The sequence below is a fragment of the Longimicrobium sp. genome, assembly GCA_036389135.1.
Classification (GTDB): Bacteria; Gemmatimonadota; Gemmatimonadetes; order Longimicrobiales; family Longimicrobiaceae; genus Longimicrobium.
Genome location: DASVQP010000079.1, coordinates 1 through 57,671 on the forward strand (window position 1 = coordinate 1; position 57,671 = coordinate 57,671).

At 69.7% G+C, this 57,671-nt stretch carries 43 protein-coding genes and 1 tRNA gene (1 of these 44 running past the window's edge); 23 read left to right on the top strand and 21 right to left on the bottom strand.

Translation table 11 applies throughout. The features are described from left to right. The first annotated feature begins 304 nt into the window (after positions 1-304). The 7 genes from VF584_18760 (at position 305) to VF584_18790 (ending at position 7,054) form a co-directional block, all read left to right on the top strand. Complete coding sequence (locus tag VF584_18760; protein ID HEX8212225.1) at positions 305-913, top strand: DUF305 domain-containing protein; 609 nt, start codon at positions 305-307, stop codon at positions 911-913. A 35-nt stretch (positions 914-948) separates the two neighbouring features. Further along, a complete protein-coding gene (locus VF584_18765; protein HEX8212226.1) occupies positions 949-2,730 on the top strand; it encodes a hypothetical protein in 1,782 nt (593 codons plus the stop codon). A 310-nt stretch (positions 2,731-3,040) separates the two neighbouring features. After that, entirely contained in the window at positions 3,041-3,892 is an 852-nt protein-coding gene (locus VF584_18770) for a hypothetical protein (GenBank protein ID HEX8212227.1), read from the top strand. Between the two features lie 591 nt (positions 3,893-4,483). After that, positions 4,484-5,332 carry a hypothetical protein gene (locus tag VF584_18775; protein ID HEX8212228.1) on the top strand — a complete coding sequence of 283 codons (849 nt, stop codon included), beginning with the start codon at positions 4,484-4,486 and terminating at the stop codon, positions 5,330-5,332. A 362-nt stretch (positions 5,333-5,694) separates the two neighbouring features. Beyond that, positions 5,695-6,543, top strand: coding sequence for a hypothetical protein (locus VF584_18780; protein HEX8212229.1), 849 nt, complete (start codon positions 5,695-5,697; stop codon positions 6,541-6,543). A gap of 199 nt (positions 6,544-6,742) precedes the next feature. Continuing rightward, positions 6,743-6,979 (top strand): hypothetical protein, encoded by a 237-nt coding sequence (locus VF584_18785; GenBank protein HEX8212230.1) that lies wholly within the window; start codon positions 6,743-6,745, stop codon positions 6,977-6,979. A 1-nt stretch (position 6,980) separates the two neighbouring features. Then, positions 6,981-7,054, top strand: a tRNA-Val gene (locus tag VF584_18790). Between the two features lie 104 nt (positions 7,055-7,158). Here VF584_18790 and VF584_18795 read toward each other — a convergent pair. The 4 genes from VF584_18795 to VF584_18810 all read right to left on the bottom strand — a co-directional run bounded on the left by VF584_18795 (position 7,159) and on the right by VF584_18810 (position 14,160). Further along, complete coding sequence (locus tag VF584_18795) at positions 7,159-8,664, bottom strand: hypothetical protein (protein HEX8212231.1); 1,506 nt, start codon at positions 8,662-8,664, stop codon at positions 7,159-7,161. A gap of 109 nt (positions 8,665-8,773) precedes the next feature. After that, complete coding sequence (locus tag VF584_18800; GenBank protein HEX8212232.1) at positions 8,774-10,723, bottom strand: multicopper oxidase domain-containing protein; 1,950 nt, start codon at positions 10,721-10,723, stop codon at positions 8,774-8,776. A 157-nt stretch (positions 10,724-10,880) separates the two neighbouring features. Continuing rightward, on the bottom strand, positions 10,881-13,148 hold the full coding sequence (locus tag VF584_18805; protein HEX8212233.1) for a prolyl oligopeptidase family serine peptidase: 2,268 nt from the start codon (positions 13,146-13,148) through the stop codon (positions 10,881-10,883). A gap of 337 nt (positions 13,149-13,485) precedes the next feature. Beyond that, complete coding sequence (locus tag VF584_18810) at positions 13,486-14,160, bottom strand: hypothetical protein (GenBank protein HEX8212234.1); 675 nt, start codon at positions 14,158-14,160, stop codon at positions 13,486-13,488. A gap of 265 nt (positions 14,161-14,425) precedes the next feature. On the opposite strand from VF584_18810, the gene VF584_18815 reads away from it, so the two are divergent. Further along, positions 14,426-14,674 (top strand): hypothetical protein, encoded by a 249-nt coding sequence (locus VF584_18815; protein ID HEX8212235.1) that lies wholly within the window; start codon positions 14,426-14,428, stop codon positions 14,672-14,674. Between the two features lie 3 nt (positions 14,675-14,677). On the opposite strand, the gene VF584_18820 is transcribed toward VF584_18815, so the two are convergent. Together VF584_18820 and VF584_18825 are read right to left on the bottom strand one after the other, a co-directional pair. Next, on the bottom strand, positions 14,678-15,850 hold the full coding sequence (locus tag VF584_18820) for a hypothetical protein (GenBank protein ID HEX8212236.1): 1,173 nt from the start codon (positions 15,848-15,850) through the stop codon (positions 14,678-14,680). A 418-nt stretch (positions 15,851-16,268) separates the two neighbouring features. Beyond that, a complete protein-coding gene (locus tag VF584_18825) occupies positions 16,269-16,406 on the bottom strand; it encodes a hypothetical protein (GenBank protein HEX8212237.1) in 138 nt (45 codons plus the stop codon). A 223-nt stretch (positions 16,407-16,629) separates the two neighbouring features. Here VF584_18825 and VF584_18830 point away from each other — a divergent pair, with 223 nt between their 5' ends. Beyond that, on the top strand, positions 16,630-17,775 hold the full coding sequence (locus VF584_18830; protein HEX8212238.1) for a hypothetical protein: 1,146 nt from the start codon (positions 16,630-16,632) through the stop codon (positions 17,773-17,775). A 261-nt stretch (positions 17,776-18,036) separates the two neighbouring features. Here VF584_18830 and VF584_18835 read toward each other — a convergent pair whose 3' ends face one another. The 6 genes from VF584_18835 to VF584_18860 form a co-directional block, all read right to left on the bottom strand. After that, the gene (locus tag VF584_18835; protein ID HEX8212239.1) at positions 18,037-19,254 is read right to left on the bottom strand and encodes an alcohol dehydrogenase catalytic domain-containing protein; all 1,218 of its coding nucleotides are present in this window, start codon (positions 19,252-19,254) and stop codon (positions 18,037-18,039) included. Further along, a complete protein-coding gene (locus VF584_18840; protein ID HEX8212240.1) occupies positions 19,251-20,213 on the bottom strand; it encodes a diacylglycerol kinase family protein in 963 nt (320 codons plus the stop codon). The genes VF584_18835 and VF584_18840 overlap by 4 nt, the downstream gene beginning before the upstream one ends. Then, positions 20,147-20,845 (bottom strand): acetoacetate decarboxylase family protein, encoded by a 699-nt coding sequence (locus tag VF584_18845; GenBank protein ID HEX8212241.1) that lies wholly within the window; start codon positions 20,843-20,845, stop codon positions 20,147-20,149. The genes VF584_18840 and VF584_18845 overlap by 67 nt, the downstream gene beginning before the upstream one ends. Beyond that, complete coding sequence (locus tag VF584_18850; protein ID HEX8212242.1) at positions 20,842-22,161, bottom strand: pyridoxal phosphate-dependent aminotransferase family protein; 1,320 nt, start codon at positions 22,159-22,161, stop codon at positions 20,842-20,844. Before VF584_18850 ends, VF584_18845 begins: the two co-directional genes overlap by 4 nt. A 263-nt stretch (positions 22,162-22,424) precedes the next feature. After that, positions 22,425-23,228 carry a lysophospholipid acyltransferase family protein gene (locus VF584_18855; GenBank protein ID HEX8212243.1) on the bottom strand — a complete coding sequence of 268 codons (804 nt, stop codon included), beginning with the start codon at positions 23,226-23,228 and terminating at the stop codon, positions 22,425-22,427. A gap of 261 nt (positions 23,229-23,489) precedes the next feature. After that, entirely contained in the window at positions 23,490-24,299 is an 810-nt protein-coding gene (locus tag VF584_18860; GenBank protein HEX8212244.1) for a TlpA disulfide reductase family protein, read from the bottom strand. Between the two features lie 221 nt (positions 24,300-24,520). Here VF584_18860 and VF584_18865 point away from each other — a divergent pair, with 221 nt between their 5' ends. Both VF584_18865 and VF584_18870 read left to right on the top strand, forming a co-directional pair. Then, a complete protein-coding gene (locus VF584_18865; GenBank protein HEX8212245.1) occupies positions 24,521-24,898 on the top strand; it encodes a hypothetical protein in 378 nt (125 codons plus the stop codon). Positions 24,899-25,125: 227 nt separating this feature from the next. Beyond that, a complete protein-coding gene (locus tag VF584_18870) occupies positions 25,126-26,826 on the top strand; it encodes a PAS domain-containing sensor histidine kinase (protein HEX8212246.1) in 1,701 nt (566 codons plus the stop codon). Here the strand turns inward: VF584_18870 and VF584_18875 are convergent. Continuing rightward, positions 26,798-27,622, bottom strand: a complete 825-nt coding sequence (locus VF584_18875) for a hypothetical protein (GenBank protein ID HEX8212247.1) — start codon at positions 27,620-27,622, stop codon at positions 26,798-26,800. The genes VF584_18870 and VF584_18875 overlap by 29 nt on opposite strands. A gap of 196 nt (positions 27,623-27,818) precedes the next feature. Between VF584_18875 and VF584_18880 the strand changes: the two genes are divergently transcribed. Then, entirely contained in the window at positions 27,819-28,373 is a 555-nt protein-coding gene (locus tag VF584_18880) for an outer membrane beta-barrel protein (protein HEX8212248.1), read from the top strand. A 259-nt stretch (positions 28,374-28,632) separates the two neighbouring features. Here VF584_18880 and VF584_18885 read toward each other — a convergent pair whose 3' ends face one another. The 8 genes from VF584_18885 to VF584_18920 form a co-directional block, all read right to left on the bottom strand. Continuing rightward, on the bottom strand, positions 28,633-31,386 hold the full coding sequence (locus tag VF584_18885; GenBank protein HEX8212249.1) for a phosphoenolpyruvate carboxylase: 2,754 nt from the start codon (positions 31,384-31,386) through the stop codon (positions 28,633-28,635). A gap of 124 nt (positions 31,387-31,510) precedes the next feature. Beyond that, the gene (locus tag VF584_18890; protein ID HEX8212250.1) at positions 31,511-32,776 is read right to left on the bottom strand and encodes a hypothetical protein; all 1,266 of its coding nucleotides are present in this window, start codon (positions 32,774-32,776) and stop codon (positions 31,511-31,513) included. Next, positions 32,773-33,984, bottom strand: a complete 1,212-nt coding sequence (locus VF584_18895) for a DUF4861 domain-containing protein (GenBank protein ID HEX8212251.1) — start codon at positions 33,982-33,984, stop codon at positions 32,773-32,775. Before VF584_18895 ends, VF584_18890 begins: the two co-directional genes overlap by 4 nt. Positions 33,985-34,188: 204 nt before the next feature. Continuing rightward, the gene (kduI, locus tag VF584_18900; protein HEX8212252.1) at positions 34,189-35,013 is read right to left on the bottom strand and encodes a 5-dehydro-4-deoxy-D-glucuronate isomerase; all 825 of its coding nucleotides are present in this window, start codon (positions 35,011-35,013) and stop codon (positions 34,189-34,191) included. Between the two features lie 157 nt (positions 35,014-35,170). Then, positions 35,171-35,944 (bottom strand): 2-dehydro-3-deoxy-D-gluconate 5-dehydrogenase KduD, encoded by a 774-nt coding sequence (gene kduD / locus VF584_18905; GenBank protein ID HEX8212253.1) that lies wholly within the window; start codon positions 35,942-35,944, stop codon positions 35,171-35,173. Further along, positions 35,941-37,224, bottom strand: a complete 1,284-nt coding sequence (locus tag VF584_18910) for a glycoside hydrolase family 88 protein (GenBank protein HEX8212254.1) — start codon at positions 37,222-37,224, stop codon at positions 35,941-35,943. The genes kduD and VF584_18910 overlap by 4 nt, the downstream gene beginning before the upstream one ends. 122 nt (positions 37,225-37,346) lie before the next feature. Continuing rightward, the gene (locus tag VF584_18915; GenBank protein HEX8212255.1) at positions 37,347-38,867 is read right to left on the bottom strand and encodes a glycoside hydrolase family 28 protein; all 1,521 of its coding nucleotides are present in this window, start codon (positions 38,865-38,867) and stop codon (positions 37,347-37,349) included. Between the two features lie 352 nt (positions 38,868-39,219). Next, on the bottom strand, positions 39,220-40,440 hold the full coding sequence (locus VF584_18920; GenBank protein ID HEX8212256.1) for an ROK family protein: 1,221 nt from the start codon (positions 40,438-40,440) through the stop codon (positions 39,220-39,222). Between the two features lie 262 nt (positions 40,441-40,702). On the opposite strand from VF584_18920, the gene uxaC reads away from it, so the two are divergent. The 11 genes from uxaC to VF584_18975 all read left to right on the top strand — a co-directional run. After that, positions 40,703-42,166, top strand: coding sequence for a glucuronate isomerase (uxaC, locus tag VF584_18925; GenBank protein ID HEX8212257.1), 1,464 nt, complete (start codon positions 40,703-40,705; stop codon positions 42,164-42,166). A 1-nt stretch (position 42,167) separates the two neighbouring features. Further along, positions 42,168-43,676, top strand: coding sequence for an altronate dehydratase family protein (locus VF584_18930; GenBank protein HEX8212258.1), 1,509 nt, complete (start codon positions 42,168-42,170; stop codon positions 43,674-43,676). A 109-nt stretch (positions 43,677-43,785) separates the two neighbouring features. Further along, on the top strand, positions 43,786-45,300 hold the full coding sequence (locus VF584_18935; GenBank protein ID HEX8212259.1) for a tagaturonate reductase: 1,515 nt from the start codon (positions 43,786-43,788) through the stop codon (positions 45,298-45,300). Between the two features lie 19 nt (positions 45,301-45,319). Then, positions 45,320-46,006: a bifunctional 4-hydroxy-2-oxoglutarate aldolase/2-dehydro-3-deoxy-phosphogluconate aldolase gene (locus tag VF584_18940; protein ID HEX8212260.1), complete on the top strand. Its 687-nt coding sequence runs from the start codon at positions 45,320-45,322 to the stop codon at positions 46,004-46,006. Next, complete coding sequence (locus VF584_18945; GenBank protein HEX8212261.1) at positions 46,003-46,992, top strand: sugar kinase; 990 nt, start codon at positions 46,003-46,005, stop codon at positions 46,990-46,992. The genes VF584_18940 and VF584_18945 overlap by 4 nt, the downstream gene beginning before the upstream one ends. A 7-nt stretch (positions 46,993-46,999) precedes the next feature. Then, positions 47,000-48,331: an MFS transporter gene (locus VF584_18950; protein ID HEX8212262.1), complete on the top strand. Its 1,332-nt coding sequence runs from the start codon at positions 47,000-47,002 to the stop codon at positions 48,329-48,331. Positions 48,332-48,560: 229 nt separating this feature from the next. Beyond that, the gene (locus VF584_18955) at positions 48,561-49,328 is read left to right on the top strand and encodes a rhamnogalacturonan acetylesterase (GenBank protein ID HEX8212263.1); all 768 of its coding nucleotides are present in this window, start codon (positions 48,561-48,563) and stop codon (positions 49,326-49,328) included. Positions 49,329-49,335: 7 nt separating this feature from the next. Next, positions 49,336-51,585: a pectate lyase gene (gene pelA, locus VF584_18960; protein HEX8212264.1), complete on the top strand. Its 2,250-nt coding sequence runs from the start codon at positions 49,336-49,338 to the stop codon at positions 51,583-51,585. Between the two features lie 841 nt (positions 51,586-52,426). Continuing rightward, complete coding sequence (locus VF584_18965) at positions 52,427-55,612, top strand: TonB-dependent receptor (protein HEX8212265.1); 3,186 nt, start codon at positions 52,427-52,429, stop codon at positions 55,610-55,612. A 10-nt stretch (positions 55,613-55,622) separates the two neighbouring features. After that, a complete protein-coding gene (locus VF584_18970) occupies positions 55,623-57,260 on the top strand; it encodes a RagB/SusD family nutrient uptake outer membrane protein (GenBank protein HEX8212266.1) in 1,638 nt (545 codons plus the stop codon). 187 nt (positions 57,261-57,447) lie between these two features. Further along, positions 57,448-57,671, top strand: partial view of a hypothetical protein gene (locus VF584_18975; protein ID HEX8212267.1) — the 5' portion only. It continues 439 nt past the right edge of the window; the window shows 224 of its 663 coding nt (coding positions 1-224); the start codon lies at positions 57,448-57,450; the stop codon falls past the right edge of the window.

The window sequence follows — 57,671 nt, forward strand, 5'->3', positions numbered from 1 at the left end:
AACGGGTTAACCCACCTGAGGCCGCTCCAGGCGCGTTGTACATGCGCCCGGGGCGGCTTTGTTGCATCTCCATCTAACACAAGCAGTTACGCGCGCGTGTCAGCAGGCGCTGTCGAACCCCTACACAGAGACACAGAGGAACGACGAGGGAAAAACAAGAAGGGTTTCCTCTGCGGCTTTGTAGTTCCCTCCGTGTTCTCTGTGTGATGCACCTCGCGGGGCCAGCCTCCCGCGTCTAGATTACGCAGAACCGCACATCATGGAGCACCCGAATGGTAGAAGTATGCCCGTGCTGAGGTTGGGGATGGTTGTCGCGTGTGCCGTCGCGGGGACGGCGTGTGCATCGCGCCCGGTAGCGGCGCCGCAGGCGGTGCCCGCGCCGGCCGATCCCGCGGCGCACCACCACATGCCCGATCTGCCGGCGACGGCGGGGCCCGGGTTCACCGTGGCGGACGTGCGCTTCATGCAGCACATGATCGGGCACCACGCGCAGGCGGTGCGGATGGCCGCCATGGCGCCGGCCAACGGCGCGTCCGACGACGTGGTGCGGCTCGCCAGGAAGATCGACATCTCGCAGCGCGACGAGATCGTGATGATGAAGAGCTGGCTCGCCGAGCGGCGGCAGGCGGTGCCGGACGAGGCGCATTCCCAGCACGCGATGATGATGCCCGGGATGCTGACCGACGAGCAGTTCGCGCGGCTCGGCGCGGCGCGCGGCCGCGCGTTCGACCGGCTCTTTCTCACCCTCATGACCCGCCATCACGAGGGTGCGCTGCAGATGGTCCAGGAGCTGTTCAGGAGCCCGGGCGCGGGCCAGGAGCCGGACATCTTCCGCTTCGCCACCGACGTCGACGCCGACCAGCGCGACGAGCTCGTGGTGATGGAGCGGCTCCTCCACGCCATTCCGGATTGACCGCCGGACGTATTTCCACCCTCCGAGAGAGACCGATGAGAGATCACGTTCGCACCCACAGGGCCGCCACGGCGCTGGCCATGGCCGCGGCGGTGCAGCTCGCCGCCATCGCCTCGCCCGCCTTCGCGCAGCAGGACACCATCCCGACGATGAACGATCCGCGCGCGAACCTGCGCGCGGGAACCGGGAACACCGCCGGCATCGCCGCGAAGGGGATGCGGCTCGTCTCGTACACGGCCAAGCCGGCGCAGCTCGACTCGGCGCGCGGGCTCGCCTACATCAACTCGGACATCGCCTTCCGCAACAACACGGTCTACCAGGGCAACTTCAGCGGCTTCAGCATCTGGAACGTCGCCAACCCGGCGCGCCCGGTGGAGCTGAGTACGGTGGTCTGCGCAACCGACCAGGCCGATCCCTCGGTCTACGGCAACCTGCTCTTCATCTCCGCCGAGTCGCCGCGCTCGCGAACCGACTGCGGTATGCAGGGGGTGCAGGACGGCAAGGACCGCATGCGCGGCGTGCGCATCTACGACGTGAGCAACCCGCGCACTCCCCGGCTGATCAAGAACGTGCAGACGTGCCGCGGCTCGCATACGCACACCATCGTGCCGCACCCCACCGACCGCAACGTGATCTACATCTACGTCGGCGGGTCGTCCAACGTGCGCGACGCGGCGGAGGTGCCTGAGCTCGCGTGCTCCACGGGGACGGTGGCCGAGAACCCGAACACGGCTGACTACCGCGTAGACATCATCCGCGTGCCGCTGCGGAATCCCGAGCAGGCGGCCGTCTCCGGCTACGCGCGCATCTTCCAGGGGCTGCCGCGCCCGGCGGGCCGTGGCGGCGTGGCCCTGAACGACACCGCGACCGGCCGCGGCGCGACGGGGCCGTCGGGGTGCCACGACCTGACGTCGTACCCGGCGTTCCACCTGGTCGCGGGCTCGTGCGGCAGCTTCGGCATTCTGCTCGACGTGCGGAACCCGGAGCGGCCGGTGGTCACGGACGCGAAGTCGGACCTCAACTTCTCGCTGTGGCACACCGCCGTCTTCAGCAACGATGCCAAGCGCGTCGTGTTCACCGACGAATGGGGCGGCGGCACGGCCCCGCGCTGCCGCGCCACGGACCCCTTCCGGCTCGGCGGCAACACGGTGCTCACCATCGCCGGCGGCAAGATGACGCAGCACGGCTACTTCAAGCTGCCGGCCGCGCAGACGAACACGGAGAACTGCGTGTCGCACAACGGCGGCCTGGTGCCCGTGCCGGGACGCGACATCATGGTGCAGGGGTGGTACCAGGGCGGCGTGAACGTCTTTGACTTCACCGATCCGACCCGCCCGATGGAGATCGCCTACTTCGACCGCGGGCCGGTGGACGCGCAGACGCTGGTGATGGGCGGCTCGTGGGGCGCGTACTACTGGAACGGCTACGTCTACTCGTCGGAGCTGTCGCGCGGGCTGGACATCCTGGAGCTGCTGCCGAGCGAGCAGCTCTCGCGCAACGAGCTGGAGGCGGCCAAGCTCGCACGGATGGAGGAGTACAATCCGCAGATGCAGCCGCGGATCACCTGGCCGGCCGCATTCCCGGTCGTCCGCTCCTACCTCGACCAGCTGGTGCGCAACCGGGGTCTTTCCCCTGCGCGGACCACCGCGATCGCCTCCGCGCTCACGCGCGCGGAACGCGTGCGCGGCACCGCCCGGCGCACCCAGCTGAACGTGCTGGCCGCGCAGCTGGACAGGGACGCGCGCGGGGCGGCGGACGCGCAACGCGTTACCGCGATGGCGGCGGCGGTGCGCGACCTGGCCCGCGCGTCGCGGTAGGGAGGTCACGCGAAGGGCTGATGTCGCAGGCATGCGGGGCAGCGCGCGAGCGCTGCCCCGCATCGTTATATCCGGCCGAAAAGACGCTCGCGCCGCCAGGAGGTCGATTCGCTGCTTCGTCGGGGTACGGACGGGGCACGCGGAGTCGTATCATGCGCCACTGTGTCCCGGAAAGTGAGAAGAGGGCTCGTAAAACCGCTCCGATCATGCTATCGTTCCTTCTTGTTACTCCCGGTAAGGCGTTCCCGCCGCAGTTCTGTTCCCGCTGTCCTCGTACTCATCTCCCAACCGCACCCTCGAAGGAGCTCCCATGATCAAGCATGTACTCGCGTCCGCACTGTGCCTCACCGCCGTGGCGCTGGCTGCCCCTTCGGCCGCATCCGCGCAGGCGACCCGCACCTGGGTCTCCGGTGTCGGTGACGACGCGAACCCCTGCTCGCGCACCGCGCCGTGCAAGACCTTCGCGGGCGCCATTTCCAAGACCGCGGCCGGCGGCGAGATCGACTGCCTGGACTCGGGCGGCTTCGGCACGCTTACCATCACCAAGTCGATCACCATCGACTGCAACGGGGTGGTCGGCAGCTCCCTGTTCGCCCTTGCCCCCAGCGCCTTCACCATCAACGGCACGGACATCGTCGTCACGCTGCGCAACATCCAGATGAACGGCGTGGGAACCGGTACGACCGGAGTGCGCTTCGTCAACGGCAGGCGCCTCGTCCTGGAGAACGTTCTCATCACGGGGGCCACGCAGGCGGGGGTCCGGGTCCTTGCCATGCCCGGCGCCGGACACCTGGTGATCAACAACTCGCAGATCATCAACAACAGCACCGGGATCCGCACCGCTCACGGCGTCACCTCGATCGTCAACTCGACGATTGCCGGGAACCAGATCTTCGGGCTGATCGCCGAGAACACCGGTGTCATCAACGCCGACGACAACCTGATCGCCGTGAACGGGATCGCGGTGCAGGCCGGCGACGGCTCCGGTGCGGGCCAGACCAACGCGTTCGTGAACATCTCCAACAACGGCGTGCACGGAAACCTCACCGCTTTCGTCTGCGCGGGCGGGTTCGTGGCTTCGGACAGCAGCAACCGGCTCTCGAACAACGGGGGCGGCGGCGCCACGCCCTGCACGCCGAACGCCGTCATCACCAAGCAGTAGCTGCAAGGGCGTCTCACCCAGAGAACGCCGGAGGGAACAACGAGAGGAGGAGGATCTGCGAGAGATCCTCCTCCTCTTTCCGTTTCTTCTGCGTCTCTGTGTTGGATGGCTGGCAAAAACCGGACGGACCGGACGAACGCGCCGCAAAGAAGTTATACCATTTAGAAGAAACCGGTGTGCATTCTGACCGGCTTGTCTCACGCAGAGGCGCAGAGACGCAGGGAGAGAACAACAGAGAAAAGCTCACACAGAGGCCACAGAAGGAACTGAAAGCCACAGAGAAAACCTTTTGCGGTTCTCTCCGTGGCTCTGTGTCTCTATGTGAGCCATGCGGTTGCAGTTCTCTCCCGCGTCTCTGCGCCTCCGCGTGAGACTCCCGTTTCCGTCTTTGCACACACCTCGATGACGAATGGTATTATTGAACCGCTTCGTCTTGGCACGAACCGGGCGCGCGGAGTCGCATCTTGCGCCAACGTAGGCGGGAAGTGGAAAAAGTATGCGGAATCTCGCTTCGAGGTGGGTATCGTACGCACCACCCGTTGTCCTGTTCCTGCCGTACTTTTTCCATTCCCCACCCACCAAGGAGTTCGTATGATCAAGCGTGCACTTGCATTCGCCGTGTGTCTCGGCGCACTGGCCGCGGCTGCCCCCTCGGCTGCCTCCGCGCAGGCGACCCGCACCTGGGTCTCGGGCACCGGCGACGACGTGAATTCCTGCTCGCGCCTCGCTCCGTGCAAGACCTTCGCGGGCGCGATCTCCAAGACCGCGGTCGGCGGTGAGATCAACTGCCTCGATCCGGGCAGCTTCGGCACGATCTTCATCTCCAAGTCGATCACCATCGACTGCAACGGGGTGATCGGCAGCAACCTCAACTCCGGCGGCAGCGGCGTCACCATCAACGGCACGGACGTCGTCGTCACGCTCCGCAACCTCCAGATCAACGGCCAGGGAGCCGGTACGACCGGAGTGCGCTTCTACAACGGGCGGCGGCTCGTCCTCGAGAACGTCTTCATCTCCGGGAACTCCCAGGCGGGGGTCGTGGTGAACATGATGGCCGGCTCCGGACACGTGGTGATCAACAACTCGCAGATCATCAACAACTACGATGGAATTCGCGTGTCCCACGGCATCACCACGGTGAACAGGTCGGTCATCGCCGGCAACACCATCTTCGCGCTGATCGCCGAGAACGGCGGGGTCATCAGCGCCAACGACAACATTCTCGCGGTGAACGGCATCGCGGCACAGGCCGGCAACGGCACGGGTGTGGGCCAGACCGGCTCGTTCGTGAACGTCTCCAACAACGGCGTCCACGGAAACCTCACCGCTTTCGTCTGCGCGGGCGGGTTCGTGGCTTCGGACGGCAGCAACCGGCTGTCGAACAACGGGGGCGGCGGCGCGACGCCCTGCGCCCCGAACGCGGTCATCACCAAGCAGTAGAAACAGCGCGTTACACGGAGAACACGGAGGGAACAACGAGAGGAGGAGGATCGACGAGTGATCCTCCTCCCCTTGCCGTTCCCTCTGTGTCTCTGTGCGAAATGGCCGTCAAAGCAGTCGGTAAAAGGTGGACGGTAGGGACGGTCGAGCCGCAAGGAAGTTATTGAACCACATCGTCTTGACGCGAACCGGGCGCCGCCGAGTCCCATCTTGCGCGATATTGCGCGGAATTGAAAAAAACACTGGGAAAAACGCTCCGATCATGCTATCGTACGCACCGCGTTACCCCCGGTGACGCGTTCCCGCCGCAGTGCGTTCCCGCAGTTCCTTTTCCCCACCGTTCCTATCCACAAGGAGTTCGTATGATCAAGCGTGTACTCGCGTCCGCACTGTGCCTCGGCGCCGTAGCCCTGGCTGCCCCTTCGGACGCCTCCGCGCAGGCGACGCGTACCTGGGTCTCCGGTGTAGGCGACGACGTGAACCCCTGCTCGCGCACCGCGCCCTGCAAGACCTTCGCGGGCGCCATCTCCAAGACCGCCGCCGGCGGCGAGATCGACTGCCTCGACTCGGGCGGCTTCGGCGGGGTCACCATCACCAAGTCCATCACCATCGACTGCAACGGGTCGATCGGCGGCGCCCTCTTCGCGGGAGCCTCCAGCGGCATCAGCGTCAACGGCACGGACATCGTGGTGGTGCTCCGCAACCTGCAGATCAACGGCGCGGGGACCGGCCTGGTCGGGGTCCGCTTCGTCAACGGCAAGCGCCTCATCCTGGAGAACGTTCTCATCGCTCAGGCCTCGCAGACGGGCCTCCTGGTCAACGCGATGGCCGGATCCGGGCACGTGGACATCAGCAACTCGCAGATCATCAACAACTACGACGGCATCCGCGTCGTGCACGGCATCACGTCGGTCAAGAGCTCGACGATCTCCGGCAACACGATCTTCGGGGTGATCGCCGAGACCAACGGCATCATCAACGTCGACGAGAGCATGCTCAACTACAACGGCATCGCCGTGCAGGCCGGCAACGGCGGGGCCGGGCAGACGAACGCGCGGGTGAACATCTCCAACAACGGGGTGCACGGAAACCTCACCGGCTTCGTCTGCGCCGGCGGGATCGTCGCTTCGGACGGCAGCAACCGGCCGTCGAACAACGCCGGCGGCGGCGCGGCGCCCTGCACGCCGAACGGCACCATCGTCAAGCAGTAGCCGTGCGGCTTCCTCTCCGCGCCGCCGGGCCGGGGCGCGGGAGGAACGCATCACACGGAGGCACAGAGGAAACGGAGAGGGCGCGGAGGCGAGATCCTCCTCCTTCTGTTTCCTCTGTGTCTCTTTGTGAGACCGCCGTCGAGTCGGGAAAAGCCCGTGGGGGTTGACCCTCAGGAGCGCACCCGGTTACTTTCTCCTCATGCCGAGACCTACTCCCGCACCCAGCACGCGCCCGCTCGCCCGCCCTCCCGCCGCGGCCCCGAGCGACACGGAAAGCTCGCTGCGCTTCTCCGTTCCCAACCTGGCGCTGATCGCCGCCGGGCTGGTCGCCATCGTCGCGGGCTACGTGTTCCTGGCGGGTGGCTCCACGGTGGTGGCTCCGCTCCTCCTGGTGCTGGGCTACGCCGTGCTCATCCCGCTCGGCATCATCTGGTAGAGGGCGCTTAGCTCAGCTGGTTAGAGCACCTGTCTTACACACAGGGGGTCGGGGGTTCGAATCCCTCAGCGCCCACTCATCGGGTCCGACACGGTGTCGGACCCGATTTTTCTGTAAGTGCCTGTAATGCCGCGGAATGGCGCCGGACCAGACGATCTGGTCCGGCGCGCATGGCTGCGTCACCTGCCGGCGCGTCGCAGCGCATGCCGGCGGTTGGGCTCTTTTCGCAGAGTCGCGCGATACTCCGCGCGCGCTTCGGCGGGCCGCTTCAACTCCAGCAGCATGTCGCCGAGCAGCTCGCGGGCGGGTACCAGAGGCCCCGGAGTGACCGCGTTCTTTTCCGTGGCGTCCTCACGCGCCGCGGCCTCGCGCATGCGCGACAGGGCCGTGGGCACGCGCTGCTGGGCAAAGGCGAGCCAAGCCTGCGCGGCCAGGTGCTGAACCGCCACCTGTTCCGCCCAGAACTCTTCTCCACGCGCACCCAGCCGCTGCCTGATCGCGGCCAGAGAATCGATCGCCACCGCCGCGGCGGCGAGATCACCGGTGCGTGAGGCACCGAGTGAGCGAGCGAAGTACGTCATTGCCTCCGTGTACGGGTAGGCGGTCGCGGACGGCCGGAGCGCGGCGGCCTCCCTCCACGCGCGCCGCTCGAGCGCCCATCGCGCCGGGATCGCGGCGAGCGCAAAGATCCCCGCCGAGCCGGGTGCCGCGCCGGTGATCGCGTTCGGGTCGAAGCGCGCCGCCAGCGCCGGCAATCCATCGAGGATCGCTCTGGCCTCCGCTTCCTTTCCCATCTGCAGATAGGCGTACATGGCGTAGTCCGCGGCATGCAACACCTCCGAGATTGAGCCGCTCGCCAGGGCGACCTCCATCGAGCGCCGGTTCGTGCTGACCGATTCATCCCACATCCCCACCCGCGTGAAGGTGTGCGAGGGCATGTGCAGTGCGTGCGCGGCGGCGGGTGCGATGCTCGCGTAACGGCGCGCGGCCGCCCGCGCCCGATCGGCCAGCGGCGGGTAGTCGTAGCTGTGGATGATGTAGTGCGCGAGCCCGGGGTGATCGGGCTGAGCGGCGAGGAGCGACTCCAGGATGCTGCCGGCCCTCTTCTGGCTGGTGTAAGTCTTGTCGGTCGGCGAGGCCGAGGCCGCCAGCGCGATCGCGTGGAAGATGGTGGCTTCGGTGTCGGTGGGATATCGCGCGGCGAGCTCGCCCATGGCGCGCTCGTATGCGACGAAGCGGCTGCGCTGGTCCCGGCGCTCGACGTCCTCGTACAGCTGGCTTACGGCGCGAATGTAGCCGCGCTCGCGCTCGGACGCGCCGGCGCCGAGCCGCAGCGCGGCGTCGGAGGACTGCTTCCCCAGCCTCAGCTGCGCCGGTGACCGGCCGCCCACCGCCATCGGGTTGCTCCAGCGGCTGAGCGCGACTCCCCAGTGCGCCATGGCGCACGTGGAGTCGGACGCGATCACTTCGTCGAAGGCCCTGATCGATGCGCCGAACTCAAAGGAGTGCAGCAGGGCGACGGCCCGGTCGAAGCGGGGAGCCACCGCGGGGCTGCACGACGTGGCGAAGCGAACGGTGCCCAGCTTTTCAGGCGATCCGGCCGGCGGATGGACGTGCCCCTGCGTGAGGACACGGGCCGGGAGAAGGCAAAGCACCGCGGCCGCGGCGATCGAAAAACGCTTCATGTGTGCTCCCTGGTTGCGGCGACGTTGGAGCCGTGCCGCCGTGGTGGTGGACCTCTTCCGAGCTGTGTAACGGGTGGTGCATCGACGGGCGTGGCTTCGCTCCGCCCATTCACCGGACCAGGATCCGGATGGGAATGATCCAGCCCGACAGCTGCGTCTTCACCTCGAGCCGCAGCTCGCCGGGTGTTGCCGGCGTGAACTCGAAGTCGGCGGTTTCTCCGGGGCCGGTCAGGAGATAGGCCGGCCGCTCGCCGCGCTGCGTGGCGGGGAGGTCGGCGCCGTCCTTGGCCACGGGCCGCCAGGAGGCGAGCGCCGAATCGGACATCAGCGAAAAGATCACGCGCCAATCGGGATTGATGTTGATGAAGCGCAGCCGGTACCTGGTGCCTGCCCGAAGCTCCACGGGCGGCGGTGTCGCGCTGCCGTTGACCACTCCGGGTGACTGGAAGTCGAGTTCCGGGAGCGAGTCGCTGGGGCCGGAGCCTCCCACGACGAAAACCCGGTCGAGCTGCGGATCGTACGGCTGGTCCGGGTCTACCACGAGCAGCGGCCCATAGAGCCCCGAGCCCAGTTGAAGCTGCTCGTTCGAGTGGGTGTGGTAGATGAAAGTGCCGGAGCGCGGGGGGACGAACTCGGCCGCGAAGGAGTCGCCCGGCGCGATGGGGGGCATGATGCGCCCCGGGGCCCCGCTCCACCCCGGCACGCCGTCCGAGAAGCTCTCCAGCTCGATTCCATGCCAGTGGACGGCGGTCGCTTCCCGAAGGTGGTTGACCACAGTGATGCGAACGGGCTCTCCGCGGCGCAGCACGAGCATCGGCCCGGGGAGCTGGATCGAGTCACGCGCGGGTTCCGCTCCGCCTTCCTGCACGACGTAGCCCATCCCGGCGATCTTGCGGAAGCGTGCCGGTGCGGTCTGCGCCAGCAGCCGGATCTCGCGCGGCGCGGCTGCCGCGGCTGCTGGAGCGCGTGCGCCGGGTGCCGGACGGACCGCGAGTCCCAGCACCAGGCCAGACATCCGGTGAGGCGCGGTGGCGTCGGTGTGCGAAGCGTGCGCGCCTGCACCCGTTTCCGGCGGGATCTCCTGGCCGCGGGGAAGCGCGAGATGGTGAGACACGTGGAAGGCGAAATGGCAGTGGAAGAGCCAGTTTCCCGGCCGTTCCGGGACCCACGACATCGCCATCGTCTCGCCCGGGAGCATGAGCTCGGTCACGACGAACGGACGGGCATCGCCGCGGTACGTCCGCTGTGTGTGCGCGTTGCCCCGGCTCTCCACGTTGAAATAGAAGCCGTGGAGGTGCATGGGGTGAGAGCTCGCCGTCGCGTTCACCCATCTCCAGCGAACCGCGTCACCCTGATCGAAATCGAGGCGCTCGGTGTGAGGCCAGGAGCGGCCGTTGATCACCATCGTCTCCACGTCTCGCGCGGTGGAGTCTGGCGCCGCACCCGGGGCACGGTTCCAGCCGGCGGGCCGAAACCAGTTGCCGATCACGAACACCCGGTCGTCGGCCGCGCCACCGGCGGGGTCCACCACGAGCGCTCCGGAGAGCTGGCTTTCCCGCCATTCGCGATCCTCCATGCCCCGGCCACCGACGGTTCCCCAGTAGTAGTAGGTCCCCGCCCTGTCCGCGCGGAAGCGGACGTCGCGGGTGGCGCCGGTGGGGATGTGGAGGGGAATGGCGCCGCCGGTATCCGCCTGGAGCCCGAACACGGTGATGGCCGAGTCCGTAGGGTTGCGGATGCTCACCCGAACCTCGGCCCCCTGCCGGACTCGGATCAGCGGCCCCGGCACCTGGAGGACTTTGCCCACTTCCGCGAAGGCGAGGGCCGGCACGCTCGGCCCGTCGTCCTCCTCCGGGTAGAGCAGGCCTTCGCGCACCTCCAGCCTGAGAGTGAGCACGCGATCGGCGAGGTGCCCGGCCGGCCTGCGATTGTCGTTCGGCGCAATGCGCTCGCCCCGCTTCCATGCGGATGGCGTTTCGGCCTCCGCGAGAGGCTGGCCGGCCGCTGGCACGGTGGCGAGTATGGCGTAGACGAGTGCGGCCACGGAGCGCTGGATCATGGATTCCCTTTGGGTCTCACGCAGAGGCGCAGAGGCGCAGGAAAAAAAAGATGAGAACAGATGGGCTCACACAGAGGCACAGAGGGAACTGAAAGAACAACAAGGGGTTCCCTGTGCCCTCGTCTGTCCCTCAGTGTCTCTGTGTGAGAAGCTCCGTTCACCGGCTGCTCGGGGCGGCGGGGATCCGCAGTCCAAGCCGATCCGCAAAGAAGGCGAACACGGCCGCGGCACGGCGATCGCTGACGTCCGCCGGCTGCGAGTCGCCCATGTGGCCGGCCTCGAAGTCCACTCGCAGAAGCACCCGCCGCTCGCCGCCGGGCAGCGCCGCGGCGCCGCCGGCGTCGCGCAGAGCCGCGGCGAGCTTGGCGGGGTGCCACGGGGTGACGCGCGTGTCGTTGAAGGCGGCGTAAAGGAGCGTCGGCGGGTATGCCGTCCCCCGCTGCACGTGATGATACGGGCTCATCGCGAGCAGCGCGCGGAACCCGGCCTCGGTCTCCGCCGATCCGAACTCGTGCACGTTCTGCGGCCCGGCGCCGCTCCCCATGAGCCGGGGCATGTCCGCGACGCCCACCTCGATCGCCGCGGCGCCAAAGAGCTCCGGGCGCTCGGTGATGGCCCGGCCGGCAAAGATTCCGCCCGCGCTGCCGCCGTTGATCCCGAGCATCGCCGATGTGGTCAGCCCCTGCTTCAGCAGGTACTCGGCGCAGGCGATCCCGTCCATCCAGCTGTTTCGCTTCGTTTCCTGCATTCCCGCGCGGTGCCACGTCTCGCCGTTGTAGCCGCCTCCCCGCACGTGGCAGATGGCATAGGTGCCGCCCGCCTCCAGCCATGGGCGAATCTGCGGCCGGAAGAAGGCGTCGTCCGTTGCGCCGTAGGCGCCGTAGCCGTACAGCACGGTGGGTTGGGGGCCGGCCGCGCGGAACCCCCTCAATATGGTGAGCGGCACCCGCGTTCCGTCGTGCGAGGGGGCGAAGACGGTTTCCGCCGACATCCCTTCGAGCCGGCCGAACGGGTCAGGGGCGTTCAGCGGCGTGGGCAGCTCCACGATGCGCCGTGCTCCCGGATCATAGCGGAAGCGCCGGTCCGCCTGCGTCCATCCGCCGAAGACGAAGCGCACGCCCGGCTGCTGGTCCAGCGCCTCCAGCTGTCCTGCGCTCCCATCGAAAGGGAAGGGGATCTCCTCCACCTCCCCCGCGTCGTATGGCCAGCGGTACATCCGCTGGCGGCCCTGATCGGTGCCCAGCCAGTAGACTGCGTCGCGCGCAAGGGCGAGCCGGTCGAACGTGTTGAAGAACCCCAGCCCCGGCCGCTCGAGGAGGACCTCCGCGCGCGACCAGTCGAGCGCCGGTCCCTCACCTTCAACGAACCCCGCGGGGATCGGCAGCCGCACCAGGCGTCCCGCCGGCGCGCCGCGGAAGGAGGCGGCGTACAGCCAGGGCCCGCGCACGCGGAGCCGCTGGATGCTGTCGGTCAACGAGGTCACGCGGCGCCACGTCGCGGGGGGTGGCGTCGCCCCCCGAGCCACCGCCCCCAGGGGAGCGATGAACGCTTCCCCCGTGCGGACGGTGTTCTCCCGATAAATCGTAGCGAGCGCGATCCCCGCCTCGGCGTCGGCCTCCGGGCCTCCGATGGCGGACGAATCACCCGTCAGCCGGTGGGGCTCGAACACCACGACGTCGCTTGCCACCGGGGTGCCCACGACGTGCCGAAGGGTGGGCATGGCCCCCCAGACCCGTGCCGCCGTGGCGCTGGCCGGCGCGTCGCGCGTCATGGAGTAGAGGAAGGATGCGCCGCCCGGAAGCCAGGAGACGCCGGACGCGGAGCGCGGCAGCTCGGCGGTGAGCACGCGGCCGGTGGAGGTCTCTACGATGACGGTGGCGGGACGCTCGTTGTTGTTCTCGGTATACGACACCGCGACGTGCGCGCCACTCGGCGACGGACCATAGAAGGAGACGACCGCCGTACGGGCACCCGTGACGCGTGCGAGCTCCACGGGCCCGATCAGCCGCCGCTCGCCCGAGTAGGTATCCCGCACGTACAGCGAGGGTGCCTGCTCGCCGGCGAGTGCCTTCAGGTAGAAGGCGCGCCCGGGCTGCTCCGCGATCTGCGTCGTGCGGTAGGGCCGCGCGTTTCGGGCCTGTGCCAGCCGTGCAACGATGTGGCGGTAGGCGGGCAGGCGCTCGAGCGCGGCGCGTGTGACCGCATCCTCCTGCTCGTACCACCCGCGTACGGCTGCGTCCTCGTATCGCTCCAGCCAGCGGTACGGGTCAGCCACCCGCGTGCCGAAGTACGTACTGGACGAGTCCTCGCGCGGTGCCACCGGTACCCGCGCGGCCGGCGTGCTTCCGCCTCCCCCGGATCTCTGCGAGTACAGCGGCGAGGCCGTGGCGGCGATCGCGAATACGAGCAGGTAGGCAGGCTTCATCGGGGGGCGGGGGAGGTGGGGGAGGGCGCTGGCGTGCAGCTACTGGTCAGGAGCACGCATGTGTTGGTCCGCGCGGCGGAAACCCACATTTCTGTGCCGCGCAACGGAGTTCAAGCAGAGGATCGTACGAGGCGAACGAATCCTGGGACATGGACGACCCGGTTTAAGCCACAGGTAGTGGCGCTGGTGCCACACTCGTGCCGCCCGCCTGGTCGGTGCCCGGGCCGGTCGATTCGTCTTTTATCGCCAGAGCCTGCGGGGGGCGCCGGCTCACCGTCCTCGGCCCCGACCAGCTCCGCGCGCAGCCCCGTGCAGGACCGCTGTCAGGCGCGCGGCATCACTCCCACGCCGACAACGTCTTCCAGTCCAGCAGGCGCACCGCCCTGCCAGCCTCGGTGGCGCGCCAGTAGACCACCCCTGCCCGGTCCGGGTCGTTCCGGCGCTCCGCGAAGCCCCACAGGGTGAGCCAGTGAAGGTCCGTGCCGTCGACCGCGATGTGCGGTTGACGCTCGCGCCGTTGTGTGAAGTTGTGCAGGTCTACGCGTGCGCCAAGCTCGCGTCCGCTCACCCAGCCGCGCCCGCCGAACCGCTCCGGCACGGCCGGGTCGTCGTAGGCTTCGCGCAGCAGCCCGAGCGCGCCGCGCTGGCGGCTCGGAGCATACACCGCCTTGCCGGTGTCATCCATGCGCGGCCGGGGGACGGCCTTGTGCTCCTTTGGGTCGGGTTCGTTGATCGTGGCCAAGCCCCGCTCAGTGATCCGATACACCCACACCGGCCGCTTCTGGCCGGGGGCGCGCACGTCCGCATGGGTCACGAGGCCCCGCTTGTGGAGCCGGGGGAGAACTTCCGGAAAATACCCGGCCAGGTGGTCGCGCACGTCGTTGATGTGAGCCCAGCCGCGCACCCCCTGCAGTTCGTATCCCGCGCGGCGAATCGCCAGCAGGCGCAGGAAGCGGAGCGCGTCCCGTTCGTCGCGCGTCCAACGCCAGCGGGTTGGCTGCGATTCGGGCATCGTATTCTCCCCCCAGGTGGCCTGACATGGGCGATTTCGCCTTTGCAGACGCTACGTGGTGGGGGCATCCTCGATCCAGACGAGCGGTCTGGCTGAACGCGCACGCCGTGGCCGGTAGCACGCACGTGCCGGCCGGGCGCTGGTTTACACTGAGTCGGATCGGGCGCTTGAGAGACAAGCCCACGTAACTGGCGCAAACGGTACGCCGCGCATCATAATTGGGGACCCTTCGCAGTTCCCCCACTACACAACAGGATGGCGAAAGATGAAAGCTCCCCGGATTGCCCTGGCCGTGCTTCTGACGTGCTCCGCGCTGGCAGCGTGCGCGGATGTGGGCTCCATCAGCGGCGCGGCTCCGTCGCGGCCGGGTTTTGACGGTCTCGGGATGGGTGGCGGTGGGATCGTGACGCCGCCGGACACGACGGATGAGGCAGGCACGGCCGGAACGACGGAAAACACGCCCGACACCACAACGGCGGTCGGACGCGGCATCGGGATGGGCGGCGGGGGCTGAGTCCTACGTACGGCCGGACATGGTGAACTGACGAACGTCGACCCGCGTACCCGCCTCAGGGCTGGCGCGCAGGTCGCGCAGGCGAGTCAGGAAGAGGGACCGGAGTGCGGCGGCACGATCAGCGGGGGGCGGTGCCTCTCGCTGGTCCCCGCCCACTCCGTCCAGCACCCGTCGAGCCCGCCGTAGCGGTTCCCGCTCCCGGCGGCGCTCTGCCAGCTCCAGCGCGCGCGCGGCCAGACCGTGCGCGCGCTCAGCGTCACCCAGCAGGGCCGCGCCTTCCGCCGCCAGCGACAGGGCTCCGGCCGCATGCGTCTCAGCCAAGGAGCCAAGCAGCAACAGATCCGCGACGGCCTCCGCGTGCCGCTGCCGCTGACCCGCACCGGCAGCCGCGAGTGCCACCGTCCCCATCATCGCCACACGCTCCCACGGCCTTGAGAAGAATGGCAGCGCCGCGTCCAGCACGGCGAGCGCATCCGCGTGAGCACCGTGGAGCGCCATCAGGCATCCCACGTCGTGCGCCAGGTGCGGCAGCCGGGGGTGGCGAGCCGAGTACAGGTCCAGGGCGAGCCGGGCGTGCCGGTCGCCCGCCGCAAAGGTCCCGGCCGAGCACTCGACCAGCAGGAGGTTGTGGTGCGCCGTCGCGGCGAAGGTGTAGTGCCCGGAGCGGAACGCGGACCATCGTGCGCGGTTGTGTGCCCGCCGGGCGCGCGCCACGTCGCCAAGCTCGTAGAAGAGCAAGCCGAGCCGCAGATACGCTCGTGCGTGCCACTCCCAATCCTGCGTGCGCCGCGCCGTCCGGACGGCCCTGGTCAGCCACAGTTCGGCGCGCTGGTCAGCAGCTTGTGCCGTGCACGCGGTCCCCGCCAGAGCGGCGGCGCGGGCGCTTGTGGGGTCGGCCAGCGCGGCGGCTTCCGCGAAGTGCAGCGCCGTTTCCGGCATGAGCTCGCCTTCAGCCCACTCGCTGATCGCAAGGCACGCGGCCGACATGCCGGGGCCGCTCACGTGTTCCGGGTACTGCACCAGCGCGCCGAGCGCACGCATAGGGATCGTCAGGGCTTCAGAGAGGCATCCAAGCACTTCCGGCTCCTGCCCGGTGAAGAGTCCGGCGCGGCTCCCTTCCCCCGCGAGCGCCCAGAGGCGCACGTCCCGCACGCGCTGCCACAGCAGGAGTGCCAACGGTGCGTCCGTCTCCGCCAGGAGGGCGGTTTCGTCACGCGGCCAACTTGGGGCCGGGGGGAAGGTCGGGCTGTTCTTCGGAGGCGGTCGCTTGGGGGGCGGCATAAGAAGAGGCGCAGGAGGAATGGGGTCCATCTATTTGGCCCGTTGTACCGGGCGAGTATAGTGCGCGCTCCGCCGGGTGCTCAAAGGATTGCTTGCTGCTCGCATTCACCTAGCTGACAGGCTCATGTAGGTCCGCTTTCGGCCAACACTCGCACGCTTCGGAGTGTACGTTCTGTCCGGTTCCCAGCGCCAGCCCACGCATCCGTCTCAATGTGAGCGGAAGGAGTATTGCCTGCAGGCGCACCAGGTGGCGGCAACCCTTCGGTCGAGGGTTGCCGCCGATGTTCTACGGGTGGTCTCGGCCCTCAGCCGATCAGTACCGGAACGCCACCTTGATGCTGCCGCTCCCCTTCTTGTCCATTGCGGTGAGGAGGGCGTCGCGGAGCTGGTAGAGCGGAAGGTGTGGGTCAGCAGTGCGGTGAGGGGGGCAGAAGTACAGGCAGACCTGCACGGGGCCATCGCCAGGGCCACAATAGAAACGGCGATGGTTACTCTGTCGCGTATGTGCGTTGCTCTCTGTCCATCTACGCTGGGCGGCGATAGCATTCGTGGAATGTGGCTCGGCAACTGACTCATACTCTGTTTCCCCGGTGGCTAACTCATCCGTTGCCGGCAAAATTCAGTTACACGGTGGCCCTCGCGCAGAGCTCCTCTTCTCCAGCATTCACCAGGCTATGCCCACGATTGAGATTCGCCGCGAAGAAGTGCCGGGGCAAGCTGCCCGGAACGTGTTGCTGATCGACGGTGCATCACTGGAGAACGCCGATTTGACAGCGACCTCGCGCGCGCAGCCGGCGTATATGCTGTTGGTTCGAACTAAGCCGGATGCTGAAGCTGTGAAGCGCTGCTCCTTAGCTGACCTCGTAGGATTCAGCAACATACGCATCTTCGAGGATCTTGCATGGATCAACTTGGGACGACTGTCCCGGATCGAGTGGGAAGCTCCGAGCGAGCGCTGGCGCCTTTACTTGAGCTACCGCATCGACATCAGAAAGTGGGCTGGCCCGTACAGCATTGGCAGTCTCCGTGAAGCAGTCCGGGACAGCCTTCAGGCGGAGCCAATAAGAGGACTCTCGTTCAGCACAGGGAACGTGATCATGGGGGAGGGGTTTGGTGTGACATGTCTGATTCGAAACCCGCAGACTCCGATCGGGGAGGAAATCGAATTCTGGGAAGGTCTGATAAGGCCGGTTGTGGAACACGCCGAAACATGCCTTTCAGAAGACGTCGAGCGCGACACCATCGTAACGCTGTTTGACTTCCCGGCACCGGTCAAGACAGCGTGTGGCCAGTATCTGCTCTACTTCGCACAGTTTCTAAAGGATCTCGGGATCGACGCGGACACGGATGTGCGTAATCGTGCTGGGCAGATACTGTTCAGCGTCCGGCCTCGGGATGGCGCAGAAGCTTTGGATCGTGTCCGGGAGGCTTTGGACACGTACCTCCAGCTGCCTGACGCTCCTAATCTGGATTCCGCAGTCGCGAGCACACCAAACATCGCGGCTCTGCAACTGCAGGCGAACGTGCACCACTTGAAGGGTCAGTTGGCTATCGCTAGCGCACTGGTGCAAGCAAAGGACGCACAGCTGGAAGCACTTCAAATTTCGAATTTCCAATATAGGCAGATGCTCGGGGGCTCCATGGAGGTGAACAATCTTGGTATGCTGCCCCTGGGGCATTCGAAACCCGAGCCGGATCCGGCTGATGAGCCGCTTTTTGGTGGACTCGTCAGCATCACCCCGCTGGAAATGAAAGGGATAAACGTAAACCTGCCGGAGATCGTCCGGAGGCTGAGGCGGCGAGTGGGTGACGAGGGATAGGTCGGGCTGCCTCTGGTAGGTGGGCGTAGCCGCGCTGGAGGGAGTGCCTTACGTGGGGGACGGTTACCGGCCGGACATCAGCCCGGCGTCATGGAGCGGCCAAGACAACTGGAACCACCGCATTGCGAGTACCCGGCGCCGCGTTGCGAATGTCTACGCACGGCTCAGCGGCCACTCTGCTTGCACACGGGCGGCAACCCCTCCGGTGAGGGGGTTGCCGCCGATGACCCATTCGAGCGGTCTCCGCCCGCGCTCAGCTGATCAGTACCGGAACGCCACCTTGATGCTGCCGCTGCCCTTCTTGTCCATCGCGGTGAGCAGGGCGTCGCGGAGCTGGTCGAGGCGAAAGGTGTGGGTCAGGAGGGGGGCGAGGGGGGCGCGACCGTCGGCGACGAGGGCCGCGGCTTCGGTGAAGGCGTGGGCGCCGGCGCCGCCGTGGGAGTGGCCGCTGTAGCAGAGGCTGCCGCGGATGGTCAGCTCCTTGAGCCAGACGGGGCTCCAGTCGATGCCGTTGAGCTGCGTGCTGTTCCCCAGGAGCACGATGGTGCCGCCGGAACGCGTGAAGCGGAGCGCGTCCTCCATGCCGCGCACGCCGCCCACGCACACGTAGACCTGATCGAACCCGCCCACCGCGATCCGCTTGCCGATGATCGGCTTGAGAAGGCGGGCTCCCGATATCTCGGCCAGCGCTTCGAAGTAGTCGCCGCGGCCGCTGACGGCGCGGGCGGCGCCCAGGCGCTCGGCCTGCTCGGCCTGGAAGGGGTAGCGCGCCACGATCGTCACGTCGGCGGCGGGGGAGAGGGCCTGGAGGGCGGCGACGGTGACGAGGCCGATTGCGCCCGAGCCGATCACCAGCACGCGGGCACCGGCGGGCGGCAGGTTGGCGCGCACCGCCTGGACGGAGCAGGCCAGCGGCTCGATCAGCACCGCCTCCTCGTCCGCCAGCGAGTCCGGCACCGCAACGAGCTGGCTCTGGTGCGCCACGAACTCCTCGCCCCAGCCGCCGCCCAGACCGCGCGTGGTGCCGATCAGCATCCCGGGCGCGAGTGCGCCATCGGTGAAGTGCTCGCAGCGCGACGCGTGGCCGTCCGCGCAGCCGGCGCAGACCGGCTCGATGCCGCGCGGGACGCAGGAGAGCAGGGGATTCACCACCACGCGCTGCCCGACGCCCCACCCCTTTACCGCCGCGCCCAGCTCCGCCACCGAGCCGACGTTCTCGTGGCCGGGGGTGAAGGGGAAGGAGGAAAAGGGCGATGTGGAGGGCGATGCGGTCAGCGTCACGATGCCGAGGTCGCTTCCGCAGATGCCGCCCATCCGCGTCTGGATGCGCACCCAGTCGGGGCCGGGGAGGGCGGGGGAGGGAGACTCCGAGAGGCGCGTGCAGGAGTGCGGCCCCACGTACAGGCCGGAGTTCAGCCGTCCCGCGCCCGCGGTGACCAGGTAGCGCGGGATGGGCGCCGCGAATGTGACCGCCTTCACGCCGGCACCCCCGGCGTCACCACCCGCAGCGCGGCCGGCAGAGACGTGATCTCCAGCCGCGCGCTGCTCGCACGGTTGTACTCGCCGTCCGTCTCGTAGGCGGGGGGCGAGTCGAAGTCCAGCGTGAACGCGCGTGCCTGCTCCACCTTGACCTCGGGCGCGGTGACGTGCGTTCCCTTGATGGCCGCGGTGAAGATGGAGATGCGGCGCGCGGCCGAGGCGTCCAGGATGCTGACCGCGTCCAGCATGCCGTCGGTGAGCGATGCGCCCGGCGCGATGGCGAAGGCGCCGCCGAAGTTGCGCGCGTTGGCTACGATCAGCATCAGGTGCCGTCCCCGCCAGGTGCCCGCGGACGAGGTCAGCCCGATGTCCACGCCGCGGTAGCCGAACAGCTGGCGGCCGGCAGAGAACATGTACAGCGCGTTGCCGCGCAGCAGCGGGATGCGCCCCACGTCCTCCAGCACGGCGATGTCGAAGCCGAAGCCGGAGACGTTCAGGAAGTGGCGGTCCTCGATGCGGCCCACATCGACGCGCGTGTCCGGGCCCTCGGCCGCCAGGCGCGCGGTGGCCTCCGGATCGCCCGCGGGGGAGCCGGTCGTCTTGGCGAAGTCGCACCCGGTGCCTCCCGCGAGCAGCGCCAGGCGCACGTCCGCGCCCGAGCTGAGGATCTGGTTCGCCACGTTGCTCCAGGTGCCATCACCGCCCACGGCCACCAGCGTGTCGAAGCCTTCCTCGATGGCGCGCCGGGCCAGCTCGCCCTCCTGCCCCGGCCCGGTGCTGACCCGCACGTCGGTGACCCCGTGCGCGGCGAACGCGGCCTTCACCCGGGGGAGCAAGCGCGAACCCCGCCCCCTTCCGGCGGCGGGGTTCGCGATGACGCATACCCGGTGAGTCACGGCTGCACCGTCACGGCGAGCTCCCGCAGCGGTTGGAAGGTCTGCACCCCGCCGCGCATCCACATCTCGCGAATCGGCAGTTCGCTCACCTCCTCCAGGTCGGCGAGCGGCTCCGTCATCGGGTGGGGGAAGAGCTTCAGGTAGCCGCCCTCCTCCTCGCTCTCGCTCAGCGCGCCCTGCATGGTGATCTCGGCCAGGAATCCGCCCGCTTCGTCGAACATGAACGACTGGTGGAGCTGCGCGGCGTCACGCCATCCGTGCGAGGTGATCGCCATCTCCACGATCGGCCGCCCCTCGTCCGACACGTGGACCATCATGCGGCCGTCGCCGGCGTCCGGCTCCATCGACATCTGGACGTCGCGCATGTAGTGCGGCAGGTGCCAGCGCTCGATGGCGTGCTCCCGGGCCTCGCGCGTGGTGGTGGCTAGCAGATAGGGGTAGAAGGCGGAGTGCGGCATCGCCATCCCCGGCTCCACGCGCGGCGACACCAGGATGCCGAGGATGACTTCCTGGTAGGCGCCCACCATGCTCTCGCTGAAGTCGAACGCCATGACGGACAGGATGCCGGAGCCGTGGTGCAGCTCGGCCGGCTGCAGGTGCCGCGGGAGGATGGCGCGGGCCTGCTCCACCGGGAACTCAAAGAAACCGCCCACCGCGTTGCGGAAGACGTAGACCGTGGTGCCATCCTGGCTCATTTGAGGATTCCTTCCTGGCGAAGCACGGAGACCAGGATCTCGCTGGCGCGCTCGAGCTGCGCGAATTCGTGGGCGGCGGATATGGAGATGCGGAAGCGCGACCGGTTCTTGGTGACGGCCGGGTACTTCACCGGCTGCACGTACAGCCCGGCCTCCTGCATGCGCCGCCCGATCCCCATCACGCGGCGGTCGTCGCGTACCATCACCGGGATGATCTGCGAGGTGGACTCGCCCACGTCCACGCCGTGCTCGGCGAGCAGCCCGCGCATGTGCGCGACGTTCGCCCAGAGCCGGTCCCGCAGCTCCGGCTCGCGCTGCACGATGCGGAGCGCCTCCAGCACCCCCGCCGTGATCACCGGCGCCAGCGCGCACGAAAAGAATCGCGAGCGCGAGAAGGCGTCCAGGTAGCGCTTCATCTGGAGGGAGCAGGCCACGTAGCCCCCCATCCCGCCCAGCGCCTTGCTGAACGTCCCCAGGTGAATGTCGATTTCGTCCTTGAGCCCGAACTTTTCCGCCACCCCCCCGCCGTTGGGGCCGTAGATGAAGGAGGAATGGGCCTCGTCGATCATAATGCGCGCGCCGTACCGCTTCGTCACCTCCACGATCTCGGGGAGCGGGCAGACGTCGCCGTCCATGGAGTAGACGCCCTCCACCACCACCAACACCTTCTTGCCCGCGACCTTTTTGAGCTGCTTCTCCAGGTTCTCCGGCTGGTTGTGCCGAAAGAAGCGGGTGTCCGCCTTGCTCAGGATGGCGCCGTCCACGCAGCTGGCGTGGGCGTTCTGATCCATGATGACGACGTCGCCCGCGCGCATCAGCCCGGAGATGAGCCCGACGTTGGTGGAGTACCCCGACGGGTAGATGACCGCCGCCTCGGTGCCCTTGAAGCGCGCGATCTCGTTCTGCAGCTCCTCGTGCACCTCCATGGTGCCGCTCAGGATGGGCGAGCCCGCGGCGCCCAGGCCGTAGCGGTCGAGCGCGTGCTTGGCCGCGTCGACCACTTCCTGCCGGTACGAGAGACCCAGGTAGTTGTACGACGAGAGGTTCAGCAGCTGCAGGCGGCGGTGGCCGATCGGCTCCTGCACCTCCACCTGGGGCCGCGGCGCGCCGGCCATCGGCTGGCCGAGGAGGAAGTACCCCGTCGGACGCACCTCGTCGTACCACGCGTTGTACGGCGTGAGCACCGCCAGCACGTCGTCGCTGCTCGAGTAGTAGAAGCTGTTGAGGTCGTGCTCCGCGGCGCGCGGGGGCGCGGGAGCCTCGACTTCATCGAGCCAGCGGTCCGGCTGTACCGCGGCGGTGCTCACACTCTCCATGGGGCTCCTCCAGGTGGATACCGCCACCCGCGTGGGGGTCGGCGGGCCCGCTGAGCGGCTCCTGCCCCGCCGGCTGGCGGGGGGGACGGGCATGGCTCGCGGGACGTCGTCGGGATGGTCGGCGGCCCGGCTCTGTCTGGGCGCGGGACGAGATCGGTTCGGAAGCGGGTCGTGATGGGCCGGCAAGCGCCGGGTCGCGATGCAGCGGGTCTGTACGGCGTCTGGCCTTGTTGCTCGCGGGAGATCACCCGCATTCCACTACGCTACCCAAGCGTTTCGGGCTCCGCAACCCCGGAAGCCGCCTGAAACGTAACAGGGCCGTTCTGCGGGCCCAATTCGTGGAGCAGCTCGTCGCGCGCCGAGTCGATCATCGCGCGCACCCGGTCGCGGAGCGCGGGCACGTCGGCCAGCGTGAGTCCGTCCGTCTCGACCGGGGGGAGGACACGCGCCACGGCGCGGGCGGGGTTCATCACCCAGCTTCCCTTGGCGAGCGCGTGGTTGGCTCCCGCAACCGCGATGGGGAGCACCGGGCACTTCGTCTCCACCGCCAGCCGGAAGGCGCCGTCCTGGAACGGGCCCAGGCGGCCGTCGAGCGTGCGGGTGCCCTCGGGCATGATCAGGATCGATACGCGCCGCTCCAGCCGGTCGCGGCACTGCTCCAGGGCGCGGCCGCGGCTGCGGGTGCTCCCGCGCGCGACTCCCACGTCGCCGGCCATGCGCATCATCCACCCCATCAGCGGGATGTTGAAGGCCGCCTGCTTGCTCAGCCACTTCATCTCCCAGGGGAGAAGGCTGATCAAAAAGATGTCCGCGATGCTCTCGTGGTTCGCGACGGCGACGTACGGGCGGCGCGGATCGGTGATGCGCACGCCCTCGGTGCGGAAGCGCCAGAGCGGGTTGAGCTTCACCACCGTCACCGCCGCGCGCCTAAACCACCAGCCGACCGCGTACCGCCCCGGATCGCGCGGGACGGTCACCACGTACAGCAGCGCCATGGTGGGGACCCAGACCAGCCCCACCAGCAGCATGCTCGCCCAGGACCAGAGGGAGATCAGTCGTCGGAGCACTGAAGCGGATCGTGGGGCGGACGGTACGCCGGGAGCGACGGGGATTTGCCAACTAGGAATATAACGAAATACGCCGTTGGGCAATCCCGCCGCCGGGGCTTGCCTCACGCAGAGGCGCGGAGGCGCAGGGAGAGAACGGAAGGAAAAAGCCTCACACAGAGGCCACAGAGGGAACTGAAAGCCACGGAGAAACTCTTTTGCGGTTCTCTCTGTGGCTCTGTGTCTCTGTGTGAGCCATGCAGTTGCAGTTCTCTCCTGCGTCTATGACGGACGGTATGACATCCGCCGCTCACCCGGCGCGTGGGTGAGCGCCTCGGCGACGACGCTCTTGAGCTTTCCGGCGCTCACGTGTCCCGCGGCCTGCACGCTCCCGTCCGGCCGCACGACGAGCGTGTAAGGGACGGCACGCACGCGAAAGAGCCGCGCAATGTGCTCGTCCGGATCTGCGATGAAGGGGACGCCCGAGCCATGTTCCTCCTGCCACGCACGCAGAGTCGCCTCCGAGTCACCGTTGAGGATCGCGTAGGTCGACACTCGCTCGGTCGCCGGGCGTGCGGCGAGCTCCTGCAGCACCCTGTACTCGTCGCGGCACGCCTTGCACCACGTGGACCAGAAGACCAGCACCACGGCGCGCCCCTTCAGGTCGGAAAGGCGGGTCGGGACGGCCGGCTTCGCCGCACCGAGGGGCGCGAGAACGAAATCGGGCGGTGTGCTCCCCATCTCGGGAAAGCGCGGCGGGCGGGTGGGAGGTGTGCCGTGCGCGCAGACGTAGCTTGCGACCGCGCGCTCAAGCGCCGGCATGTCCCCGCGCGCGTGCGCCGCCCGAACGGCATCCGACTCCGCCGAGCGCGCGGTGGTCCCTCGAGCGGCGATGATGTGCTCCGACGTCTCCCGCACCACGAGGTCGCGGACGAGGGTTCCGGCACCGGGGTCGAGCGGCCGCGGGACAGAATCCGTGCAGGCATACGACAGCGCGAGCTTCCCGTTGTCGCTGGCGAGCCTGGTTACCTTTCCATCGGAGCAACCAACGGCCACGGCCAGCACCGGGATCATCCAGATCAGCTTGAGCATTGGAACCCGTAGGTGCAGGACGTTCGAGCGTCCGAGCCGCTCCCCGATGCACTCCGCTTCACCCCGCGAAGGAGGCAGGTCAGATGGGTGCGAATGGGGCGCATAGCGACGGTACCACCGCTGGCGAATAACCGCAACGCCCTTCCGCGTTGCGCCCTCGCGTCCGCCGGAGCATGTTTGGCTACTCGCGACGGAACCGCAACGCCGACCCGGAGGTCCGCATGAAGCCGCTCGCCACGCTCCGCCGGATCCCCGCAGCGCTCGCCCTCGCGGTGGCGGCGGGCGCGTGCGCGACGTCCCCCGCGCGTGAGGGCGAAGATGCGCCGGGCGTGGAGATCGAGGTGGTGAACAACACCGTCCCCTCGTACGACCGGACGGTGTATCTGCTCGACCTCGGTGGCTCGCGGCGTATGCTCGGCCGGGTGCTGGCGGACTCGACGACGACGCTGCGCTTCGTGGGGCCCACGGGGGCGGACCAGTTCCGCCTTCAGGCGCGCCCGGTGGGGAACGGGACGACGGTGACCTCGCCGCCGTTCACCATGGGCGTGAACAGGGTCCGCTGGAACGTGCAGCCGAACATAGTGGTGTCAGGCCGCTGAGGGCGGGTGCCGGCCAGACGACACCGGATGCAAGCACAGAACACCCCCGGCACTCGCGCGAGTGCCGGGGGTGTTCTGCACAGCCGGCGGGGCACGGCGAAGCCGAGCGGCCGGGGCAGCTTGCTCGGGCCGCTCGCGTCTTCGTCGCCCGCGCACGAGATCGCAGGCGAGCTTTGTGCGTGGTGCACGCGCGAAATTTCGCGAGCAAGACCATTCACGACAGGCACATGCACTCTCCCAGCCCGGCCACGCCACGCCAGCACATTCACGAGACGCTCTTTCCCGCGGCGGGCGAGATGGGGCCCTTGTGTCGCGGCAAGGACTGGGCGGCGTCGCCGCTGGGGCCCGTGGAGGAGTGGCCGGAGAGCCTGAAGACGGCGGCGGGGCTGGTGCTGCGGCAGGGGATCGCGATGAACCTCTGCTGGGGCCCGGATCTGCTCCAGATCTACAACGACAGCTACCGCGTCATCATGGGGGACAAGCACCCGGCGGGGCTGGGGCGCTCGGTGCTGTGGAGCTGGGCCGAGATCAGCGGGGAGATCGCGCCCCTCTTCGAGCGCGTCTTCCAGGGCGAGACGGTGTACTTCGAGGACCTGCGCCTGCGCGTGGAGCGCCACGGTGTCGTGGAAGACGCGTACTTCACCTTCTCGTACAGCCCCATCGTGGTGGAGTCGGGGAAGATCGGCGCGGCGCTGATCAATTGCTACGAGACGACGCGCCAGGTGCGCGCCCGCGCCCTGCAGGACGAGCGCGACCGCCTCTTTGAAGAGCTGCGGGTAGAGCGCGCGCGGCTGGAGTACGTCTTCCAGCGCGCCCCCGCCTTCCTGGCCGTATTGCGCGGGCCCGATCACGTCTTCGAGCTGGCGAACGACGCGTACTACGGCGTGGTGGGGCACCGGGAGCTGCTGGGCAGGCCCGTGCGCGAGGCGCTCCCGGAGGTCGTGGAGCAGGGGTTCGTGGCGCTCCTCGATCACGTGCTGGAAAGCGGCGAGCCTCACATCGGGCGCGAGATCCCCATCCAGCTGGCCCGCTCGCCCGGCGGCGCGCCCGAGCAGCGGTACCTGGACTTCTCGTATCTGCCGCTGCTGGAGGCAGACGGCACCCGCTCCGGCATCATCGCGCACGGCACGGACGTCACCGAGCAGGTCCTTGCCCGGCGCGAGGTGGAGCGGCTGCTGCGGGAGAGCGAGCGGGCTCGCGCCGAGTCGGAGGCCGCGCGCGCGGAGGCGGAGACGGCGAACCGCGCCAAGGCGGACTTCCTGGCGTCGATGAGCCACGAGCTGCGCACCCCGCTCAACGCCATCGGCGGCTACGTGGACCTGGTGGACATGGGGATCCACGGCTCGGTGACGCCGGCGCAGCACGCGGCGCTCGCGCGGGTCAAGGCGAGCCAGCAGCATCTCCTCACCCTGATCAACGACGTGCTCGCCTTCGCCAAGGTGGAGGCGGGGCAGATCGAGTTGGACGTGCAGCCGCTCGCCGCGCGCGAGATCCTCACCAGCGTCGAGCCGCTCGTGGCGCCGCTGGCCGAGGCGAAGAAGATCGAGCTTTCCATCGAGGAGTGCGACGCATCGCTCCGCGTGCTGGCGGACCGGGAGCGCGCGCGGCAGATCGTGCTCAACCTGGTGGCGAACGCCGTCAAGTTCACTCCAACCGGCGGGTGGATCAGGCTCGGCTGCGAGGCGGATGGCGGGCGCGTGGCGATCCGCGTGCGCGACAACGGGCCGGGGATCGCGCCGGAGCAGCAGCAGAACATCTTCGACCCCTTCATCCAGGTGGACCGCCGCCTCAGCAACCCGCGCGAGGGCGTGGGCCTGGGGCTCGCCATCAGCCGCGATCTCGCCCGCGCCATGGGCGGCGAGCTGGACGTGAGCAGCTCGCCCGGGGAGGGGAGCACCTTTACGCTGCGGCTTCCGGCGGAGAAGTAGGGCCGTCTCGGGCGCCTTCGGCGATGCGGCTCCGTTCGCTCGCCGCCGGTGGGTACGCATCGAGCCACACCGCGATCCGCCGCGGCAGGACGACGGCGCTCTTCGCTCCCGAGCGCAGGGATTCCGCCAGTCCCCGCGCGTACAGGCGCGTGACGGCTTCGTGCGTCGCGGCGTACGTCGCCCCCGTGACGCGCGCGAGCTCCGCGATGCTGCGGGGCTTTTCGCGCAGCGCTTCCACGATCTGCCCCTCCAGGCTTGCGCCGATCAGTGCGCGAACCCGCAGCTCCGGGCAGTGCTTCAGTATCCAGCGGACGGGGCGGATGGCCGCGGTCTTGAGGGAGATCTCATCGTGCCAGAGCCCCCAGCGCGAGAAGAGCGGGAGCGACTGGTCGCGCGCGAAGGCGGCGAGCACAGGGTCCGCCGCGATCCTCTCGAAGAGCACCCGTGGCTCATGGAGCGGCCTGCAGTACCGCTGCGCCGCCAGCAGGCGGTCCGATGCGGCGACCTCGTTCGCCACCGCGAGCATCGCTCCCGCGACTGCCGAACCGAGCTCTTCGAGCTTCTCCAGTATCCGCCCAAGGCGCCGCATGTCCACCAGCATGTGGTGCACACCGATCCAGCTCGCAGCGACGAAGAAGAGCCGGTGATCGGCGGGCGCCTGCCTCGCCGTGCGCCCGACCAGCGCCTCGATGTCGACCGGGTACGCTGCCGGAGCAACCGAGAACCCTGCGCCGACGCGCTTCCACTCGGCGGAGATGTCGCGACGCTCCGCAGTGTTCTGGATCTCGAGTGCCATGGCTCGAACTATATACTTTTTCCTACACTGCGAACAAGCTCGTTGATGGCGCTACCGGATCGCACGTCCCCTGGCACTCATAGGTCCGGGTGCACGATGGCGCCGTGCTTGCGGGGTGGGCAGGGGGCTGTACATGACGATTGTCACCAGAGGTGGGGCGTCGTCCCCACCGACTAACCATCGACCACAGAAAACCATGCGCAGACTGATCCCGCTCTTTGCAGCGGTGGCGCTGACCGCCGCCGCCGCACCCGTGAACGCCCAGGCCGGCTTCGCGCTGAAAGGGCACTTCCTCTTCAACGAGAGCACCGCCAAGGGAGCCGACCGCGACCAGGAGATCCCCTCCGAGGACGGCTTCTCGCTCGGCGCGGAGCTGGTGCTGCCGATGAACATCGGCCTCGGCGTAAGCGCGTACGCCAACGGACGCGCGCGTGAGGCGGAGCTGGAGACGCAGAGCTTCGGCGTGCTGGCCGAGGCGAACTACTTCTTCAATCTGCCGGTCGTCCCCATCACGCCGTACGCCGGGGTGCACGCGGGGCTCGGGCGCATGAGCTACGACGACGTCGGTGACTCCACGCCGGAGATCGAGGACAGCCGCACGCAGCTCGGGTTCCAGCTCGGCCTGCGCTGGCAGATCACCCGGATGTTCGGCATCGACGCGCAGTACCGCCGCATGAGCGACTCCGCGTCGGATGACCAGAGTCCGGATCTGGAGCGGAACCAGGTGCTGGTGGGGGTGACGCTGTTCTGAGGGGGGGGCGGGATTGGTGCGGGACGCGGGCACCGGCGACGCATTGCCGGGGGCTGAAGCCCCCGGCTGGAACGACGGGAAGACCGCTGAAGCGGTCTCGGGTGCCGCATGGGTGCGGTGCAGCGCGTGACACGGGCGCGATGAATCGCGCCCCTACGGAGATCCCGGGTACCCGCGGAGATCCACGCGTACGCCCCTCCCCCAGGTAGTTTTTGGGGGAGGGGCCGCGAGTTGACGAGCGGGGGTGGGGGCCCGCCCCTCACCCCGTGTTCCGCAGCCCCGCCGAAATTCCGTTGATGGTGCCCGCGAGGGCGTAGTTCAGCTCGTCGCTCGCCTCGCCGGCGCGCTTGCGGCGCAGGAGACCGACCTGGATGAGCGACATGGGGTCGACGTACGGGTTGCGCAGGCGGATGGAGCGCGCGAGCACCGGGTTCTCCTCCAGGAGCCGCGTCTGGCCGGTGACGCGCAGGATCATGCGGCGGGTGCGCTCGAACTCGCCGGCGACGAGGGTGAAGACGCGGTTCCGCAGCGCGGCGTCCGGCACCAGCTCGGAGTAGCGGTGGGCGATGGAGAGGTCCGCCTTCGCCATCCCCATCTCCACGTTGCGCACCAGGTCGTGGAAGAGGGGGAAGGCGGCCATCATCTCGCGCAGCAGCGCTTCGCCGCCGTCGCGGGCGGCGAAGCGCTCGAGGGCGTGGCCCACGCCGAACCAGGCGGGGAGCACGTGGCGGCTCTGCATCCAGCCGAACACCCAGGGGATGGCGCGCAGGTCGTCCAGGCCCCGGCTCTCGCCCCTTTTCGCCGGACGCGAGCCGATGCGCGCGTGCTCCAGCTCGGCCACCGGGGTCGCCTGCTGGAAGTAGGGGAGGATGTCCGGGTTGTCGTAGACGTGCTCGCGGTAGAATCCGTAGGCGTCGGCCGACATCGTCTCCATCGCCTCCTCCCAGCGGTCGTCGCGCGGCGCGGGGCCGGCGCCGCGGGCCAGCACGTCGAGCGAGGCGGCGATCATCAGCTCCAGGCTGCGCTCGGCCAGCACCGTGTCCGCGTACTTCCAGTTGAGCACCTCGCCCTGCTCGGTGATCCTCAGCTCCCCCTCGAAGGCGCCCGGCGGCTGCGCGCTGATGGCCCGGTGCGTGGGCCCGCCGCCGCGCCCCACCGTGCCGCCGCGCCCGTGAAAGAGGCGCAGGCGTACGCCGCACTCGCGCGCCACCTCGTGCAGGGTCCGGTGCGCCTTGTAGATCTCCCAGGTGCTGGTGAGCATCCCCCCGTCCTTGTTGGAATCGGAGTAGCCCAGCATCACCTCCTGCCGCCGCTCCCACGAGTCGAGGAGGCGCGCGTAGTCCGGGCGCGTCCACAGCTCGCGGCAGATCGCGGGGCAGTTGCGCAGGTCTTCGATGGATTCGAAGAGGGGGACCGGCATCAGCCCCGGATCGCCCTCGGACGCCTGGACGGAGACGCCCGCCAGCTCGGCCAGGCGCACGACGGTCAGCACGTCCTCGACCGATGTGGCGCCGCTGATGACGTACTGCTGGATCGCCTCGGGCGGGTAGGCGTGCTTGAGGTCGGCGATGGCGCGCATGGTGTCCAGCAGCTTGATCGCGTCCTCGGACGGCGCCTCGGGGAGCGCTTCGGCGCCGCGGCCCAGCAGCTCGGCGCGGGCGCGCTCGTGGATGCGCGCGTGCTGGCGTATGTCGAGCACGTGCAGGTGGAAGCCGAACGTCTCCACCTGGCGCAGGATGGGGCCGATGAGGAGGCGCGACAGCCGCTCGCCGCGGTTGGCGACCAGGCTCTCGCGCACCAGCCACAGGTCGCGGAGGAAGGCGGCCGCGTCCGGGTAGGCGGCGGGGTTCGCGGGGTCGTTGCGCGCGGCGTTCAGCCGGCCTCCCACGTAGCCCAGGAAGCGGCGGTACACCTCGGTGGTGGAGCGCGTCTCCGGGTGCGGGTCGAGCGAGGGGATCGTCTCCGCGTAGTGATCCAGCGCCGCGCGCAGCTCGGGGCTGACCTCCACCTGCCGTGTGGAGGCGCTCAGCCGCTCGGTCAGCTCCTCCAGCGCGGCGACGTAGTAGTCCAGGATCGTCTCGCGGGCCAGCTGCAGCGCCTCGCGCGTGACCTGCGGCGTGACGAAGGGATTCCCGTCGCGGTCGCCGCCGATCCACGAGCCGAAGCGCACCACCTGCGGCAGCGTGCGCGGCGGGACGGGGTCGCCGTACGTGGCTTCGAAGGCGTCGGCGATCTCGAAGTAGAGCCCCGGCAGGGTGGGGATGAGGACGCGCGGGTAGTAGTCGAGCCCCATGCGGACCTCGTCGGCCACGGCGGGCTGGCGGCGGCGCACCTCGTCCGTCTGCCAGAGCGCGGTGATCTCGGCGGCGATGGCGGCTTCCTGCAGCGCGGCTTCGGCGCCGGTGAGCGGCAGGCGGTCGAGCCGCTCCAGCGATTCGGCGATGCGGCCGCGCTTGAAGAGCACCGTGCGGCGCGACACCTCGGTGGGGTGCGCCGTGAAGACGGGGACGATCAGGATGCGCGCCAGGAACTCCAGCGCCGCCTCCTTGCCCACGCCCGCGTCGCGCAGGCGCTGGAGGGTGCCGCGGATGGTGCCCGCCTGCGACGGCGCGCCCGGCTGGAGCTGCGCCCCCCGCCGGCGGCGCTTGCGGTGCTGGGTCTCCGCGAGGTTGGTGAGGTCGAAGTAGATCGAAAACGCCTTCGTGAGCCGGTACGCCTCCCCCAGCTCCAGCCCGCTTACGATGCGCTCGGCGTCGCGCATCCGGTCGTCGTCCGTGACGCCGCCGGTGCCCTCGTCCTCCAGCTCGCGGTGCCCCATGGCCAGGTGGCGGAGCTGCTCGACGGCCTGGAAGAGCGCGTCGCCTTCCTGCTCGCGGATCACCTGGCCCAGCAGCCGGCCCAGCGAGCGCACGTCGCGGCGCAGCGGGGCTTCCTTGTGCCGCGCGTCTTCGGCCGTGAGCTCCGCGAGGCGCTCGGCCTGTGATTCGGCGTTCCAGAGGAGGTCTTCGGACATTCGCGGATGCGGTGAAGGTTCGTCACACAGAGACACAGAGGAAACTACAAGGAGGGAAGGAATTCGCAGAAGCCGTCTGTGCTCTTTCCGTTTTCCTCTGCGTCTCTGTGTGAGATTGCTTTTCTCACAGCCAGCGCTCCAGCCACGCAATCGCCTCGTCCTGCATGGTGGGGCGAAAGGAGTGCGGCTCGTCGTAGAACGTGCCGCGGAAGCGCTCCGGGATATCCGCCTTTGCGAAGATGCTGGCCAGCTTGCCGGTCGCGGCGCGCATTCCCTGCATGGGGAAGAGGGTGTCGCGGGCGCACTGCTGCACCAGGAGCGCGCCGGGGGCGATCAGCGATGCCGCGTCCGGCAGGTCGAGCGAGCGGCGCAGGCCCGGGGTGTACGCCATCCAGGTGTGGCGGCGCGCGTGGGACGGGAGGAGCGAGCCAATCTCCACCATCCAGGCGGTGACGCACGCGGCGCGGATGCGCGGGTCCGCCGCGGCCAGCAGCGATGCACGCAACGCGCCGCCCGAGAAGCCGATGCACCCGATCCGCGCCGGGTCCACGTCACTCCGCGTGGCGAGGTAGTCGATGGTGCGCCGGTCGTCCCACGCCAGCAGGCCCGGCCACGAGGCGCCCGACGCGAGCAGCGTCTTCGCCACCACCGCCTCGTACGCCGACGCCACGCGGTTCTCGGCCGCGACGCGCTCCGCCGTCCCCGGCGCGTGCGTGGCGAGGGAGCGGAATGCGTCGCGCGCCTCGGGGGGGATGGTCGCGGGGGCCAGCGTCTCAGGGCGCAGGCGGCGCTCGCCGAAGTAGAAGGCGTCGATTGCGATCACCACGAAGCCGCGCCGCGCCAGGACTTCGGCGTACGCGCGGCCGTAGAGGCGCTCGCGGTATTCGGCGAGCGCGGGCGGATCGTCGGGGCTGGTGACGAGCTTGCGGGCTCCCCAGGCGTACTGGCCGCCGTGGCAGTGGAGCGCGATCACCGCCGGCAGCCGACCGCGCCGGCCGTGCGGCACCAGCACCCGCGCCGGGATCGTGTACGCGGGCGATGCGTGGATCGAGACCGTCTCCACCGTGAAGCCGTCCCGCGGGTCGCGCGCCGTCGTCTCGCCGCGGACGGGGAGGGGCGTGGGGTCGAACCCAAGGTGGCGGTGCAGGGCGGGACGCGCGGCGGCCTTCCACGCGGCCAGCGTGCGCCAGCGCGGGTCGAGGAAGGAGAGCGTGGGCGCGCTCTCCCGCGCAAGCCACTCGACGGTGCCGTAGAGGTTGCCGAGGTCCGGGCCTGCGGCCTCGGCGAAGTCGGATGAAGGCGCGGGGCGGGGAAGCGGGTGGATGGGAAGCGCCAGCGCGCCCAGGGCGCCCAGCGCTTCCCGCCGCGTCATCCCCCGCGGATCGGTCACTGGGCGGAGACCGGGAGGTCGGCCCCGTTGCGGCGCAGCGTCACGCGGATGGGGTTCGCCAGGCGGGCGGCGAAGGCGTCCGTCGCGCGCCACCAGTCCTCCACCGCGCGGAAGTCGCCGCTGGCAGTCCATCCCGCGCCCACGTACTGCACCGTGGGGACGCCGGGTCGGGCGGTGGAGATCGCGAGGTAGTGGTCGTCCGTCTCGCGCGGCTCCATCCGCGTCTTCTCCATCAGGATGGCGGTGCCCAGGCTGCCGTGGCCGCCGTTCTTCCTCTCGACCGGGCCCCAGGTCGTGACCCACGCCCACGCGCCGGAGCGGCTGGAGGCGCCCACGATGCCCTCGCGCTTCACCGTGCCCACCGCGTACGGGATCTCCGCGCCGCCCTGCGTGCGGTAGGTGATCTCCTGGCGGAAGAAGTTGTGGCCCGCGTCGATGCTGATGCGCTTCGTCTCGGACACCTGCATGCCGCCCGCGTCCCACGGCTCGTAGCCCAGCTCGAAGACGGCGCGGATGGGACCGTCGGCGATGATGCGGTGCGTCTTGAAGTTCCTGGCGCGGTGCAGGGTGCCGTTGCGCCACACCGCGCTCCCGCCTGCCCCCAGCGTGGTGCCGACGGAGTAGAAGTCGGCGCCCTCGCCGGTGTCGCGGTGGTACGCGTCGTGGCCCTTGGCGTACCAGCGGTCCACGATCAGGTCGCGCACGCGCTTCGGCCAGATGTCGATCCCGCTGCTCACCAGCGGCTCGAACTCCTTCGCCTGCCACAGCCCCTGCCCGTAGATGCGGAAGGCGATGCGGTCGCTCTCCCACGCCACGTCGTCGCGATGGGTGTCGTGGCGGGCGTGCACGCGCGGGCGCACGGAGTCGCGCGGCGCCACCGCCTCCACCACGAAGTCACGCGTCTCGCGCGGCCGGTAGCTCGCCTGGAAGAGGAGCTCGTCCGTGGTCCCGTCCGCGTCCCCGTCGAGCGGCTGCGACACGATCTCCACGCCGGTCCCCGCGTCCGTCACGCGCACCCTGTCCGGCAGCACGCCCGGCAGCGCCTGCCGCAGCGCGCTCCACGCGATGGAGATCGTCTCGTCCGGCCGCTCCGCCGCCAGGCGGTTCTCTGTGCGCACGACCAGCGCCCCCCGCTGCTGCCCGCTGAGCGGCGCCGCGAGCGCGAGGAGGAGCGCCGAGGCGCGGATGCAGGTTTGTAGATGTTTCATGGTACGTCCCCTGAAGATCATTCGTAGGGGCGCGATTTATCGCGCCCACCGTCATCGTTCCACGAGCGAATGAATTCGCCGCTGGAACCACACAAAGTCCGCCTGCGCGGACTCCGGGTCCAATGCCGCGTTTCTCGAGCCGGCTTCAGCCGCCTTCCCGTGGTTCCAGCCGGGGGCTTCAGCCCCCGGCGATCCGGCGCGTGCCTACCGCAGATCCCCCATCGCCACGCCCTGCATGTCGGAGAACACCTGGTTCTCGCCGCCCATCGCCCAGCAAAAGGTGTAGTTGCGCGTGCCGCAGCCGGAGTGGATCGACCACCCGGGAGAGAGCGCGACGTCGCCGTCGCGCATCACCAGGTGGCGGGTCTCGGTGGGCTCGCCCATCATGTGAAAGACGACGGCGTCCGCGGGGACGTCGAAGTACAGGTAGACCTCGGTGCGGCGCGCGTGGGTGTGCGCCGGCATCGTGTTCCAAACACTCCCCGCCTGCAGCTCCGTGACGCCCATCACCAGCTGCGCCGTGGGAACGCCGCCGGGGTGGAAGTACTTGCGAAGCCTGCGCTGGTTCGCCTGCTCGGGCGTACCCAGTTCCGTGAGGTCCGCCTCGCTCTGCGGCACGTGGGCGGCGGGGAAGGAGGCGTGCGCCGGGTAGCTCACCAGGTAAAAGCGCGCCGGCGTGGCGGGGTCGTCGCTGTGGAAGACGACCTCGCGCGTGCCGCGGCCAAGGTAGAGCCCGTCGCGGTTCGCCATCGTGTACACCGTCCCGTCCGCCGTCACGCGCCCGGCGCCGCCGACGTTGAGGATCCCCACCTCGCGCCGCTCCAGAAAGAACTCCGCCGCCATCTCCGGCGGCGCCACCAGCCCGATGCCGTCCCCGGCCGGGACGATGCCGCCGAGCACCACGCGGTCCAGCTCCACGAAGCGCAGCGTGGCCGCGCCCGGCTGGAAGAGTGCTGGAACGAGGAAGCCGGCCCGCAGCTCCTCGGTGGTCATGCGGCGCGTCTGTTCGGGCCCGGGAAGGTAGTGCATGGAAACCAGTGCGTTAGAGCGTGAGTGCGTTGGTCGTTCAGGTCACGATCATTCAAACCGGGCAACAGCAAGCCGGAAGATGCTGAGAAGCCATATCCGCTCCTCCAGCCAGTGCGTCGCGCGAGGTAGAACGCACTCACGCACTAACGCACTTATTTCAACGAGCCATCCATCCGCCGTCCACCACCAGCACGTGCCCGTTCACGTAGTCCGCGGCGGGAGAGGCGAGGAAGACGACGGCGCCGGCCAGGTCCTCCGCCTCGCCCCAGCGGCCGGCGGGGATGCGCGCGCTGATCTCGCCGGCGCGGACGGGGTCATCCTGCAGCCGCTGCGTGTTGTCGGTGCGGAAGTAGCCCGGCGCCACCGCGTTCACCTGCACCCCGTGGCGCGCCCACTCGTTTGCGAGGGCGCGCGTGACGCCGGCGACCGCGTGCTTGCTGGCCGTGTAGCCCGGCACGGTGATCCCACCGCTGAACGAGAGGAGCGAGGCGACGTTGACGATCTTCCCCGCGCCGCGCTCCACCATCCGCGCGCCGAGGCGCTGCGACAGGATGAAGACGGAGTCCAGGTTGGTGCGCAGGACGCGGTCCCATTCCTCCAGCGGGTGATCGACGGCCGGGTGGCGGCTGATGGTGCCGCCGTTGTTCACCAGGATGTCGATCGAGCCCGCCGCGCTCTCCGCGTCGTCCGCCATCGCCAGGACGGCCGCGCGGTCGGAGAGGTCGGCCTCCACCTGCCACGCCGTGCGCCCGGCGGCGCGCACGTACGCCGCCGTCTCGTCGGTCCCGGAGCGACGGGTGCTGGCGCAGACCACGTCCGCCCCCGCCTCGGCGAGCCCCACCGCGATCGCCTGCCCCAGCCCGCGGCTCGCGCCGGTGACCAGCGCGCGCTTCCCCGCCAGGGAGAAGCGCGCCATCATCGAAGCCGTCACCGCCCCAGCTCCAGCGCGGCCAGGATCAGCGGGCCCACGCCCTTGTAGTCGTCCGTCACCACCGGCTCGCTCGCGTAGTAGGCGAACGTCCCGTCGCGCACGGAGCCGTCGCGGCGCGGGTTGCCGCCCAGGCCGGAGACCTGCACCACGTTGACGAGCGACGAGGTGCCGTCCGCGTTGTCGCGCACCAGGTTGGTCAGCAGCCCGTCGAAGCCGCGCTCGGCGAAGCGACGGTAGTCCGCGTCCAGATAGCCGAGCCGCGCGCCCTTGGCCAGCGCGTACACGAACATGCTGGACGCGCTCCCCTCCAGGTAGTTGCCCGTGCGGTTCGGCTGGTCCAGCATGTTCCACCAGAGCCCCGTAACCGGGTCCTGCACCCGGGCGATCGCCTCGGCGGCGTCGCCCAGCTCGCGGATCAGGGCGGGGCGGTCCGGGTGGGTGGCGGGGAAGTGGTCGAGCGCATCCACCAGCCCCATCACGTACCACCCCATCGCGCGCCCCCAGAAGTTGGGCGAGAGGCCGGTGGCGGTGTCGGCCCACGACTGCGCGCGGGCGGCGTCCCAGCCGTGGTACATCAGGCCGGTGCGCGGGTCGCGGGTGTGGCGCGAGACCAGGAAGAACTGGCGCGCCACGTCGTCCAGCGCCGCGGGCTCGTTGAAGGTGCGGCCGTACTGCGCGTAAAAAGGCGCGCCCATGAAGAGCCCGTCCAGCCACATCTGCTGCGGGTAGATCTTCTTGTGCCAGAAGCCGCCCTCGGCCGTGCGCGGCTGCGTGCGGAGCTGCTCGCGCAGGCGGTCCGCCGCCCTGCGGTAGCGCGCGTCCCGCGTGCGCTCCAGCAGGCCGAAGAGGAGGCGGCCCTGCGCCACCTCGTCGATGTTGTACTCCGCGGGGTCGTAGCCCTCTATGGAGCCGTCCGGCTTCACCCAGCGGTCCATGTTGGTCCTGACGTACTCCATCATCGCGGCATCGCGGCGGGCGAGGCCCACGCGCTCGATGGCGCCCAGCACCACCCCCGCCGTGTAGTCCCAGCGGCGGTGCGTCTGCGGGTTGCGGCGCATCACCGAGCGGGCGATGCGCACGGACCACGGCTGCCCATCCGGCGAGCGGCGGGCGCGCGGCACGGCGTTGGGGATCGCCACCGGCGCGTCGTTCGGCTGCCGCGTCCCTTCGCCCAGCTGCTGCGCGGCGGGGAGGTGCGCGATCTGCGCCTGCGCGGGCGCCCCGGCGAGAGCGGCGAGCAGCAGCGCCGCGAGGATGCCTGGCGACTGAAGTCGCGGCAACAACCGCGGGAAGTCCGCCTTCGCGGACTCCGCATCCAGATCGCGCGCGAATCCAAGTCCCCGCAGGGGGACTTCCTGCTTTTGTTGCAGCGACTTCAGTCGCCGGCAACATGCCACGGCGCTCATGGCCGCACCGCGGGTGCGGGCACGCGGCGGTCGCTCGGCAGCAGGTCGGCGGTGGTCTTGTCCGGCGCCCGATGCGAGGTGGGAGTGGCGCGGGTGCCGTTGATGAGCACGTCGTCGAACACCAGCTCCTTCACCCCCTCCGCCATGTTCCCGCGCGCCACGCCATCGAAGCGGCTGTCGATGATGCGGATGTTGGAGATCTCGGAGCGCGGGTAGGCGCGCATGTACAAGGCGTAGTTGCTCTTGCTGCTGGTGACGTTGCGCATCTCCACGTTGCGCACCACCGGCACGAAGGGGCCCGCCTGCCCCTCCTCGTAGTACAGGTCCACCGAGAGCACCGCGTCCTTGACCTGCCCCACGGTGACGTTGCGCATGTAGACGTGCTCCAGGATGCCGCCGCGCATCGCGTTGTTCTTGAAGCGAAGCGCGCGGTCCAGGTTGGGCGAGTCCATGCGGCAGTTCTCCACGTACACGTGCCGCACCCCGCCGCTGATCTCGCTCCCCAGCGTCACCCCGCCGTGCCCGTCCTTCATCTGGCACTCGCGGATGACGATGTTCTCGCTGGGCACGTTGATGCGCCGCCCGTCGGCGTTGCGGCCGCTCTTGATGGCGATGCAGTCGTCGCCCGTGTCGAAGAGGCAGTTCTCGATCAGCACGTCGCGGCATGACTCGGGGTTGCACCCGTCGTTGTTGGGCCCGTGGCTCACCACCGACACGCCGCGCACGGTGACGTTCTGGCAGAGCACGGGATTGATCTGCCACATGGGGGAGTTGATGATCGTCACCCCCTCCACCAGCACGTTGCGGCAGCGATACGGCTGGATGAACTGCGGGCGCAGGTACGATCCTTCGGCGAAGACGCGCTCCTGCACCGGGACGCCGGCCTCCATCATCTGGCCCAGGCGCTCGCGGGCGGGCTTCTGGTTGGGCACCCGGTCCCACTCCGGGTGCGTCTTCCACGCACCCTTCCACGGCCACCAGATGGTGGTGGTGGCCTGCCCATCCAGCGTCCCCTTGCCGGTGATGGCGACGTTCTCCTGCTCGAAGGCGTAGATGAGGGGCGAGTACCCCATCATCTCCATCCCCTCCCAGCGCGTGAATACGACGGGGAGGTAGTCCCTGGGGTTCTGGCTGAACGCGACCGTCGCGCCCTCGGACACGTGCAGGTTGACGTTGCTGCGCAGGTGGATGGGCCCGGTGAGGAAGCGCCCCGCCGGCACCACCACCCGCCCGCCGCCCGCCGCCGTGCACGCCGCGATCGCGCGCCGGAACGCCTCGGTGTTGTCGCGCGTGCCGTCGCCCACGCCGCCGAAGTCGGTGACCGGGAAGTCGCGCGCGGCGAAGGTGGGGGGCCGGATGCGCGCCAGGATCCCCGGCACGCGCGCCCACCCGGCCGCCTCCACTCCGCCGCCGAGAGTCGCGCACCCCGCCAGGAAGCCGGGCCCGATCAGCGCGGCCCCCGCCCCCAGCGACAGGGTGCGGACGAAGTCACGCCTGGAAAATTCGTGGTTCGGCATGTCGCTCCCGGGCCTCCACGGCCCCGCCATCGGGTGAATTTGTACCAGATTAGAGCGAATTGCGGGGGCGGGCCCCCTCCCCCGCTCGTCACCTCGCGGCCCCTCCCCCAAAAACTACCTGGGGGAGGGGCGTACGCGCGCATCTGCCTGTGGTGCCATCGATCCGTAGGGGCGCGATTCATCGCGCCCGCCCTCCGCCCCGCCTCGACCCTCGCGTTTTCACACCAATGTCCGCCTGCGCGAACTCCGGGTCCAATGCCGCGTTTCTGGAGCCGGCTTCAGCCGCCTTCCCGTCGTTCCAGCCGGGGGCTTCAGCCCCCGGTGCCCCGGCCCCCGGTGATCATTCCGCCCCCTACGCCACCTGCGGCGCCGCGAACAACGGCGCCGCCACCAGCGCCGTGGCACCGCGCAGGCGGGGATGCGTGCTGGTCTGCTCCGGAATCACGGGCGTCGCGGCGGCGGCGCGGGTCAGGGCGCGGCCTTCCACCTCCTCGCGCACCAGGTCGGCGATCAGGTCCCACCCCGCCGTGATCTCGCCGCCGACAACGATGCGCGACGGGTTCAGCGCGTTCACGATCATCGACAGCCCCAGACCCAGGTAGCGCCCCGTCTCGCGGATGGCGGAGAGGGCGCGCTCGTCGCCGGAGCGGGCGCGGCGCACGAGGTCGGTGACGGTGATGTCGTGGCGCTTCAGCAGCTCGCGCGACTCGGCGGGGGAGATGTCCTCCGCGCCCAGGTAGCGCCCCAGCGTCGCCAGGTTGGAGGTGTACGCCTCGAAGCACCCGCGCGCGCCGCACAGGCAGCGCGGCCCTTCCGGGTTCAGCGCGATGTGCCCGAACTCGCCCGCGGTGTGCGAATGCCCGCGCACCACCTGCCCGTTCACCACCATCCCCGCGCCCACGCCGTCGGACACGGTGACGTACACGAAGTCGCCCGCGCCGTCGCTGCGCTCCCCCAGCCACATGTGCGCGAGGGCGCAGGCGATGGGCGCGTTTTCGATCTGGACCGGCAGGTCGAGCGCGGCCTCCAGGGCTTCGCGCACGTCCACGTCGCGCCAGCCAAGCTGCGGCGAGTTGAGGATGCGCCCCGTGCCGCTGTCCACCATGCCGGGCACCACGAGCCCGACCCCCTGCACCTGCCAGCGCGCAGCGTAGCCCTCCACCAGCGTCTCCACGCGCGCGGCGATCTCCGCCACCAGCTCGTCGGGGTTGGTGACGGTGTCGAAGCTCTCCAGCGCGATCTCCGTCCCGTTGAAGTCGCTCAGCATCACGTAGGTGCGGGTGAAGCGGACGTCGACGGCCACCACCAGCCGGTCCTGCGTGCGCACCCAGAGCATGGTGGGCTTGCGGCCGCGGGCCGCCTCGCCCACGTCGCCCTCCATGATGGCGCCCTCGGCCAGCAGCTCGCCGGTGAGCGTCGTCACCATCCCGCGCCCGATCTCCATCATGCGCGCCAGGTCCGCGCGCGAGATGGGCTGGTGCTCGCGCACCAGGTTCAGCAGGATCTGCCGGTTGATGTCGCGCGAGGTGGAGCGCGTCGCGCGCTTGAAGTCGAGGGTGTTGATCTTTCTCATTCGGCTTCCGAATGGCGGCCCGATTGCGTTGCTTCCGCCCCGTGCGAAGAGGGTGCCAGGGGCGTCTGGCCGCTCCCCCTTGCGTTTTGTTCTACGCGAGAACAAATTGATGGAAAGGCGTTCCGGACGCAAGGGTCCAGGTGCCGCGGGGGTGAGGTTGAGCGTGTAATCCGCTCCCGTGGAACCCCTTATGTTCTCAGATCGAGCAAATGCCGCGCTCCCTCCGGCGGCGCGTCAATATCTTTCCCGAGCCCGAGTTTCCATGAGCACGCTCGAGATTCCCGCCGTCCAGGCGGTCGCCGCCGATACGCTGTTCCTGCACCCCGACCGCTTCTTCGATCCCGACCCGTCCGTCCGCAAAGTGGCGCGCACCCTGTACGAGGGCACGCGCGACCTTCCCATCGTCGCGCCGCACGGGCACGTGGATCCGCGGCTGCTGGCGGAGAACGAGCCGTTTCCGGAGCCCACCGCGCTCCTGATCATTCCGGACCACTACATCTTCCGCATGCTGTACTCGCGCGGCATCCCCATGGAGTCGCTGGGGATCCCCGCGCGCGACGGGGCGGAGGTGGAGAGCGATCCGCGCAATATCTGGCAGCTCTTCGCGGAAAACTATTACCTCTTCCGCGGCACGCCCACCGGGGTGTGGCTGGACCACGAGCTGCGCCACGTCTTCGGGGTGCGCCGTAAGCTGACGGGCGCCACCGCGCAGGCCGTGTACGACGAGATCGCGGAGAAGCTCGCCTCGCCGGAGTTCCGGCCGCGCGCCCTCTTCGAGCGCTTCAACATCGAAGTTCTGACGACCACCGACGCGGCGAGCGACACGCTGGAGCACCACCGCGCCATCCGCGAGTCGGGGTGGCGGGGCAGGGTAATTCCCACCTTCCGCCCTGACGCCGTCTTCCGCATCGCCGCGCCGGCGTGGCGCGACGAGATCGCGAAGCTGGCGCGGGCGCACGGCGCGCAGATCGCGGACTACGCGGGGTTCATCCGGGCGCTGGAGGAGCGGCGGGCCTTCTTCCGCTCGATGGGCGCCGTCGCCACGGACCACGCGGTGGTGGAGCCGCGCACCGAGCGCCTGCCGGAAGACGTGGCCGAGCGCCTCTTTGCCCGCGCCCTGGAAGGCGCGGCGACGGCGGGCGACCAGGCACGCTTCGAGGCGCACATGCTGATGGAGATGGCCCGCATGTCGTGCGAAGACGGGATGGTGATGCAGCTCCATCCCGGCGCCCTGCGCGATCACAACGGGATCATCTTCGACCGCTTCGGGCTGGACAAGGGGGCGGACATCCCCGTCGCGACCGAGTACACGCGCAACCTGCGCAACCTGCTCAGCGCGTACGGCAACGACCCGCGCCTCCGGCTGATCCTCTTTACGCTGGACGAGAGCACCTACGCGCGCGAGCTGGCGCCGCTGGCCGGGCACTACCCCGCGCTGCGGCTGGGGCCGCCCTGGTGGTTCCACGACAGCATCGAGGGGATGAAGCGCTTCCGCGAGCGGACCACCGAGACGGCCGGCATCTACAACACGGCCGGCTTCAACGACGACACGCGCGCCTTCTGCTCCATCCCCGCGCGCCACGACCTGGCGCGCCGCGTGGACGCCAACTGGCTGGCTGGCCTGGTGGCGCGGCACGTGATCGAGCTGGACGACGCGCGCGAGATGGCGCACGCCCTGGCGTACGGCCTGGTGCGCGAGACGTACCGGCTGGACGGAGGGCGATAGGATGCCCGCGGTGATGGCGGCGAAGCCGGAGGCGGTGCTCATCCACCCCGCGGACAACGTGGTGGTGGCGACGATGCCGCTCCCCGCCGGCCACGAGGTGGTGGTGGAGGGCGCGGCCGTCGTGCTGCGCGACGAGGTCCCCGCCGGCCACAAGATCGCCCTGCGCGCGCTGGCCGAGGGGGAGCAGGTGGTGAAGTACGGCTTCCCCATTGGCCTGACGACGGCGGCGGTGCCGGCGGGCGGGTGGATCCACTCGCACAACCTGCGCACCGGCCTTTCCGGCACGCTGGAGTACCGCTACGACCCCGCGCCCCGCGCCGAGCGCCCCGCCGGCCCCGTGCCCACCTTCATGGGCTTCCGCCGCGCCAGCGGGCGCGTGGGGACGCGCAACGAGATCTGGATCGTGAACACCGTCGGCTGCGTGAACACCGCGGCGGAGCGGATCGCGCGCGCCGCCACGGAGCGCTTCGCGGGGCGGGTGGACGGGGTGCACGCCTTCAGCCACCCGTACGGATGCAGCCAGCTGGGCGACGACCTGCACAACACGCAGCACGTCCTGGCCGGCCTCATCCGCCATCCCAACGCGGGCGGCGTGCTGGTGCTGGGCCTCGGCTGCGAGAACAACCAGATGGCCGAGCTCCTCGCGCTCGCGGGCGAGCTGGAGGGCAACCGCATCCGCTTCTTCAACACGCAGGACGTGGTGGACGAGGTGGAGGAGGGGGTGCAGGCCGTGGAGTCGCTGGTGCGGGCCATCGAGGGCGACCGGCGGGTGGAGTGCCCGGCCAGCGAGCTGATCCTGGGCCACAAGTGCGGCGGCTCGGACGGCTTCAGCGGGATCTCCGCCAACCCGCTCGTGGGCCGCATCGCGGACCGCGTGACGGCGCTGGGCGGCGGCGTCATCCTCACCGAGGTGCCGGAGATGTTCGGCGCCGAGCAGGTGCTGATGAACCGCGCCGCCAGCGAGGAAGTCTTCCGCGACGTCGCCGCCATGATCAACGACTTCAAGGAGTACTTCCTCCGCCACAACCAGCCCGTGTACGAGAATCCCTCGCCGGGCAACAAGGCGGGCGGCCTCACCACGCTGGAGGAGAAGTCGCTCGGCGCTATCCAAAAGGGCGGCCAGGCCACCGTGCAGCGCGTGCTTCGATACGGCGAGCCCGCGGCCACGGGCGGCCTCTCGCTGCTCGAAGCCCCCGGCAACGACGGCGTCTCCTCCACCGCGATGGTGGCGAGCGGCGCGACGATCCTGCTCTTCACCACGGGCCGCGGCACCCCGCTCGGCTTCCCGGTGCCGACGATCAAGATCTCGTCCAACAGCGCCATCTTTGAAAAGAAGCCGCACTGGATCGACTTCAACGCCGGCGCTCTCCTGGACGGCGTGGCGACGCTGGACGGCATCGCGGACGAGCTCCTCGCCACGATCCTTGAAGTCGCCTCCGGCCGCCAGACGAACAACGAGAAGCACGGCTACCGCGAGATCGCCATCTGGAAAGAGGGAGTCACGCTATGAAAAAACAGCGGGCCTCACACAGAGAACACAGAGATAACGACGAGCCGCAGAGAACCCCTTCTTTCGTTCTTTCTGTACCCTCTGTGTCTCTGTGTGAGGCTGTTGATTCATGACCTTCCCCCGCCTTGGCCGCGCACTCGTGTCGTCGCCCGAGTTCCAGGCGCGCCACGACGTCGCCGTGCCCGCGCCCGAGCTGCTCGACCTCCCGGAAAAGGTGGTCCAGTTCGGCACCGGCGCCTTCCTGCGCGGCTTCGTGGACGCCTTCCTCGACACCGCCAACCGCGAGGGCCGCTTCGCCGGGCGCGTGGTGATGGTCGGCAGCACCGGCAGCGGGCGCGACGAGGTGCTGAGCGCGCAGGACGGCCTCTACACGCTGGCGCTGCAGGGGATCGCGGACGGCGCGCCGCACCGCGAGCACCGCATCATCGCCTCCGTGAGCCGTGCGCTCTCCGCGCGGGCGGAGTGGGACGAGGTGCTGGCGTGCGCGCGCGACCCGCAACTGGAGCTCGTCTTCAGCAACACGACCGAGGTCGGCATCGTGCTGGACGAGGGCGACGAACCGAACCTGGACCCGCCGCGCTCCTTTCCCGGCAAGCTCGCGCGCTTCCTGTACGAGCGCGCGCAGGCCTTTGCGTACGATCCCGCGCACGGCGTGGCGGTGATTCCGTGCGAGCTGATCGAGGACAACGGCGACCGCCTGCGCGACATCGTGCTGGAGCTGGCGGAGCGCTGGGCGTTCAGCCCGGATTTCGCCGCGTGGGTGCGCGAGGCCGTCCCGTTCTGCAACACGCTGGTGGACCGCATCGTCCCCGGCGCGCCTACGGAGGAGGAGGGCGCCCGCCTGCGCGAGGAGCTGGGCTACGAGGACGGGCTGGTGACCACGAGCGAGGTGTACGCCCTCTTCGCCATCCAGGCCCCCGCCGCCGCCCGCGCGCGCCTCGGCTGGGCGGAGTCGGACGCGCGCATCGTGCTGGCGGGCGACGTGGCGCCGTACCGCGAGCGCAAGGTGCGGCTCCTCAACGGTGGGCACACCATCACCGTCCCCGCCGCGCTGCTGGCTGGATGCACGACGGTGCGCGAGGCGGTGGAGCACGAGTCGGTCGGCCGCTTCCTGCGCCGCGCGATGTTCGAGGAGATCGTCCCCATCGTCGACGCGCCCGGCGCCGAGCGGTTCGCGCGCGAGGTGCTGGACCGCTTCGCCAACCCCTTCGTCCACCACGCCCTGTGGGACATCACCCTGCAGGGGACGATGAAGATGAAGGTGCGCGTGGTGCCATCCATCCTCGACTACGCGCAGCGGAACGGGAGCGTGCCGGATTCGCTGGCGTTCGGCTTCGCGGCGTACCTCCTCTTCATGCGCGGCGACCTGCACGCGGCGCGCGCGGCGCAGGGGCTCCCGGTGCCGCGCGACGACCAGGCGGAGCGGCTGCGTGCGCTGTGGAGCAAGGCCGGCGGCGCGAACGCGGTGGCGCGCCCCGCCTGCGCGGACGAGACGCTCTGGGGCACCGACCTGACCCAGGTCCCCGGCTTCGCGGACGCGGTGGCCAGGCACCTGGCGCGCATGGACCGTGAGGGGGTGCCCGCCGCACTGGAAGCACACCTCGCCGGGGCCCGCCCCACGTGACCCCCAACGGAGCTCACCGATGCAAGTAATGGAAGCGGTCGGCGCGCGCGAAGACCTGGTGGCGCGGCTCTGCGCGTCCGGCGCCGTGGCCGTCATCCGCATGCCCAGCGCGGAGGATGCCTTTCGCGCGATCCAGGCGCTGCACCAGGGAGGCGTCTCCTCCATCGAGGTGACGCTCACCACGCCCGATGCCCTGCGCCTGATCGAACGTACGTCCCGCGAGCTGGGCGACGCGGTGCTGGTGGGCTCCGGCTCCGTGCTGGACGCGGACTCCGCGCGCCGCTCTGTGGAGGCAGGGGCGCGCTACGTGGTGAGCCCCGTCTTCAAGGAAGAGGTCGTGGCCGAGGCGCACCGGCTGGGCGTACCCGCCATCCCCGGCGCCTTCACCCCCACCGAGATCCTGCGCGCCCACGAAGCCGGCGCGGACCTGGTGAAGCTCTTTCCGGCGGATACGCTGGGGCCGGCGTTCCTCAAGGGCGTACTGGGGCCGATGCCCTTTCTGCGCATCATCCCCACCGGCGGGGTGACGCCGTACAACGTGGGCGACTGGCTGCATGCCGGCGCCGTGGCCGTGGGGCTGGGGAACGCGCTCGCCGACCCGCGCCTGGCCGCCGCCGGCGACTTCGCGGCGCTCACCGACCGCGCGCGCACCGTCTCGCGCGGCGTGGCGATGGCGCGCGCCAGCCTGGCCGGAGCCCCGCGATGAAGCGCGTCGTCTGCTTCGGCGAGCTCATGCTGCGCCTCTCGCCCCCGGGCGACGAGCGCCTCTTCCAGTCGCCCGCGCTGCGCACCTTCTTCGGCGGCAGCGAGGCGAACGTGGCGGTGAGCCTGGCGCACCTCGGCGTGCGCAGCGACTACGTCACGCGCCTCCCCTCCAACGCCGTCGGCGACGCCGCGCTTGGCGCCCTGCGCGCGGAAGGGGTGGGCGTGCGCGGCGTGGTGCGCGGCGGCGAGCGGCTGGGGATCTACTTCGTGGAATCGGGCGCCGACCTGCGCCCCATGCGCGTCGTCTACGACCGCGCGGGCTCCGCGTTCAGCGCTCTGGATCCGTCCGAGATCGACTGGGAGAGCCTGCTGCACGGCGCGGCCTGGCTGCACCTTTCGGGAATCACCCCCGCGCTGGGCGAGGGTCCCGCGCGGGCCGCCGCGCAGGCCGCGGAAGCCGCGCGCTCGCTGGGCGTGCGCGTGAGCGTGGACCTCAACTACCGCCCCGCGCTGTGGAAGGGCCGCGACCCCATCCCCGTGATGCGCCCGCTGGTCGCCGGCGCCAGCGTGCTGGTGGGGAACCCCGGCGCGGCGGCCGCCATGCTCGGCGTCGGCGCGGGCGCCGAGGCGTCCGAGAGCATCCGCCAGAGCGCGGAGCGGATCGCGGAGGAGCTGGGGATCGCCACGGTGGCGCTCACCCGGCGCGAAGTCATCTCCGCCAGCGAGCACGGCTGGAGCACCCTGCTCTACGACCGGCGCACGGCGGAGCTCCACACCAGCCGCCGCTACCAGGTGCGCGTGGTGGACCGCGTGGGCGGCGGCGACAGCTTCGCGGCCGCGCTCATTTTCGCCCTGCTGCAAGGGCGCGAGTGCAAGGACGCGATGGAGTTCGCCACCGCCGCCAGCGCGCTCAAGCTCACCATCCCCGGCGACTTCAACCGCGTCTCGGCGGATGAGGTCGAGCGCGTACTGCACTCCACTCATTGAGATCCTCATGAGCTCCGCCACCTCCCCCAACGCCCCGCTCACGCCGGATTCCAACGCCGTCCCCGTCGCGGACGTGCCGCCCCCCCCGGGCTTCGGCTACCGCTGGACGATCTGCGCGCTGCTCTTCGCGGCGACCACGATCAACTACATCGACCGGCAGGTGCTGGGTCTGCTGGCGCCCATGCTGCAGACGGAGATCGGGTGGACCGAGTCGCAGTACGGCGACATCGTCTCCTGGTTCAGCTTCGCCTACGCCCTGGGCTTCCTGGGGATGGGGCGGCTGCTGGACAGGATCGGCGTGCGCAAGGGCTTCGCCTTCGCCATCGTGGCGTGGAGCCTGGCGGCGATGGCCCACGCATTCGCCCGCACCGCCGGGGGCTTCGCGCTGGCGCGGGGCGCGCTGGGGCTGGGCGAGTCGGGGAACTTTCCAGGGGCCATCAAGGCCACGGCCGAGTGGTTCCCCAAAAAGGAGCGCGCCTTCGCCACCGGCATCTTCAACGCCGGCAGCAACGTGGGCGCCATCGTGGGGCCCTTCCTGGTGCCCTGGATCGCGCTCAACTGGGGGTGGCGCTGGGCGTTCATCGCCACGGGCGCGCTGGGCTTCGTCTGGCTCCTCTTCTGGCTCCCCATCTACCGCGAGCCGGAGCACCACCCGCGCGTGTCGGCGGCCGAGCTGGCGTACATCCGCAGCGACCCGGTGGAGCCCACCACGCACGTGCGCTGGCTGAGCCTGCTGGGGCACCGCCAGGCGTGGGCCTTCATCCTGGGGAAGTTCCTCACCGACCCCATCTGGTGGTTCTATCTGTACTGGCTCCCCAAGTTCCTGGACGCCAACTGGGGGGTGAAGCTGGCGGGCGTGGCGCTTCCGCTGATGGCCATCTACCTGGTGGCGGACGTGGGCTCGGTGGGCGGCGGGTGGGTTTCCAGCGCGCTGATCAAGCGCGGCTGGACGGTGAACAAGGGGCGCAAGGTGGCGCTGCTGATCCCCGCGATCCTCATCGTCCCCACGATGTTCGCGCCGCACGCCCCCACCCTGTGGACGGCCATCGCCATCGTGAGCGTGGCGGCGGCGTCGCACCAGTGGTGGTCGGCCAACCTGTTCACGACGGCCAGCGACATGTTCCCGCGGCGCGCCGTGGCCAGCGTGGTGGGGCTGGGCGGCTTCGCGGGCGCGATGGGCGGCGTGCTCTTTCAGCGCGCCACCGGCCGCATCCTGGAGTCGACGGGAAACAACTACTCCATCATCTTCATGATCTGCGGCCTGGCGTACGTCACCGCCTGGGTCGTCATCCACCTCCTCGCGCCGCGCCTGGAGCCGGCGGTGATGGAAGGGGAATAAGGCCGGGGGCTGGTCGCCGGGGGCGCATACGCCGGGGGCGCATACGCCGGGGGCTGAAGCCCCCGGCTGGAACCACGGGAAGACCGCTGAAGCGGTCTCGGGGCCGGGGCATTGAATTCCGCCCCCTCTCTCGATAACGGAGGGCGGAGCCCTCTCCTGTTATCGGGAGAGGGGGCAGCGAGGAACGAGCGGGGGTGAGGGCCATTTGACCACAGAACGAGCAAAAGCAATGAAACGCATCCTCCTCCTCGTGCTTCCGCTCCTGGCCGCGTTCGCTTCGTGGGCGCCGCCGGTGACGGTGTACCTGGCCGGCGACTCGACGATGGCGCAGAAGCTCGTCACCCGGCGCCCGGAGACGGGGTGGGGCGAGGCGTTCCAGCAGTACTTCGACGTCGATCAGGTCCGCATCGAGAACCACGCGCGGAACGGACGCAGCACGCGCACCTTCATCGAGGAAGGGCGCTGGCAGGCCGTGGTCGACAGGCTGCGGCCGGGCGACTACGTCTTCATCCAGTTCGGCCACAATGACGCCTCGGTGGAAAAGGTGGACCGCTACACGCCCCCCGCGGACTACCGGCGCAACCTGGCCCGCTTCGTGGCCGAGACGCGCGCAAAGGGAGCGAATCCCGTCCTTCTCACGCCGGTGCGCCGCCGCAAGTTCGACTCGGCGGGGACGCTGGTGGACACGCACGGCGAATATCCCGACCTGGTGCGGGCCGTGGCCGCCGAGCAGCGCGTGCCGCTCCTGGACATGCACCGGCTGAGCGCCGGGGCCCTCACCCGCCACGGCGCCGAGGGGTCGCGCCGGCTCTTCCTGCAGCTCAGGGCGGGGGAGAACGCCAACTACCCGCAGGGGCTCGAGGACAACACCCACTTCTCGCCGCAGGGCGCGGAGGTGATGGCCGCGCTCGCCGCGGAAGGTCTCCGGGAGCTCGGCATCGGGCTCTCCGGCTTCGTCCGCACACCGGGCGCACCCGCGCCCGCACCCACACGGTAAGGCGGACATGCGACGCACAACGATCATCCTCTGGGCCGCCCTCTGCGGCGCCGCCCCCCTCGCCGCGCAGCAGGCCGCGCGCGAGGAGGCACTCCTGGCCCCCGCCCGCATCGCCGCGCTCCCCGCGGCGGAGCGGAGCGCGTGGGAGCGCTACCTCGCCACTTCGCGCCAGCTCGGGGAAGCCGACCGCGCGGTGATGGCCGCCGAGCTGCGCCAGGCGGGGCTGGAGAAGGCCACGCCCGCCCCGCACGGCGATGGCTTCAACGTGGAGCCGCGCATGACCGGCGCCTGGTGGGCCTCTCCGGAGGCGCGCCAGATCGCGGAGTCCATCGTCTCCTTCCAGACCCCCGCGGGCGGATGGTCGAAGCGGATGGAGTTCACCCGCACGCGCCGCCCGGGCGAGAGCTGGGCGAGCGAGGGGAACTGGAGCTGGGTGGGGACCTTTGACAACAACTCCACCACCGCGCAGCTCCGCTTCCTGGCGAACACCGCCGCCGCGACGGGAGAGGCGCGCTACCGCGAGTCATTTCGCAGGGGATTGGAGTACCTGTACCGCGCCCAGTTCCCCAACGGGTGCTGGCCGCAGGTGTACCCGCTCGTCGGCGGCTACCACGACGCGGCGACGTACAACGACGACGCCATCGCCAACATCCTGCGCGTGCTGAACGACGTGGCGAACGGCGAGATGGGCGGCCTGCCAGAGCCCGAGCGGCGCCGCGCGGCGGAGAGCGTGCGGCGCGGCGTGGAGTGCATCCTCGCCAGCCAGGTGATCGTCGATGGACGGCGCACCGTGTGGGGCCAGCAGCACGATCCGCTCACCCTGAAGCCCGCAAAGGCGCGCGCGTACGAGCACATATCGCTCGCCGGCCGCGAGAGCGCTGGAATCGTGAACCTCCTCCTGGAGGTCAAGAACCCGGATGCGCGCGTGGTCGCCGCCATCCGCGGCGCCGTGCAGTGGTTCCGCGACGCAACAATCTGGGGCTACGAGTACACCCCGCGTGGCGGCCTCACCGCGAAGCCGGGCGCGGGCCCGCTGTGGGCGCGCTTCTACGAAATCGGCACCAACCGGCCGATGTTCAGCAACCGCGACGGTGTGGTGCGCTACCGCTTCGACGAGCTGGAGGCGGAGCGCGCCCGCGGCTACGCCTGGTACACGGACGAGCCCGCCACCACGCTGCGCCGCTACGAGCGTTGGGCGCGCACCAACGGCATACAGGCGGCGCGCCCCGCCACGGCCGCCCCCTCCGCCGTCGTGGACGCAGCCTACCGCGGCCGCGATGGCGCCACCCGCAACGGCGCGCGCATCTACCGCACCATCGGCGCTGCGCTGGCGGCGGCCCCGGCGACGGGCACCGCGCCGTACGTCATCTCCATCCGCAACGGCCGCTACCGCGAGAAGCTCACGGTGGACCGCCCCAACGTCCACTTCATCGGCCAGAGCCGAACGGGCACAGTGCTGACCTTCGACGCGGCGGCGGGGCAGCGCAGCCCTGGCGGGTGGACGTACGGCACGCGCGGCAGCTTCACCCTGCGAATCGCCGCGCCGGACTTCCGGCTGGAGCGCATGACGGTGGAGAACGCCTTCGACTACATGGCGAACAACGCCAAGGCGGACGCGGACAGCACCAAGCTGCAGGGCTCGCAGGGCGTGGCGATCATGCTGGACGAGGGGAACGACCGCGCCGTCTTTCGCGACTGCGTGATCAGCGGGCACCAGGACACGCTCTTTCCCAACGCGGGCCGCAGCCACTTCCGCGGCTGCACGATCTCGGGCAGCGTGGACTTCATCTTCGGCGCGGGGGTGGCGGTCTTTGAGGACTCGGACATCGTGTCGCGTGACCGGGGAAGCCCCACGAACAACGGCTACATCACGGCCCCGAGCACCCTGATCTCGCAGCCGCACGGCTTCGTCTTCATCCGCAGCCGCCTTAAGAAGGAGCGCCCCTCGATGGCGCCCGCATCGGTCGCGCTCGGACGCCCCTGGCACCCCTCGGGCAACCCGAACGCCATCGGCAGCGCCGTCTTCATCGACACCTGGATGGACGACCACGTCACCGCGCGCGGCTGGGACACGATGAACAGCACGGACGCCGCTGGCAATCGCGTAGTGAACCGCCCGGAGGACGCACGTTTTCGCGAGTACGGCAGCACGGGCCCAGGTGCCGCCCCGCACCCCTCCCGCCCCCGCCTGTCGGACGCGGAGCGCGCCGCCCTCACCCCGTCCGCCATTCTCGGCGGCTGGGTCCCGGCGCCGTAGATCGGCTGGGGCTTGGCTGTGGCGAGTGAACTCGCGGCAACAACAGCACAAAGTCCGTCTTCGCGGACTCGGGGGTGAGGTCCGCGCGGGTGGCGGTATCGCGGCGCCGCAATTCATCGCGCCCACCCTGCGCGTGCCTCGACCGTCGCGCCTCACACCGATCCGGTAGGGGCCGCCCCACGTGGCTGCCCGTGCCTGTACATGCGCCGCGGCCTGCTTTCAGGAGCGAATTGATTCGCCGCTGGAAACAAGCGAACTCGCCTGCGCGCACCCGGGCAGAAGGTTCGTGTGTACGGCAGGGCGCTGAGGAACGCAGACGGAGGGCAGACACGCAGGTCTGCCCCCCACGAGTTCGGATTCGGATTCGGTGCGGACGGCAGGTGACGGAGCAACCCGTGACGCGGGCGAGGGCATTGCCATACGTGCGGAGTTCCGCCCCCTCTCTCGATAACAGAGGCGCAGCCTCTCCTGTTATCGGGAGAGGGGGGCAGCGAGGAACGAGCGGGGGTGAGGGCCCTCCAACCGACTGTGCCACAGAGGGATTGCGCTCTTGTCACGACCCGTGTACTATTCTCCGGAACATTCGTTCTAATAGAGAACAAATCCGTTCTGCCGGTTCAGGCTTCACCCAAATCAAGCTCGCAGGACAACACTTGCACGCCCCGCCTCCTCCCCGGAAGCAGGAACGCGCATCCTGTCTGATTGATTTGTCCTAAGTTAGAACAAAGACCCAGCTTCATGGGACGACGCTACTCCGCATCGGTGCGGTGCGCCGTCCGCAGCCGCCGCGGCTGCAACGTTCCACCCGACCCCAGGGTCACCTCTTTCCGGAGAGTCCAGGATGAGATGGACAACCAAGCTCCTCTGCCTCGTGGCGCTCGCGGCCATGCCGGCCGCACTCGCCGCCCAGACCGGGGGACGCATCAGCGGCCGCGTTACCGAGGGCGAGGCGCGCCCCCTCTCGGGTGCCGCGGTGTCGGTGGTGGGGACGCAGGTGAGGACCGTGACCGGCCCCGACGGCCAGTTCACCCTCACCAACGTACCCGCCGGTAGCCAGCGGGTGCGGGCCAGCCGCGTGGGCTACGCGGACCAGGAGCGCGCCGTTACCGTGGCGGCGGGAGAGGCGGCCACCGTCAACTTCGCGCTCAGCGCGCAGGCGGTGCAGCTGGAAGGGGTGGTGGCCGTGGGCTACGGCACGCAGCGCCGCCGCGATCTAACCGGGGCCGTGAGCTCGGTGAACATGGAGGCGATCGAGAACAAGCCGGTCACCTCCATGGAACAGATGCTGGAGGGCACCGCCCCCGGCGTCCAGGTGTCGCAGGCGTCCAGCGCGCCCGGCGGCGGCATCTCCATCCGCATCCGCGGCGGCACGTCGGTCAGCGAGAGCGTGAGCAACGAGCCGCTCTACGTGATCGACGGCTTCCCCATCGAGGTGGACTACGCGGCGGACAACAACCGGCTGGGCGGCGGGCGGCAGAGCGGGATCACCGTTCCCACCAACCCGCTGACCTCGCTGAACCCGCGCGACATCGAGTCGATCGAGGTCCTCAAGGACGCGTCGGCCACGGCCATCTACGGCTCGCGCGCCGCCAACGGCGTGGTGATCATCACCACCCGCCGGGGTCAGGTGGGCGCGCCGCGCTTCAACTTCGAGGCGTTCACCGGCACGCAGAGCGTGGCCAAGCGCTACGACCTGCTCGACGGGCCCGAGTTCGCGCTCTTCGCCAACGACTGGGCGGCGAGCCAGAACCAGGACCCCATCTACGCGGACCCGAACGCGGTCGTCAGCACCAACTGGCAGGACCGCATCTTCCGCAGCGCCCCGCTCCAGAGCTACCAGATCTCGGTAACGGGCGGCACCGCGGGTGAGAACGCCACGCGCTACGCCATGTCGGGCGGCTTCTTCGACCAGCAGGGCGTGGTGATGGGGAGCGACTTCCAGCGGATGTCGCTGCGCCTGAACCTGAGCCAGGACCTGCGCGGCCGGCTGCGGCTGGGCACCACGCTCACCGGCAGCCGCGTGCAGACCAACTTCGCGCCGACCGACGGGGCCGTGGGCGGCAACGACATGTCGTCGGTGGCCGCGGCGCTCCAGTCGATCCCCACCCTGCCGGTACGCCGGGCGGACGGCTCGTACAGCAACATGCTGGACGACGCCCCCGTGGCGCTGACGGCGCAGGACATCATGAACCCGGTGGCCGTCCTGGAGAACATGGACGACCAGCTGGGCGACACGCGCATCCTGACCAACACCTTCGCCGAGCTCGACCTGGCGCGCGGGCTCCGCTTCCGCACCACGCTGGGCGCCAACGTCACCAACCGCGAGCGCGACACCTACTGGCCGCGGGAGACGCTGCGCGGCGAGCAGGTGGGCGGGCAGGCGATCCGCGGGCGCAACGAGTCCACCTCGTTCCTCAACGAGAACACGCTCTCGTTCGACCGCTTGTTCGGCCAGAGCCACTCGCTGAACACGGTGGTCGGCTACACGCGCCAGCGGCAGGACAACACCAGCACCAGCATGCAGAACGAGGGGTTCATCAGCGACATCCTCGACTACGAGGACATCGGCTCGGGGAACCGCTCGGGCGGCCCCATCGTCAGCTCCGGCAGCACGCGCACCACGATGGCCTCGTACCTGGGCCGCGTGAACTACAACCTGCTGGGCCGCTACATCTTCACCGTCACGGGGCGCTACGACGGCTCCTCGCGATTCGGGCCGGACCGCAAGTGGGGCTTCTTCCCCTCGGGCGCCATCGCCTGGCGCGCGTCGGACGAGCCGTTCATCAAGGAGAACGCCGCCGCCATCAGCGACCTGAAGCTGCGCACCTCGTACGGGCGCACCGGCAACGCGGCCATCAGCCCGTACCAGTCGCTCGCCTCGCTGGGCGGCCGCACCACCACCTTTGGCGGCGTCATCGTCCCCGGCTACCGGCAGACGCGGCTGGCCAACGCGGACCTGGGCTGGGAGACCACCACCCAGTTCGACGCGGGCGTGGACATGGGGCTGTTCGACCAGATGATCACCCTGTCGGCGGACTACTACAACCGCCACACGGAAGACCTGCTCATGCAGATCGAGCTTCCGTACGAGACGGGCTTCCGCAACGCCTTCCGCAACGCGGGCGCGGTGCGCAACCGCGGCTTCGAGCTCAGCCTGGGCCTCAACGCGCTGCGCGGCGACGGGCGTGAGTCGGTGCGGTGGAGCAACAACCTCAACTACTCGCGCAACCGCAACCTGGTGCTGGACCTGGGCGGGCTGGACGTGCTGCGCGTGCGCGGCATCAGCTCCAACTTCAACTTCCCCGGCACGCACGTACGCGTGGGGCACCCCATCGGCGTCTTCTACGGCTACCGTACGGACGGGCTCTTCCGCGACTCGGCGGAGGCGGCGGGGTACGGCGCCACCCTCCCCAACCGGCGCTTCCAGGCGGGCGAGGCGCGCGTGCTGGACCTGAGCGGGCCGGAGAACAAGCCTGACGGCGTCATCAACGAGCTGGACCTCACGGTGATCGGCGATCCCAACCCGGACTACAACCTGGGGTGGAGCAGCACCATCGGCTGGCGCGGCTTCGAGCTGTCGTCGCTGGTGAGCGGGGCGTTCGGGGCGGACGTGCTGAACCTGAACCTGATCCGCGTGGAGAGCGGCGCGCCCTCCACCAACATCACCCGCGACCGCTTCTACGACCGCTGGACGCCGCAGACCCCGGACGCGAAGTACCCGCGCATCGGCACGTCGTCGCAGTCCATCGGCTCCAACTACGTGGACACCATGCTGGAGGACGGGTCGTACCTGCGCCTCAGCAACCTGACGCTGGGCTACACGCTTCCCACCCGCCTGGTGGCGAGCCGCGGCCTGCGCGAGACGCGCGTGTACGTGACGGGCACCAACCTGCACACCTGGACCAAGTACAGCGGCTACAACCCAGACGTCAGCAGCATGGGCGTGGGGAACGTGAACCGCGGCGTGGACGTGGGGGCCTATCCCCTCGCCCGTACGGTGACGATCGGCTTCAACGTCGGCTACTGAGGAGGAGAGGATGACCAATCGATTCATAGCCGCCGCGCTCGCCGCACTCGTACTGGGCGCAGCGGCCTGCGACAACAGCGACTTCCTTACCGAGGTCCCGGAGGACTTCGTGGGGCCCGAGAACTTCTTTCGCAACGCGGACGACGCCCTCGCGGCCGTGAACGGGGTGTACGCCGGATTCGTCTCGCCGCTCAACTGCGGCAGCGACGACTACTACGGCCGCAACTTCATCATGCTGGTGGAGTACCCGGGCGAAGCGGTGACCTCGCGCTACAACGCCGTGCACGACCGCGGCAGCATCGACGCGCTCAACATCACCACCGAGCACCCGTACACGGCCAGCACCTGGCTCTGCGCGTACTCGGCCATCGGCAGCGCGAACCTGGTGATCGCCAACGTCCCCAACACGCCCAACATGGACGTGGCGCTGCGCGACCGCGTGGTGGCGGAAGCCCGCTACCTGCGCGCGATACACTACTTCAACCTGGTGCGCCTCTTCGGCGACGTGCCGCTCCGCCTGGAGCCGGTGGACCCGCGCGGCAACCTGACCATGCCGCGCACCCCCGCCGCCCAGGTGTACGCCGCCATCATCGCGGACCTGGACTACGCCGCGGAGAAGCTTCCGGTGACGTACGCCGGCGTCCCCGGCCCCAACGTGGGCCGCGCGACCCGGGGCGCCGCGCACGCGCTGCTGGCCAAGGTGCACCTGCAGTTCGGCGCGGTGCACGGGGGAGGCACGGCCTCCTTCACCGCCGCGGCCGAGAACGCCAAGCGCGTGATGGACAGCGGGCAGTACCGGCTGATGCCGGACTTCGCCACCGTCTTCGCGCTGAACAACGAGATGAACCAGGAGGTCGTCTTCGCGGCGCAGCTCTCGCGCGTCTCCGGGCTGGGCGGGCGCCTGGCGCAGCACGTGGCGCCCATCGGCTCGGGGCTGAGCGGGGTGCAGCCGGGCGGCATCTCCTTCTACCCGGAGTGGCCCTTCCTCCGTGACTGGGCCAACGCGGACCGCCGCAAGGCCGCCACGGTGATCACCACGTACGTGCACCCCACGCGCGGGTCGCTTACCTGGACGCGCCCCATGACGGGCACGAACGCGCAGATCACCACCTTTCTGAACAACTTCGGGACGCCGGGCGGCGGGCCGTTCTTCTCCAAGTACCTGGACCCGCAGGCCACCACGGGCGCGGGCGACGAGAACGACATCATCCTGCTGCGCTACGCCGACGTACTGCTGATGTACGCCGAGGCGCTCAACGAGGCGTCCGGCCCCAACGCCCAGGCATACGCCGCGGTGAACGCGGTGCGCAACCGCGCCGGCTTGGCCAACCTGCCGGCGGGGCTCAGCCAGGCGGCGTTCCGCGACGCGGTGCAGATCGAGCGCCGCTACGAGCTCGTGCTGGAAGGGCACATCTACTTCGACATGCAGCGCCACTGGGCCTTCTCCAAGGCGCGCGTGGAGCGCCACATGCGGCTGGGCCTGCCGGTCGCCCAGGGCGGCGAGAACCTGAACGCGACGCCGTGGAACAACAGCGTGCCCAAGATCGGCATCGCCGGGGCCGTGGTGGAAGAGAAGTACCGCTTCTTCCCCGTCCCGGCCGCGGCGCGGGCCACCAACCCCGAGCTGACGCAGAACCCCGGCTGGTAAGGCGGTTCTCGGCTGGATGAAACCGAGGGGGCTCCGGGCGATCTGCCCGGAGCCCCCTCTCCATTCCTCCCCTCGACGGAACACGCGGCGCCCCTTCTGGTATTCCGTCGCACCTGCAGGCAAGCCGGGCAGTCTGCTTCACGCGAGTTAGGGGAACCCGTTTCGCGGTTCCCGGAGGGCATATACGATGGGAATGGAAGTTTGGATCGGCTGGGCCGGCCTTGCGGCGACGATGCTGCTGGTGGCGGTGGGTCTCCTCAACTTTTCGGTCTTCCGCGAGCAGCTCCGCATCGCGCGGGAGCAGATCGACACGGCGGTACGGCAGCTGGAGCTCGCGCAGCAGCAGCCGGACATGCACCTGATCCAGCGCGCCACCACGGAGGCGGCCAACCACATCCGCCTCCTGGTGGA

What these genes read in the sequence shown, in the direction of transcription:
- VF584_18880 (HEX8212248.1), top strand. Translation starts at nt 27,819, where the DNA reads ATGCGCAGACTGATCCCGCTCTTTGCAGCGGTGGCGCTGACCGCCGCC.
- VF584_18940 (HEX8212260.1), top strand. Translation starts at nt 45,320, where the DNA reads ATGCAAGTAATGGAAGCGGTCGGCGCGCGCGAAGACCTGGTGGCGCGG.
- VF584_18950 (HEX8212262.1), top strand. Translation starts at nt 47,000, where the DNA reads ATGAGCTCCGCCACCTCCCCCAACGCCCCGCTCACGCCGGATTCCAAC.
- VF584_18850 (HEX8212242.1), bottom strand. Translation starts at nt 22,161, where the DNA reads ATGGAGAGTGTGAGCACCGCCGCGGTACAGCCGGACCGCTGGCTCGAT.
- VF584_18780 (HEX8212229.1), top strand. Translation starts at nt 5,695, where the DNA reads ATGATCAAGCGTGTACTCGCGTCCGCACTGTGCCTCGGCGCCGTAGCC.
- VF584_18810 (HEX8212234.1), bottom strand. Translation starts at nt 14,160, where the DNA reads ATGCCCGAATCGCAGCCAACCCGCTGGCGTTGGACGCGCGACGAACGG.
- VF584_18860 (HEX8212244.1), bottom strand. Translation starts at nt 24,299, where the DNA reads ATGCTCAAGCTGATCTGGATGATCCCGGTGCTGGCCGTGGCCGTTGGT.
- VF584_18865 (HEX8212245.1), top strand. Translation starts at nt 24,521, where the DNA reads ATGAAGCCGCTCGCCACGCTCCGCCGGATCCCCGCAGCGCTCGCCCTC.
- VF584_18875 (HEX8212247.1), bottom strand. Translation starts at nt 27,622, where the DNA reads ATGGCACTCGAGATCCAGAACACTGCGGAGCGTCGCGACATCTCCGCC.
- VF584_18805 (HEX8212233.1), bottom strand. Translation starts at nt 13,148, where the DNA reads ATGAAGCCTGCCTACCTGCTCGTATTCGCGATCGCCGCCACGGCCTCG.
- VF584_18815 (HEX8212235.1), top strand. Translation starts at nt 14,426, where the DNA reads ATGAAAGCTCCCCGGATTGCCCTGGCCGTGCTTCTGACGTGCTCCGCG.
- VF584_18915 (HEX8212255.1), bottom strand. Translation starts at nt 38,867, where the DNA reads ATGCCGAACCACGAATTTTCCAGGCGTGACTTCGTCCGCACCCTGTCG.
- VF584_18770 (HEX8212227.1), top strand. Translation starts at nt 3,041, where the DNA reads ATGATCAAGCATGTACTCGCGTCCGCACTGTGCCTCACCGCCGTGGCG.
- VF584_18965 (HEX8212265.1), top strand. Translation starts at nt 52,427, where the DNA reads ATGAGATGGACAACCAAGCTCCTCTGCCTCGTGGCGCTCGCGGCCATG.
- VF584_18920 (HEX8212256.1), bottom strand. Translation starts at nt 40,440, where the DNA reads ATGAGAAAGATCAACACCCTCGACTTCAAGCGCGCGACGCGCTCCACC.
- VF584_18830 (HEX8212238.1), top strand. Translation starts at nt 16,630, where the DNA reads ATGCCCACGATTGAGATTCGCCGCGAAGAAGTGCCGGGGCAAGCTGCC.
- VF584_18955 (HEX8212263.1), top strand. Translation starts at nt 48,561, where the DNA reads ATGAAACGCATCCTCCTCCTCGTGCTTCCGCTCCTGGCCGCGTTCGCT.
- VF584_18885 (HEX8212249.1), bottom strand. Translation starts at nt 31,386, where the DNA reads ATGTCCGAAGACCTCCTCTGGAACGCCGAATCACAGGCCGAGCGCCTC.
- VF584_18800 (HEX8212232.1), bottom strand. Translation starts at nt 10,723, where the DNA reads ATGATCCAGCGCTCCGTGGCCGCACTCGTCTACGCCATACTCGCCACC.
- VF584_18895 (HEX8212251.1), bottom strand. Translation starts at nt 33,984, where the DNA reads ATGAAACATCTACAAACCTGCATCCGCGCCTCGGCGCTCCTCCTCGCG.
- pelA (HEX8212264.1), top strand. Translation starts at nt 49,336, where the DNA reads ATGCGACGCACAACGATCATCCTCTGGGCCGCCCTCTGCGGCGCCGCC.
- VF584_18775 (HEX8212228.1), top strand. Translation starts at nt 4,484, where the DNA reads ATGATCAAGCGTGCACTTGCATTCGCCGTGTGTCTCGGCGCACTGGCC.
- VF584_18945 (HEX8212261.1), top strand. Translation starts at nt 46,003, where the DNA reads ATGAAGCGCGTCGTCTGCTTCGGCGAGCTCATGCTGCGCCTCTCGCCC.
- VF584_18935 (HEX8212259.1), top strand. Translation starts at nt 43,786, where the DNA reads ATGACCTTCCCCCGCCTTGGCCGCGCACTCGTGTCGTCGCCCGAGTTC.
- VF584_18845 (HEX8212241.1), bottom strand. Translation starts at nt 20,845, where the DNA reads ATGAGCCAGGATGGCACCACGGTCTACGTCTTCCGCAACGCGGTGGGC.
- VF584_18765 (HEX8212226.1), top strand. Translation starts at nt 949, where the DNA reads ATGAGAGATCACGTTCGCACCCACAGGGCCGCCACGGCGCTGGCCATG.
- uxaC (HEX8212257.1), top strand. Translation starts at nt 40,703, where the DNA reads ATGAGCACGCTCGAGATTCCCGCCGTCCAGGCGGTCGCCGCCGATACG.
- VF584_18870 (HEX8212246.1), top strand. Translation starts at nt 25,126, where the DNA reads ATGCACTCTCCCAGCCCGGCCACGCCACGCCAGCACATTCACGAGACG.
- kduI (HEX8212252.1), bottom strand. Translation starts at nt 35,013, where the DNA reads ATGCACTACCTTCCCGGGCCCGAACAGACGCGCCGCATGACCACCGAG.
- VF584_18785 (HEX8212230.1), top strand. Translation starts at nt 6,743, where the DNA reads ATGCCGAGACCTACTCCCGCACCCAGCACGCGCCCGCTCGCCCGCCCT.
- VF584_18795 (HEX8212231.1), bottom strand. Translation starts at nt 8,664, where the DNA reads ATGAAGCGTTTTTCGATCGCCGCGGCCGCGGTGCTTTGCCTTCTCCCG.
- VF584_18930 (HEX8212258.1), top strand. Translation starts at nt 42,168, where the DNA reads ATGCCCGCGGTGATGGCGGCGAAGCCGGAGGCGGTGCTCATCCACCCC.
- VF584_18760 (HEX8212225.1), top strand. Translation starts at nt 305, where the DNA reads ATGGTTGTCGCGTGTGCCGTCGCGGGGACGGCGTGTGCATCGCGCCCG.
- VF584_18970 (HEX8212266.1), top strand. Translation starts at nt 55,623, where the DNA reads ATGACCAATCGATTCATAGCCGCCGCGCTCGCCGCACTCGTACTGGGC.